56 protein-coding genes, 1 riboswitch and 1 other annotated feature (2 of these 58 running past the window's edge) are annotated in these 57,671 nt (G+C 46.9%); of the genes, 21 read left to right on the top strand and 35 right to left on the bottom strand.

Annotated elements, in window-relative coordinates; genetic code table 11:
- The 4 genes from QMA39_RS15090 to QMA39_RS15075 form a co-directional block, all read right to left on the bottom strand.
- On the bottom strand, positions 1–584 hold the 5' portion of the coding sequence (locus QMA39_RS15090) for a response regulator transcription factor (RefSeq protein ID WP_281659220.1). The gene continues 76 nt to the left of window position 1, outside the view; the window shows 584 of its 660 coding nt (coding positions 1–584); the start codon lies at positions 582–584; its stop codon lies off the left edge, out of view.
- Positions 585–625: 41 nt separating this feature from the next.
- The gene (locus tag QMA39_RS15085) at positions 626–2,932 is read right to left on the bottom strand and encodes an ATP-binding protein (RefSeq protein WP_281659219.1); all 2,307 of its coding nucleotides are present in this window, start codon (positions 2,930–2,932) and stop codon (positions 626–628) included.
- A gap of 72 nt (positions 2,933–3,004) precedes the next feature.
- Complete coding sequence (gene comX / locus QMA39_RS15080; RefSeq protein WP_206934108.1) at positions 3,005–3,178, bottom strand: competence pheromone ComX; 174 nt, start codon at positions 3,176–3,178, stop codon at positions 3,005–3,007.
- A 31-nt stretch (positions 3,179–3,209) separates the two neighbouring features.
- The gene (locus QMA39_RS15075; protein WP_206934105.1) at positions 3,210–4,148 is read right to left on the bottom strand and encodes a polyprenyl synthetase family protein; all 939 of its coding nucleotides are present in this window, start codon (positions 4,146–4,148) and stop codon (positions 3,210–3,212) included.
- A gap of 698 nt (positions 4,149–4,846) precedes the next feature.
- Positions 4,847–5,061: a binding site (T-box leader), on the top strand.
- A 42-nt stretch (positions 5,062–5,103) separates the two neighbouring features.
- Here QMA39_RS15075 and argS point away from each other — a divergent pair.
- The 4 genes from argS to QMA39_RS15055 all read left to right on the top strand — a co-directional run bounded on the left by argS (position 5,104) and on the right by QMA39_RS15055 (position 8,269).
- Positions 5,104–6,783 (top strand): arginine--tRNA ligase, encoded by a 1,680-nt coding sequence (gene argS / locus QMA39_RS15070; RefSeq protein ID WP_281659218.1) that lies wholly within the window; start codon positions 5,104–5,106, stop codon positions 6,781–6,783.
- A gap of 75 nt (positions 6,784–6,858) precedes the next feature.
- Positions 6,859–7,089 (top strand): hypothetical protein, encoded by a 231-nt coding sequence (locus QMA39_RS15065; RefSeq protein ID WP_206934101.1) that lies wholly within the window; start codon positions 6,859–6,861, stop codon positions 7,087–7,089.
- Between the two features lie 356 nt (positions 7,090–7,445).
- On the top strand, positions 7,446–7,979 hold the full coding sequence (locus QMA39_RS15060; protein ID WP_281659217.1) for a ribonuclease H-like YkuK family protein: 534 nt from the start codon (positions 7,446–7,448) through the stop codon (positions 7,977–7,979).
- A gap of 35 nt (positions 7,980–8,014) precedes the next feature.
- Positions 8,015–8,269 (top strand): DUF4190 domain-containing protein, encoded by a 255-nt coding sequence (locus QMA39_RS15055; RefSeq protein WP_035532536.1) that lies wholly within the window; start codon positions 8,015–8,017, stop codon positions 8,267–8,269.
- Positions 8,270–8,308: 39 nt separating this feature from the next.
- On the opposite strand, the gene QMA39_RS15050 is transcribed toward QMA39_RS15055, so the two are convergent.
- From QMA39_RS15050 to QMA39_RS15035, 4 genes are all read right to left on the bottom strand, one after another.
- Positions 8,309–8,962 carry a peroxiredoxin-like family protein gene (locus QMA39_RS15050; protein WP_027956222.1) on the bottom strand — a complete coding sequence of 218 codons (654 nt, stop codon included), beginning with the start codon at positions 8,960–8,962 and terminating at the stop codon, positions 8,309–8,311.
- Positions 8,963–8,987: 25 nt separating this feature from the next.
- Entirely contained in the window at positions 8,988–10,103 is a 1,116-nt protein-coding gene (eutH, locus tag QMA39_RS15045) for an ethanolamine utilization protein EutH (RefSeq protein ID WP_280513313.1), read from the bottom strand.
- 493 nt (positions 10,104–10,596) lie between these two features.
- Positions 10,597–11,070: a peptide-methionine (S)-S-oxide reductase MsrA gene (gene msrA / locus QMA39_RS15040; RefSeq protein ID WP_281659216.1), complete on the bottom strand. Its 474-nt coding sequence runs from the start codon at positions 11,068–11,070 to the stop codon at positions 10,597–10,599.
- Positions 11,071–11,192: 122 nt separating this feature from the next.
- A riboswitch (SAM riboswitch) is annotated at positions 11,193–11,313 on the bottom strand.
- Positions 11,314–11,452: 139 nt separating this feature from the next.
- Positions 11,453–12,145 (bottom strand): AIM24 family protein, encoded by a 693-nt coding sequence (locus QMA39_RS15035; RefSeq protein ID WP_281659215.1) that lies wholly within the window; start codon positions 12,143–12,145, stop codon positions 11,453–11,455.
- A gap of 186 nt (positions 12,146–12,331) precedes the next feature.
- Here QMA39_RS15035 and QMA39_RS15030 point away from each other — a divergent pair, with 186 nt between their 5' ends.
- Entirely contained in the window at positions 12,332–12,814 is a 483-nt protein-coding gene (locus tag QMA39_RS15030) for a DinB family protein (RefSeq protein ID WP_027956226.1), read from the top strand.
- A gap of 218 nt (positions 12,815–13,032) precedes the next feature.
- Here QMA39_RS15030 and QMA39_RS15025 read toward each other — a convergent pair whose 3' ends face one another.
- On the bottom strand, positions 13,033–14,514 hold the full coding sequence (locus QMA39_RS15025; RefSeq protein WP_281659214.1) for a Na+/H+ antiporter NhaC family protein: 1,482 nt from the start codon (positions 14,512–14,514) through the stop codon (positions 13,033–13,035).
- 176 nt (positions 14,515–14,690) lie between these two features.
- On the opposite strand from QMA39_RS15025, the gene QMA39_RS15020 reads away from it, so the two are divergent.
- The 3 genes from QMA39_RS15020 to QMA39_RS15010 all read left to right on the top strand — a co-directional run bounded on the left by QMA39_RS15020 (position 14,691) and on the right by QMA39_RS15010 (position 19,599).
- Complete coding sequence (locus QMA39_RS15020; RefSeq protein WP_027956228.1) at positions 14,691–15,185, top strand: GNAT family protein; 495 nt, start codon at positions 14,691–14,693, stop codon at positions 15,183–15,185.
- 257 nt (positions 15,186–15,442) lie between these two features.
- Positions 15,443–18,202: a phosphoenolpyruvate carboxylase gene (gene ppc / locus QMA39_RS15015; RefSeq protein ID WP_281659213.1), complete on the top strand. Its 2,760-nt coding sequence runs from the start codon at positions 15,443–15,445 to the stop codon at positions 18,200–18,202.
- Positions 18,203–18,312: 110 nt separating this feature from the next.
- Positions 18,313–19,599, top strand: a complete 1,287-nt coding sequence (locus QMA39_RS15010; RefSeq protein WP_027956230.1) for a GntP family permease — start codon at positions 18,313–18,315, stop codon at positions 19,597–19,599.
- Between the two features lie 134 nt (positions 19,600–19,733).
- Here QMA39_RS15010 and QMA39_RS15005 read toward each other — a convergent pair whose 3' ends face one another.
- The 5 genes from QMA39_RS15005 to QMA39_RS14985 all read right to left on the bottom strand — a co-directional run bounded on the left by QMA39_RS15005 (position 19,734) and on the right by QMA39_RS14985 (position 25,201).
- Positions 19,734–20,510 carry a 3-hydroxybutyrate dehydrogenase gene (locus QMA39_RS15005; RefSeq protein ID WP_281659212.1) on the bottom strand — a complete coding sequence of 259 codons (777 nt, stop codon included), beginning with the start codon at positions 20,508–20,510 and terminating at the stop codon, positions 19,734–19,736.
- A 96-nt stretch (positions 20,511–20,606) separates the two neighbouring features.
- Positions 20,607–21,983 carry a Glu/Leu/Phe/Val dehydrogenase gene (locus tag QMA39_RS15000; RefSeq protein ID WP_206934090.1) on the bottom strand — a complete coding sequence of 459 codons (1,377 nt, stop codon included), beginning with the start codon at positions 21,981–21,983 and terminating at the stop codon, positions 20,607–20,609.
- A gap of 631 nt (positions 21,984–22,614) precedes the next feature.
- Positions 22,615–23,394: an enoyl-ACP reductase FabI gene (gene fabI, locus QMA39_RS14995; RefSeq protein WP_242520369.1), complete on the bottom strand. Its 780-nt coding sequence runs from the start codon at positions 23,392–23,394 to the stop codon at positions 22,615–22,617.
- A gap of 45 nt (positions 23,395–23,439) precedes the next feature.
- A complete protein-coding gene (locus tag QMA39_RS14990) occupies positions 23,440–24,117 on the bottom strand; it encodes a hypothetical protein (protein ID WP_206934086.1) in 678 nt (225 codons plus the stop codon).
- Between the two features lie 10 nt (positions 24,118–24,127).
- Positions 24,128–25,201, bottom strand: coding sequence for a C45 family peptidase (locus tag QMA39_RS14985; protein WP_206934349.1), 1,074 nt, complete (start codon positions 25,199–25,201; stop codon positions 24,128–24,130).
- A gap of 215 nt (positions 25,202–25,416) precedes the next feature.
- On the opposite strand from QMA39_RS14985, the gene QMA39_RS14980 reads away from it, so the two are divergent.
- Entirely contained in the window at positions 25,417–26,475 is a 1,059-nt protein-coding gene (locus tag QMA39_RS14980; protein ID WP_027956237.1) for an NAD(P)/FAD-dependent oxidoreductase, read from the top strand.
- Between the two features lie 37 nt (positions 26,476–26,512).
- On the opposite strand, the gene QMA39_RS14975 is transcribed toward QMA39_RS14980, so the two are convergent.
- The 3 genes from QMA39_RS14975 to QMA39_RS14965 form a co-directional block, all read right to left on the bottom strand.
- Positions 26,513–27,457 (bottom strand): alpha-L-glutamate ligase, encoded by a 945-nt coding sequence (locus QMA39_RS14975; protein WP_281659211.1) that lies wholly within the window; start codon positions 27,455–27,457, stop codon positions 26,513–26,515.
- A 156-nt stretch (positions 27,458–27,613) separates the two neighbouring features.
- Positions 27,614–29,059, bottom strand: coding sequence for a carbon starvation CstA family protein (locus QMA39_RS14970; RefSeq protein ID WP_281659210.1), 1,446 nt, complete (start codon positions 29,057–29,059; stop codon positions 27,614–27,616).
- A 307-nt stretch (positions 29,060–29,366) separates the two neighbouring features.
- The gene (locus QMA39_RS14965; RefSeq protein WP_084163195.1) at positions 29,367–29,537 is read right to left on the bottom strand and encodes an aspartyl-phosphate phosphatase Spo0E family protein; all 171 of its coding nucleotides are present in this window, start codon (positions 29,535–29,537) and stop codon (positions 29,367–29,369) included.
- 174 nt (positions 29,538–29,711) lie between these two features.
- On the opposite strand from QMA39_RS14965, the gene QMA39_RS14960 reads away from it, so the two are divergent.
- On the top strand, positions 29,712–30,092 hold the full coding sequence (locus QMA39_RS14960) for a RidA family protein (protein WP_206934081.1): 381 nt from the start codon (positions 29,712–29,714) through the stop codon (positions 30,090–30,092).
- A 34-nt stretch (positions 30,093–30,126) separates the two neighbouring features.
- On the opposite strand, the gene QMA39_RS14955 is transcribed toward QMA39_RS14960, so the two are convergent.
- The gene (locus QMA39_RS14955) at positions 30,127–30,357 is read right to left on the bottom strand and encodes an excisionase family DNA-binding protein (RefSeq protein WP_027956241.1); all 231 of its coding nucleotides are present in this window, start codon (positions 30,355–30,357) and stop codon (positions 30,127–30,129) included.
- Positions 30,358–30,481: 124 nt separating this feature from the next.
- Between QMA39_RS14955 and QMA39_RS14950 the strand changes: the two genes are divergently transcribed.
- The 4 genes from QMA39_RS14950 to QMA39_RS14935 all read left to right on the top strand — a co-directional run bounded on the left by QMA39_RS14950 (position 30,482) and on the right by QMA39_RS14935 (position 33,594).
- On the top strand, positions 30,482–31,336 hold the full coding sequence (locus tag QMA39_RS14950) for a DUF1206 domain-containing protein (protein ID WP_281659209.1): 855 nt from the start codon (positions 30,482–30,484) through the stop codon (positions 31,334–31,336).
- 72 nt (positions 31,337–31,408) lie between these two features.
- A complete protein-coding gene (locus tag QMA39_RS14945) occupies positions 31,409–31,864 on the top strand; it encodes a hypothetical protein (RefSeq protein ID WP_206934077.1) in 456 nt (151 codons plus the stop codon).
- Between the two features lie 77 nt (positions 31,865–31,941).
- A complete protein-coding gene (locus QMA39_RS14940) occupies positions 31,942–32,673 on the top strand; it encodes a VCBS repeat-containing protein (protein WP_206934074.1) in 732 nt (243 codons plus the stop codon).
- A 99-nt stretch (positions 32,674–32,772) separates the two neighbouring features.
- On the top strand, positions 32,773–33,594 hold the full coding sequence (locus tag QMA39_RS14935) for an STAS domain-containing protein (RefSeq protein WP_281659208.1): 822 nt from the start codon (positions 32,773–32,775) through the stop codon (positions 33,592–33,594).
- 111 nt (positions 33,595–33,705) lie between these two features.
- Here the strand turns inward: QMA39_RS14935 and QMA39_RS14930 are convergent, their stop codons facing one another.
- The 3 genes from QMA39_RS14930 to QMA39_RS14920 all read right to left on the bottom strand — a co-directional run bounded on the left by QMA39_RS14930 (position 33,706) and on the right by QMA39_RS14920 (position 37,886).
- Positions 33,706–35,010 (bottom strand): Na+/H+ antiporter NhaC family protein, encoded by a 1,305-nt coding sequence (locus QMA39_RS14930; protein WP_027956246.1) that lies wholly within the window; start codon positions 35,008–35,010, stop codon positions 33,706–33,708.
- A gap of 248 nt (positions 35,011–35,258) precedes the next feature.
- Positions 35,259–36,644, bottom strand: a complete 1,386-nt coding sequence (locus tag QMA39_RS14925; protein WP_281659207.1) for a YjiH family protein — start codon at positions 36,642–36,644, stop codon at positions 35,259–35,261.
- Positions 36,645–36,821: 177 nt separating this feature from the next.
- Positions 36,822–37,886, bottom strand: a complete 1,065-nt coding sequence (locus tag QMA39_RS14920) for an AI-2E family transporter (protein WP_281659206.1) — start codon at positions 37,884–37,886, stop codon at positions 36,822–36,824.
- Between the two features lie 334 nt (positions 37,887–38,220).
- Between QMA39_RS14920 and fbpA the strand changes: the two genes are divergently transcribed.
- Together fbpA and QMA39_RS14910 are read left to right on the top strand one after the other, a co-directional pair.
- On the top strand, positions 38,221–38,376 hold the full coding sequence (fbpA, locus tag QMA39_RS14915; RefSeq protein ID WP_084163197.1) for a Fur-regulated basic protein FbpA: 156 nt from the start codon (positions 38,221–38,223) through the stop codon (positions 38,374–38,376).
- 19 nt (positions 38,377–38,395) lie between these two features.
- Positions 38,396–38,695, top strand: a complete 300-nt coding sequence (locus QMA39_RS14910; protein WP_027956249.1) for a MerR family transcriptional regulator — start codon at positions 38,396–38,398, stop codon at positions 38,693–38,695.
- 70 nt (positions 38,696–38,765) lie between these two features.
- Here QMA39_RS14910 and QMA39_RS14905 read toward each other — a convergent pair whose 3' ends face one another.
- The 8 genes from QMA39_RS14905 to QMA39_RS14870 all read right to left on the bottom strand — a co-directional run bounded on the left by QMA39_RS14905 (position 38,766) and on the right by QMA39_RS14870 (position 48,529).
- Positions 38,766–39,092 carry a CHY zinc finger protein gene (locus QMA39_RS14905; protein WP_027956250.1) on the bottom strand — a complete coding sequence of 109 codons (327 nt, stop codon included), beginning with the start codon at positions 39,090–39,092 and terminating at the stop codon, positions 38,766–38,768.
- A 44-nt stretch (positions 39,093–39,136) separates the two neighbouring features.
- Positions 39,137–40,330, bottom strand: coding sequence for an MFS transporter (locus QMA39_RS14900; RefSeq protein ID WP_027956251.1), 1,194 nt, complete (start codon positions 40,328–40,330; stop codon positions 39,137–39,139).
- Positions 40,331–40,345: 15 nt separating this feature from the next.
- Positions 40,346–41,986 carry a DASS family sodium-coupled anion symporter gene (locus QMA39_RS14895; protein WP_281659205.1) on the bottom strand — a complete coding sequence of 547 codons (1,641 nt, stop codon included), beginning with the start codon at positions 41,984–41,986 and terminating at the stop codon, positions 40,346–40,348.
- Between the two features lie 147 nt (positions 41,987–42,133).
- On the bottom strand, positions 42,134–43,411 hold the full coding sequence (locus tag QMA39_RS14890; RefSeq protein ID WP_281659204.1) for a DUF1343 domain-containing protein: 1,278 nt from the start codon (positions 43,409–43,411) through the stop codon (positions 42,134–42,136).
- A gap of 26 nt (positions 43,412–43,437) precedes the next feature.
- A complete protein-coding gene (locus QMA39_RS14885; protein WP_281659203.1) occupies positions 43,438–45,516 on the bottom strand; it encodes a glycoside hydrolase family 3 protein in 2,079 nt (692 codons plus the stop codon).
- Positions 45,517–45,833: 317 nt separating this feature from the next.
- Positions 45,834–46,907 (bottom strand): ABC transporter substrate-binding protein, encoded by a 1,074-nt coding sequence (locus QMA39_RS14880; RefSeq protein ID WP_206934345.1) that lies wholly within the window; start codon positions 46,905–46,907, stop codon positions 45,834–45,836.
- Positions 46,908–46,923: 16 nt separating this feature from the next.
- Complete coding sequence (locus QMA39_RS14875) at positions 46,924–47,703, bottom strand: ABC transporter ATP-binding protein (RefSeq protein ID WP_027956256.1); 780 nt, start codon at positions 47,701–47,703, stop codon at positions 46,924–46,926.
- A 4-nt stretch (positions 47,704–47,707) separates the two neighbouring features.
- The gene (locus QMA39_RS14870; RefSeq protein ID WP_281659202.1) at positions 47,708–48,529 is read right to left on the bottom strand and encodes an ABC transporter permease; all 822 of its coding nucleotides are present in this window, start codon (positions 48,527–48,529) and stop codon (positions 47,708–47,710) included.
- A 128-nt stretch (positions 48,530–48,657) separates the two neighbouring features.
- Here QMA39_RS14870 and QMA39_RS14865 point away from each other — a divergent pair, with 128 nt between their 5' ends.
- From QMA39_RS14865 to QMA39_RS14850, 4 genes are read left to right on the top strand one after another with little or no spacing between them, the layout of a single operon-like run.
- Positions 48,658–48,981 carry a helix-turn-helix transcriptional regulator gene (locus QMA39_RS14865; RefSeq protein ID WP_206934058.1) on the top strand — a complete coding sequence of 108 codons (324 nt, stop codon included), beginning with the start codon at positions 48,658–48,660 and terminating at the stop codon, positions 48,979–48,981.
- The gene (locus tag QMA39_RS14860; RefSeq protein WP_206934055.1) at positions 48,978–49,841 is read left to right on the top strand and encodes a permease prefix domain 1-containing protein; all 864 of its coding nucleotides are present in this window, start codon (positions 48,978–48,980) and stop codon (positions 49,839–49,841) included. Before QMA39_RS14865 ends, QMA39_RS14860 begins: the two co-directional genes overlap by 4 nt.
- Before the next feature lie 15 nt (positions 49,842–49,856).
- Entirely contained in the window at positions 49,857–50,102 is a 246-nt protein-coding gene (locus QMA39_RS14855) for a hypothetical protein (protein ID WP_206934053.1), read from the top strand.
- Positions 50,103–50,107: 5 nt separating this feature from the next.
- Positions 50,108–51,121, top strand: a complete 1,014-nt coding sequence (locus tag QMA39_RS14850; protein WP_281659201.1) for a hypothetical protein — start codon at positions 50,108–50,110, stop codon at positions 51,119–51,121.
- 265 nt (positions 51,122–51,386) lie between these two features.
- Here the strand turns inward: QMA39_RS14850 and QMA39_RS14845 are convergent, their stop codons facing one another.
- From QMA39_RS14845 to QMA39_RS14820, 6 genes are all read right to left on the bottom strand, one after another.
- Positions 51,387–52,310 (bottom strand): hypothetical protein, encoded by a 924-nt coding sequence (locus QMA39_RS14845; RefSeq protein ID WP_281659200.1) that lies wholly within the window; start codon positions 52,308–52,310, stop codon positions 51,387–51,389.
- Positions 52,311–52,648: 338 nt separating this feature from the next.
- A complete protein-coding gene (locus tag QMA39_RS14840) occupies positions 52,649–53,353 on the bottom strand; it encodes a hypothetical protein (RefSeq protein WP_281659199.1) in 705 nt (234 codons plus the stop codon).
- Positions 53,350–54,096 (bottom strand): hypothetical protein, encoded by a 747-nt coding sequence (locus tag QMA39_RS14835; RefSeq protein ID WP_206934045.1) that lies wholly within the window; start codon positions 54,094–54,096, stop codon positions 53,350–53,352. Before QMA39_RS14835 ends, QMA39_RS14840 begins: the two co-directional genes overlap by 4 nt.
- Positions 54,038–54,982, bottom strand: coding sequence for an ABC transporter ATP-binding protein (locus tag QMA39_RS14830; RefSeq protein ID WP_281659198.1), 945 nt, complete (start codon positions 54,980–54,982; stop codon positions 54,038–54,040). Before QMA39_RS14830 ends, QMA39_RS14835 begins: the two co-directional genes overlap by 59 nt.
- On the bottom strand, positions 54,979–55,365 hold the full coding sequence (locus QMA39_RS14825) for a GntR family transcriptional regulator (protein ID WP_348646624.1): 387 nt from the start codon (positions 55,363–55,365) through the stop codon (positions 54,979–54,981). The genes QMA39_RS14830 and QMA39_RS14825 overlap by 4 nt, the downstream gene beginning before the upstream one ends.
- Positions 55,366–55,495: 130 nt before the next feature.
- A complete protein-coding gene (locus QMA39_RS14820; protein WP_281659197.1) occupies positions 55,496–56,845 on the bottom strand; it encodes a hypothetical protein in 1,350 nt (449 codons plus the stop codon).
- 437 nt (positions 56,846–57,282) lie between these two features.
- Between QMA39_RS14820 and QMA39_RS14815 the strand changes: the two genes are divergently transcribed.
- Positions 57,283–57,671 carry the 5' end (the start) of a CAP domain-containing protein gene (locus QMA39_RS14815; protein WP_281659196.1) on the top strand. 394 nt of this gene lie beyond the right edge of the window, so only the first 389 of its 783 coding nucleotides appear in the window; its start codon is at positions 57,283–57,285; the stop codon falls past the right edge of the window.

Below are 57,671 nucleotides of genomic sequence, written 5' to 3'. Positions count from 1 at the left end.
TTTTTGAAGATTTCCGTTAAGTTGTACTCAATCGTCCGTGGACTCTTAAAGTAAATCTGAGCGATTTCTCTGTTGCTTTTCCCCTTGGCAACCTCTTTGAGGATTTCCTGTTCTTTCGGCGTAACCGAAACGTCACGTTCAGGCAGCTCATGTTCAGGCGTTTCTTCAACACGGACCTCATTTTTTCTTAGTTGTTCGAGGAGGGAGACGGGAACAATCGCTTTTCCCTTCACCCCGTAACGGATCGCTTCAATCAATTCTTCCCGCGGAGCCGTCTTGCTGATAAACCCCGACGCTCCAGACTCCACTAATGTATTGAAATAAGGACCCACATCATGACCTGTATAGATGAGTACCGGCGAAGTATGTCCTTCAGACCGTACATGTTTGGTCAGCTCGATGCCATTCATCCCTTTCATACGCAGATCGAACAGCAGAATCGAAAAGCTCTGCTCCCTTAAAATCTCCAAAGCCTTCCCAGGGCTGTCTGCAATGGTTACAACCATATCACTCTCTCTTTCAATGATTAATTTGGACCCTTCACCAATAGCCGGATGATCATCCACCAATAATATTGAAACCATTCAACCTCTCCTCTTCTCCAACCTTTTTCCAATCGTTTCCTTTATCCATCCGCCTGAATCAAGATGGCGGCTTCAACTCCTGAACCTTCCTGTGAAAAGAATTCCATACTCCCTCCGAGGCTGTTGACTCTCTGTCTGATTCCCGTTAAGCCCATGCTTTTTGCTGGCGACTTCTGTTGATTATTCTGAACGCCCACTCCATCATCCTTATACGATAACATCACCATATCCCCATCATTCTTCAGTTCAAATTCAATCAAACCGGCCTTCGAATGCTTGGACGCATTATTCAACAGTTCCTGAGCAATGCGATAAAGCGTAAGCGCTTGTTCATCCCCAAGGTCAGCTGTGAAATGGTTATAATGATAGTCAATACGAAAGTCCTCCCGCTGACGGTAATGCTCAATCAAATAGGATAGTGCTTCCACAAAACCTGTTTCCTTTAAAAAAGGAGGGCGCAGAAAGGTGCACGTTTCCCTGATCTGACTGACAACCCCGAGCAAACCTTCCTGTACGTCAGAGAGCTCATCTTTTACATGACGATCCAAGTGTTCCAAGGCTGCTATGTCTTCCACTTTCCGATACCACACCAGCTGTTCCTGAAGAGCAGAATCATGCAGATCGGCGGAAAGTCTTGCTCTTTCCTCTTCCGAAAGCTTAAACATGAACCGGAGCATCCACGAAGGTACACGACGTTCGTCCTGGATCGAACTTTTTAAATCTTCGGTCACCCCTTCGATCAATTGAAAATTTTCATATACGATGCTTGTATATTGAACGATGGTTTTCAGCCAACGCTGCTCATCCTGATTGAACGGCGTCCGGTTGACTTTTTGTTCAATCCATAAAATATCGACCGTATCATGCTTCTCACTAAGCACATACCCTAATCCATCTTCCAATAGAAACGGCATTCCTATGGACAACGACTTTCCTTTATAGGAGATATAAGTCTGAATCAATTGGTAGGGGATGGACTCATCTCCCGCAATCAGATTCATCTCATTTTCTATTTTGTCATAAGAGAAAAGACAGGCATGCTCTACTGGAAGCACCTCTTTGATTTCACGCAGCAGTCTGTCATCCAATTCTTCTTTTTTCAATATTTTTGCTACATCATAGGAAAATCGATCAAGACTTACCTGATAGTTAAACTTGTCTCCAAACAATTTGGAACGGAGAGAAAACTTTTCTTCAAAATAGAAAAACATTATCAATAACCCGTAGGTTAGAATCCCCAGCCTGATCCACTGCAGATCATCCAGATTCGTAAAGAAGACGAGCAGAATCATAACCACAGCCGTCAATAGGAAAGAAATAACCGCGTAGTAACGTAAACGGCTGTTAATAAAGTCGATATCAAATATCCGATCAGTCAGCACGAGGTAAAGAAAAAAGATCGGCAGAAAGATAAGAAATACCGCGGTTACAGGCGCAGGAATCAATTCAACTCCGACAACCGCATTAGGCAGCGCTGTCAGAAAGATAAAAGGAAAAAACGAGACGATGATTCCGAAAATCGCATTTTGAAAAATCGACTTATGTAAGGTTTTCCGAAAAGTCATATAGGAATACAGGAGAACACTCAAACCGAAAAGAATCTCCATGGAAAAAAGAATCAACTGTGTATTGCGGATCACTTCATAGTGCCCCAGCGACATCCAGAAAATGGATAGCGCATCCATAAGAACGACGACCAGATTAATAGAGTAGACCGCAGCCAATAGGCGCTTTTTGATCAAGTGAATCTCGTATTTCAGGAAATATTGATAATGAAAATGCAGAAACAGCACAGGAACCATCATCAAGCTAAAGCTGTTGATTATCCTCGCAATACTATCCGTTCTCGCTGAGGCGCCGGCACTCAAATACCCAATACCAACAGCCAGAAGAAAGGCGATCAGATAAAACGCAATCGGGTCCTCCCGTTTTTTTACATAAACCTGTAAAGAAAACGAAAATAAAACGAAAAATACAACCGTCGGCAGTATGGTATGATAAAGCAGCGTATTATAGTTCACCGGGTTTTGGACCTTATATTCCAACTCAGTTCCTTCTCTCATGACCTTCATCTGGTTAAGGTTACCGATCACCCCGTAGTTTTGAATGGAGTGGTACGTGTCCGCCTCCTGGTGGTTGACTTCAATAACATGATCTCCCGCTTTTATTTTCCGTTGAGCAGCCCAGCCGATCGAATCCACTTTCGTCACGATCAAGGCGCCTTCTTCATTCTTACTGACGTCAATACCTACATACGTTTTCGTCATCGTCACGAAAACTAAATAAAGAGCAACAACAAAGATAAAACTAAAATAAAAGATAAATCTCTTGCTTTTTATTCGAGCCATTCCCATTCCCTTTCTTTTATAACGTCAAAAAAAAGCCAGAGCATCTCTGGCTTTCAGGATCTCTATCATGGATTACTTCCAGTAACACATTCTCCACTCTATGCCCTGGAGATCATCTGATGCTAATACATCAATAAGGGCTTCCTTTTCCACTTCAGAAACACCTGGGAGGTCGGCTTTTCCCTCTTTTACAGCATTCATGAGCGTTGGATTTTGTACAATCTTCTGAACCAATTCAAATAGCATGATTGTTTCCTCCTTATGCAAGATCCATCTTTTATAAATCTTCAATCCTCTTCCTCATTTGTTCCTTCCATTCCTGGCCTGCCTGGAACATGTCCAGCTCCCGGGACGCCTGCCTTTGATGTTTGCGGATCAGCACCTGGATATAGGGTATGACAGCTGACCGGGATACCCACTCAAATAACGGCTGCTTCCTATCTGTGATAAACGATCGATCGACGCGGCCTTCATAGTAATCACGTATCCACCCTGCTTCCTCACTCCTTTCCTGTAAGAGCAGAAATACAGGAAGCGTCCACTTCTTGTTAATGAGATCATTCTTAGAATCAAAACGCACAATGTCCTGCAGGTCATTCACTAATTGAGCCGCAATTCCAAAACTCTCAGCATACAACCGAATTCCTGAAAGGTCTTCATTCTCGCAAAAAGCTGCTCCAGCCATACAGGCACAAGCCATCAGCGAACCGGATTTCCGCTTGATCATCCTCAGAAACTCTTCCTCCGTAGAAGCTGATTCATTCAGGTCTGCGTGCTGGCCATTCACCGCCTGCAGGACCTGCTGATGCATGGCCTGAAGAGCATCCGAAGATGTTTCTTTTTGAAAAGGGGACGCTTGCATCAGCTGCATGCTCAGCATTAAAAACCCCGTCGAAATATTCATGGACGAGGCACTAGAGACCTGACTCCAAGGTTTATCTCCAGCATCTTCATCCTGAAGATCATCCAGGATATCGAGAGCCAGAATTAAAAACTCGATAGCTGCCGATAAAACATACACACCTTCCTGCTTCTCCCTGCTATGGATGTGAAAGTGCAGCTGTGTCAACGGCGAAAAGGAAAACCCTTCTGCTTTCTTATAGGAGATAAAACGCTCGGCCAGTCGGGCAAGGCCGGCTTCGTTCATATGAGTCTTCACCGCTTGAACCATCATGCTGTATAAATGGTCAGGTGAATAACTCGGAAACATTCCCATACGTCACCTCCCTTTCCAAAAAATGTGTCGATATCTGATTGCAAAACAACACTATCACATCCAGAATAAACGTCAAAAGGTAGTAAAGTATTATGTAATTAGATAGAAAATTCTTCCCCCATCTTCCCTTGTGTACGTCCTCCACTCGTTTGTGACGGATTTACTCTCTCATAGGCTTGTGAGGAAATGTTACCTTTTTGTCATACAGATGTAATCCTTTCGTTATAATCAGAGTTTCCTATTCATGCTTGAAAGATGTTTTTCAAATACTCCTTAAACAGCACAGCAGACGTACATCAGTGCCCCACACCTTTAAGCATTCATGAGTGTTTTGTATAGACAAATGATAAGCCGCCTTTACTTATCAGGCTGTCTTTGCTTAACACCATCGAAAGGTTCATTTTCTGACCGCACAAAAGAAACCGCTCTCATTCATATGCGTCTTTTTACACACGCTATTTTCCGTGAACAGGACTATTATAAATTTATGGGAATTAAAAGGGTTTAAATACCCAGTTTGTAATGTGACAATTTATGAAATTTTTTCTAGGACCACCCGTTTTGAAGGCCTATTTACTGTATTTTTACAAAGCACGACTTCTCACATTGACGTGTATCCCGGACAGCCCTCAACATGGACCATTCATAAATGAAACATTGCATCATCGCAGGAAATCCGATATAATCTTTTCAACTATTCAAAATCAATGACAAAGAGAGTAGCCGGCAGGAAGGTCACAGCGAACCGGGGGTGGTGGAAGCCCGGATGTCCTTCTGTCGGTGAACCGGACTTTGGAGATGTTCTTCTGAAACAGAAGTAGGAAGATCCGGGGGCACCCCGTTATCAAATTCAAGCGGCTGATTTATATTCAGCTATAAGAGTGGCACCGCGAGCCCAGGCCTCGTCTCTTTTTTTAGAGACGGGGCCTTTTTATATGGAAAAGGAGGAGTATAGATGGAAAAGCAGATGACAGCACTTCAAATATCTCACATACTCGGAGAGGAATATCCACGCGAATGGGTGGAGTCATTGATAGAGGTCCCGAAAAAAGCATCCTTTGGTGATGTCTCCTTCCCCTGCTTCGCTTTAGCCAAGTCGATGCGTAAAAAACCAGCCATCATTGCCGGCGAAATCGCCACCAGACTGAAACACCCTGTCTTTGATCAGGTGGAGGTCCAGGGTGGTTATATCAACATCTTTTTTGACCGCGCGTTCATTACCGAACATACGTTGAATCAAGTCCTTGAGGACCCTGAAGCTTATGGCAGCCACACCTTTGGGGAGGGGAAAAACGTAGTCTTTGATATGTCCTCTCCGAACATTGCCAAACCCTTCTCCATGGGTCACCTCCGCTCCACCGTCATTGGAAATGCCCTGGCCAATCTTATGGAAAAGTGCGGCTATACTCCCGTAAAGGTCAACTACATCGGAGATTACGGGACACAGTTCGGAAAACTACTGGCCGCCTACACCCGCTGGGGCGATCCAGATGTCGTCGAAGCTGATCCAATCAAGGAACTGACTAAGCTATATGTGACGTTCCACGAAGCTGCCGAGAAAGAACCTTCCCTCATTGAAGAAGGCAGAGAATGGTTCAAGAAGCTGGAAACTCAGGACCCGGAGGCGCTCACCCTTTGGAACTGGTTCCGCGAAGCCTCCCTGAACGAATTCAACACGTTATATGAAATGCTTGGAGTGGATTTTGATTGGACTCGTGGAGAGGCTTATTATACAGACAAAATGGAGCCTGTCATCAAACTTTTGGATAAAAAGGGTCTGTTGGAAACATCAGAAGGAGCGGATGTGGTTCAACTGGGAGATACGATGCCACCATGTCTAATCCGTAAAAGCAACGGTACCACTACCTATGCCACCCGTGATCTCGCTGCCGCCATCGACCGCTACCAGTCTTATCCTTTTGAAAAAAGTCTATATGTTGTTGGCAGTGAACAATCGCTCCACTTTCAGCAGATGAAGCTTGTATTGAAAAAGGCGGGATTTGAGTGGGCAGACCGATTGGAGCATGTCTCGTTCGGGATGATTCTGCAGGATGGAAAAAAGATGTCTACGAGAAAAGGGAAGACGATTTTGTTGGAAGAAGCCCTGGAGGAAGCCGTAGCCCAGGCGCTCCTGAATATGAAAGAGAAAAATCCGAACCTCACGAACCCTGAAGAAACAGCGCGCCAGGTCGGAGTTGGAGCCGTGATTTTTCACGATTTAAAGCAGGATCGACGTCATGACATTGAATTTTCTCTCGAGGATATGCTTACCTTTGAAGGAAATACCGGTCCTTATCTGCAGTACACCCATGCCCGTGCATGCTCGCTTTTACGTAAAGGCAGCTTTTCGGCAGAAACTCCGCAGCCGGCTGGTGACGACCCTGAAGCCTGGCCTTTAGTGAAAGCGGTCCGTGCATTTCCGGAAATGACTCAAACGGCCTGCTCGACCAATGATCCGTCTAAAATTGCCCGTTACCTGCTGGACCTTGCCCGAACGTTCAATCACTATTATGCCAAATCAAAAATTCTCGGCTCCCCTTCCCAACAGGAACGCCTGACGCTCGTTTATGCATTTACCGTCGTGCTGAAGGAAGGGCTGCGTCTGCTTGGAATGGCTGCACCAGAACATATGTAAATCAGGAACATTTCCAACATCCGCCCGCTTTCTATTATAATGAAGGTAAGACTTTAATCAGGGGGCGGATGTTCAATGTATCCTTTGTACTATGCCATCATCATTGTTTTGTCGATTACCGCTTTGGTCGGTACGGTTGTCATTGCCAAAAACATGGACAAGTCAGAAAACCAGCTGAGCCCGGAAGAGGATCTGCAGCACTTGAAATCCGATAATAAAGACCAAGGCAGCATTCCTTTACTTTCCACGATCTACGCGATCACTTTTGTAATCACTATTATTCTTATCTGGATTTTTATTTTCTAGGGCCTGTTCCACTCACCATCAGGTCCTTTTTCCAGTGCCATGCTTTTCCTAACCCCCGTTATCCACTGCCTACGCTTTTTCCCCATAGGAAATGATATGGCCCCAAGCTTTGCAGTCCTTGTATTCCCCTTCCTCTGCGCATTGACTATTTTTTACATAATTTGCGTAGAATGCACACATACTCTATTTAAAAACATGTTATCTTTCAAGCAGGTCTATGAATATCCTAATAACAGAATGGTCACAGCTGCTTGGATGGAGAACGGTTTCACGGCAGGACAATCAGGGATTACCCAAGGAGGAAAAAGGGAATACACTTATCCCCCACACTCCACTGCCTAGAAATAAAAAAGGAGATGGCAAATGTGCACCAGCCCGATTTGTTTCAAAACCTCACGCATAAAAAAATGGGATTTCCAGAAGTGTTCTCACATATTTTAACATTTATGAAACGGGAGCCTGTCGGGAATTACCGTTTGATGGTAGGAACAGATTCACAAGTTCACCCATCCCGCACGCTGTTTATTACCGGAGTTGTCATTCAACGGGTAGGAAAAGGAGCCTGGGCCTGTTATCGCAAAGAAGTCATCCCCAGGGAAATGACTACCCTGCATGAGCGGATTTCCTATGAAACGTCTTTAACAGAGCGGGTCGCCTTCCTTTTTACAGAAGAACGAAAAAATGAGTTGATTGATATCGTCCTTCCTCACATCTACAAAGGTGCGACATTTACAATGGAAGGACACATTGATATAGGTTCCGGTGATCGGAACCGGACAAGAGTCTATGTAAATGAAATGGTGGCGAGGATTGAATCCCTTGGTATGGAACCAAAAATCAAGCCGGACTCGATTGCCGCCAGCAGCTATGCGAACCGATATACCAAATAACCTCCCTAAGGTTGTTTGAAGGAGAGGAGCATTTTATGTATCAAAAGGCTGTGACATCCCTCGTTCTGGGCATCATGTCCATCTTCCTTCCTCTAGCCGGATTAATTACAGGCATCATCGGCATCGTGATGGCCAATGCCTTCTTACGCAGCGAAGAGGAGGAAAAAGAAAGCGGCCGTCACTTTGCGACAGCAGGAAAAATCTGTTCCATCATTGGCATCTGCATCCAGGTCAGTGTCCTGCTGATGCTGGCAGCCGGCTTCTACCTTTTCGGATTTTTCCACTCATAAAAAACGCCCTCCACATACATGGAGGACGTCTTTTTGGACTTATGCGTTTACTTTTTTCAGCTCTTGGAGAACTTCAGAAGGTTCCGCACGGTCTTTATAGTCAGATTTTGTATATTCGTATACAACCGTACCATCTGTATCAATGATGTAGGTAGCGGATACTGGAAGCGTCCAGGAATCGTCTCCATTATGCTTGTCTACATTCAATCCTTTATCCTTATACACATCTACAAGATAATCCGGAAGCTCATAAACAAGGTTGAACTGCTGAGCAACTTTGTTTCCAACATCACTCAATACGTGATAATCCAGGTCGTTTTTCTCCTGAGTAGTCATGGATTGATCCGGCGTCTGCGGGCTGATGGCAATCAGCTGAGCTCCTTCATTGTGGATATCATCCATGATTTCCTGATACGCACGCAGCTCCATGTTGCAGTAAGGGCACCAGCCGCCGCGGTAGAAAGTTACGATAGCAGGACCCTGCTTCAGCTGTTCGGACAGCTGAACCTGACCGCCTTTGGCATCTGGAAGGATGAAGTCCGGGGCTTTTTCTCCTTTGGAAAGACCGTTCCCCTCTTCAGAGGCTTCCAATTCATTAATGGCGTCGCTCATTTTGTCCTGAACTTCCTGGGAAGCATTCTGTTTGAATTTCTCGATGTATTGGTCAAATTGTCTGCGCATATCTGTCGTCATTTGAAAAACTCCTTTATGATCAATTTCACTCTTCATTATACGAAGAATCCTCTTCTTCATAAAATGAAACGTCTTGTCTCGTTAGAATTAGGGCTAAACTCACAGCAAGAATACCTGCACTTAATTTGCCCACGATCACCGGAAGTATCATATCCGGCTGGACGCCGGCCACAAACGCGAAGTGGCTTCCGAATACAAATGCCCCGCTGACTGCAAAGGCCGCATTGACCGTCTTCCCTCTATCGTCCATGTCCTTCATGACGGCAAGCATCGGCAAATGATGGGCAAGCGATGCGATGAACCCTGTCATCGATACTGCATTCATCCCGAGACGTCTTCCCGCACGGGTGAGCACTTTTTCGCCGTGCCTGCTGATAAACGCCACCAGCGGATAAGCCCCTGCAAGTGTGACAGTAATTTTACCGACGATGAGGATCCCTTCCGATAAGGGAGCCATGCCGGGGAGAACTGTTATGCCTGTTAACGTTTCAATAATGATAAGAGCAAGCCCTGAAATAATAATGATTTCGACCGCTTTGCCGAAGTAGGAAAACAGACGTATGGTCAAGGCTGTGAAGAGCCAGAGACCGGCGGCGATAAAAAGGGATAGAACCATGGCCGGAAGCAGATTTCTAAGCATCCACCCCGTTTCATAGCCGGCTGTCCACCCGCCGATGAAACAGCCGATCGGAATCGTCACCATTCCTGCGAGAATTCCCTTCGCGAAAAAAGGATGATCCTTTTTCGCTACAACGGTCAAGGCAACTGGAATGGTAAACACAAGCGTAGGGCCCATCATCGTCCCAAGCAGAGCCCACGAAAAAACAGCCGCTTCTTTGTCTGCCGCGAGCGATTCCGCCAAAGGATAAGCCCCCATGTCAATGGCAAGCAGCATAGAAGCAAACATAGAAGGATCCGCTCCAACAGCCTGGAACAAGGGAGTGACGACCGGCGCGAGCCATCTGGACAGCACCGGGGCGAGAGAGATGATCCCCACCATAGACAAGGCCAGTGGACCCATCATCATAAAGGCTTCATAAAACCGCCATCCTAAGGCAAGGCGGTGATTCAATATGTAGTAATCAAGAGCTCCAAGAACCATAAAGGCGCACATAACTATAAGAATGATGTCATTCAACACAGGCTCCCCTCCTCTCTCCATCTCCTTCATTCTAGTGAACTTTCTCCCATAAAAAAAGCCTGTGTTAACCAGTTAGAGTTGTCCATTTGTCGTGTAAAGGGTCACATTCCGCTTATCTGTGGATGAATGCCGCGGGCATCACCACCGAACGCTTCTCGTGTACGCAGGTTCGCAGATTCAAAAGAACGGCATGGGCTGCGCTATGGCCGCTTGCGTGGAAAAAAAGGGGAAGGAACAGTCGCTGATGACGGCTGGCTGCAGGAATATGAAAAAGACTCTCCTCCATCCAGCAAGGATGATCTGGGTGAAGGAGAGTCTTTTTCGATGTTAAAGAACGCCCAAGGAGCGGGGCCCCTTCCACTCCTGCGGAAAGCACGGGCGCTCGTCCGCGGAAAGGGAAGGGGCTTTCGCTCCTGGCGGTAAAAAAGAAAAAAAGCTTGTAAAGAAACAGAGGTTTCTCTACAAGCTGATCCCCTCAGTGAGGGACTTTTCATCAGCCGATGGAGCAGGCCGCAGAGCCATGTTTTTGAATGTATTTCTGGTGATGCTCTTCCGCTTCAAAGAAGGAAGAAGCCTCTTCCACTTGTGTAGCGATCGGACGCTTAAAGACGCCCTTGGCACTCCATTCACTGATTTTCTCTTCTGCAATGTACTTCTGGCTTGCATCTGTATAGAAGATCACTGAACGGTATTGATGTCCTACATCAATACCCTGACGGTTTACCTGTGTCGGGTCATGGGCTTCAAAAAAGATATTGACCAGTTTTGCATACGTAATCACAGCAGGGTTGTATTCGATGCGGACGGCTTCCGCATGACCGGTATCCCCCTGCTTCACTTCTTCATAGGAAGGATTTTCGAGATGTCCTCCGATATAACCAACGATTGTGCCCGTTACCCCTTCGAATTTCTCAAAAAATGCTTCTACTCCCCAAAAACACCCTGCGCCGAAAATTGCTGTTGCCATATCTACATCTTCCCTTTCCTTTAACGCAACTTCTATCGAGAGCCATGACGGGCATGCTGATATGCAAAAAACCCCTTTTCTTATCCACATAAGAAAAGGGGTTCGTATCAATCCGTACGATCCTCTCATCTCTTAGGATGGTATTCATCCTACAGGAATTGGCACCGTTCTCGTCAATCCGTGGATTGATTCGATGGTTGCCGGGCATCAAAGGGCCAGTCCCTCCGCCTCTCTGGATAAGAAGTTTCCGTTATTTATTTAATGTTGATTATCATCATACTACGTTTCAGTAACGAAGTAAAGGATGAATGATGATTCTTTTTGTATCATCATTGTATTCACACTTTAGCATGACTATGCCAGTCCACGCAAAAGAAAAGACTTACTGGCTGCCTGTTGTATCTATTTCTTCATACGGCTGGACGATGACAAAACCTTCTCCTTCGAACTGCATTTGGATAGATTCCCCGCTCCCCCGTCCAATAAACGTTTTGAAGCTCACATCCGTCTTGAAATTCGGCTCCAAATGTCCGGACCAGGCCACGGTTGCATGCGGGTCTGTAATGACCGGCTCTCCGGGGCGTACGAGCAGTGTCAGTGGTTCGTAATGGGAGGTGATAGCCACACGCCCGCTGCCATTCAAGGTCACGTTAAACAGACCGCCGGAAACCATCCCGGCCACTTTTTTCATCAGCTTGATATCCCAGTCGATGCTCGGCTCAAAGGCGAGAAGATCGTTACCGTTGACTGTGATGGTTTCATTATCCAAGTCAAAAATCGTAATCTTTTTCCCCTGATCAGCGAGGTACAAACGCCCGCGCCCTGTCGCTTTCATCAGTGAACTGCCCTCTCCCGTCAACGCTTTCTTGAACATTTTTCCTACGCCGTGCTCCAGAATCCCTTCCCTCTCAAACTTGATATCCCCATTATAGGAAATCATGGCCCCGGATTTCGCCCAGACCTGATCCAACAGGTTCACCTCGAGAATACGCGGGGTTTCCAGCTCGAAATAATCATTTTCTGAATCATCCTGTTTCGTGGCCCTGATAAACTCTTCAATCGAATAATCTGACATGACAGATTCCTCCTTATATGTAGGTTATAGTTCTATACCACACCAAGGGGTGGGTTAGACCATTCATGAAACCTTTGTCTATGGTTTTACGTTTACGAAAGAGGAAAGGTTTCATCACCACCTGCCAGGGGAATGGTCATTTTATTTGATCTATGCAAACAACCTAAGGACGAGGAGGACCTGTTTATGTATGGTCTTGATGAGAAAAGAAAACAGCTGCTGGAGTATGCTCATTCCATCTCTGACGAAAAGGCAGCACGAAAGCCCGGGGAAGGAAAATGGTCGGTCCTGGAAATTCTGGAGCACCTGTACCTGATGGAACAACTTGTCGTCTACCAGATCAAGCAGGCAATAAAGCAGGGAGATATCCAGCAGACTTCCGAAAAACCGATCCACCGGACGACGGAAAGGCATTACAAGGTGGAAGCCCCTGAGTCCGTCCGGCCTGAAGGTACGTTCCAAACGATTGCAGAAGCCGAGGATGGATTGAAAAAAACAAGGGAAGCCACGTTATTCCTCATCCATAACAAAGATGAAGAAACATTGAAGAACCGCGTGTTTCCACACCCCGCTTTCGGAGACATGGACTTGACCCAGTGGATTGAATTCATTGGCTGGCACGAACTCCGCCACCTTGATCAAATGAAAGAAACAGTGGAAGCTTTATAAACCTGAAAAAAAAGACAGAGAAGTAAATCTCTGAGCTTTCAGTTGCAAGAAATCCTGTTTTTTATCGTGCGTCCAGGAACGCAGACCACTCCCTTTCGGCGGATAAGTGGAACGTGACCAAGCAAACAACGTACAGGTCTACTGGATGACAAGTCCTTGTCTACAGTTAAAAAGCGCAGAGACGAATCTCTGCGCTTTTTCTATCTTTGGTTTTCCTATTATTTTTCAGGTTTCATTTCTTCGCCGTTTTTTCCGGTGTAACGGAGACCCCATCCCGTCCATGCTGCAATCAGCATAACAATCAGCAGGAGCCATCCTTGGAAGACATAAGGGAATACTTCACCAGGGGAAACGACTGGTAGGAAGTCATACTTGTCTGCCGCTCCCTGAACCGTGGCCCAGGCAAGCAGGACACCACCACTCCAAGGGAAAATATAACCTAAGGAAGAGGTCACTGTATCTAGGAAGTTGGCCCGCCGGTATGGATGGATATTCAATTCCTTCCCGATTTTCCTCACAAACGGAGCCGCTGCAATTTCAGCTGCTGTGTTGATTGTGATGAAGACATTCAAGAAAGCCACGATACCAAAAATGGCCAGTTCAGCTCTGCGGACTACACCATTGATGATGCGGAGGAAGAAGTTCTTAATCACTTCCATCGTCCCCCCTACTTCAAGCATGTAAGCCGCCGCAAGAATGAACAAGATTAAAATAGCCATATTGAAATATCCGCTGATTCCATCAATAAGGGCCCCTTCAATAACAGGGTCCCCCGCTTCATTAAAATGAATATACAGCACTTCCTTTAAGGATAGGCCACTCAAATATATGAAAACAACAGATGCAAGGATCCCCCATGATAAGGAGGTCAGAAGATGCTGGCCTCTCAGCGCCAGTACAAGAACGAGTACAAATGGCACCAGCATCAACAGACCGTTGGGAGACACCTGGCTCTGCAGGTCATTGACTACCTGCTGGCTCCCTTGTTCCCCACCGCCGCCGAAAACAGTGAAAAGAATCATTGCCGGAATAGCAGCCGCCATGGAGTATTTAAAACGGGAACGGACCACTCCAGGTACATCCGCTTCCTGTGTCGTTGCAGAAACGATCGTTGTGTCAGAAACAGGCGCCAGGTTATCACCGAACACGGCTCCACTTAAAATTGCTGCAACAAGCAGCACAGGATCCGCTCCTAAAATGACACCAGCTGGATACATAAGCACACCGAACGTGGCTACCGTACCGTACCCGGTTCCTACAGCTGTGGAAAATAAGCCGGCAAGCAGGAACGTAATACCGACAAAAGCTCCGCCTTCCAGCCCGGTTTGGAAGCCGAACCATATCAGACCATCCACCAGTCCTCCGGCGGACAGCATATTTGCAAACATGCCGGCCCAGAACCAGGCAATGATCGAAACGATCCCCACTGGCTGAGCCATCCCTGTAATCAGACTCTGCGCATAATCTGACCACTTCGATTTAGTAAAGAACAGCCCGAGGCCGATTCCAATCACAATGCCTAAAACAAGTCCCTGCTCTGTAACAAGACCAGCCACACTTAAGACAATCGCCCATATGATAAAGAAGACCAAAGGAATCGTTGCAGCAAATACCCCGCCATGGAATTCCAGGCGTTTGATTTCTTTTTCCCCTAAGGCTTCATCGATGACTTCTTCATTTCTTCCCTCTTGATCTGCCATCTGATTCCCTCCTCAAAAATTACTTAACCTTGTATAGTTTACCACCTGATATGATGGAATATAAACAGCTGAATTGTTACCACTTTAAAGCAGGGCAGGGAATGTACTGGAAAGCACAGAAACCTCTTTTCCCTAATAAAATTTAAACGGACCATTGTTTATAAAGGAGTTTATTTATGAAATTAAGGCATGCAAGGTTGGAAGATTTTGAAACGATCAGTCAATGGATTGGAACAAAGGACGAGCTCAAACAATGGAGCGGCTCTGGTTTTGAGCACCCTCTCTCCTTGAAGCAGTGGGAGAAATACTTGAATGAGGAGGACCGTCAATCGTTCACAGCCTTGTTGGAGGACAGCCCGGCCGGACACATTTCCATCGGCCGCATCGAACGTCTTAAAACAGGAAGAATCGGTCGTGTGATTACAAATCCCGATCACCGCGGAAAAAAGGTTGCCACCCAGATGCTGCGTGAAGTCACAACCTACGCCTTCGACCGACTTCATCTAAAGACCGTCACCTTAGGCGTTTTCGCCTTCAACACCCCGGCTATCCGCGTATATGAAAAAGCGGGATTCTCATTCAAAGAACAAGATAAAAATAAGGAAATGGAGGACACCCATCCCTGGCACACACTGGAAATGGTCCTCTCCAAAAATGAATGGAAAAATTAGCGGATGTTTCCATATCATTTATATCTTTGTTTTCTGCTGTAAAAAAAATTAAAATAGAAAAGAGGGTTCTTTACTCAGAGCATAAGGCAGCGCTTACATGTCTATAACCAGCACACTTTACGAAAGCATGCCTTCCACCTCGCTGCTTCCATATAAAAGCACAGGCTCCTGCTGAACATTTGACTATACAAATAATTCTGATAATATTATGAAGCACAATACTATCCATTTTACAGATCTGACAGGAAGGTGAAATTGTGACAACGCTTAACAGTACGAACGACCACACGACTCCCCTGAGGAGAGATATCCGATCCCTTGGACAAATGCTTGGAAACATCCTTGTCCATCACGGCGGTGAAGAATTATTAAATAAAGTAGAAACCATCCGCCAGCTGACCAAAGACTTACGACAAAACCCTGAACAGCATACTTATAAACAGCTGAAACAAGAAATCCAGAGCCTCGAGCCGCCTATGCGCTCGCAGGTCACCCGCGCATTCTCCATCTATTTCCATCTTGTGAATATCGCTGAGCAGAACCACAGAATCCGCAGAAGAAGAGAATATCAACTCCGTGAAGATCATGGGGCGCAGCCTTTTTCATTGGAAAGTGCCGTGATTAACTTGAAAAACAACAACTTTTCGAAAGAGTTGATTCAGGATGTGCTCCACGATCTTTCCCTTGAATTGATCATTACCGCACACCCGACGGAAGCAACCAAGAGAACCGTGCTTGAAATCCAGAAACGGATTGCTGCAATCCTTCAAAAGCTTGATCACCCGCAGCTCACAAAAGGAGAACGCGAAAGTCTTCAGGACAGCCTCCAGAACGAGGTGACGGTTCTATGGCAGACGGATGAACTCCGTGAACGCAAGCCGACCGTCATGGATGAAGTACGGAATGGATTGTACTACTTCGATCAGACCTTGTTTGATGTTCTTCCTGATATTCATCAGGAGCTTGAAAATCGACTGGAAGATCATTTCCCTGGAGAAGACTGGGACGTACCGAATTTCCTCAAATTCGGATCCTGGATTGGTGGAGACCGTGACGGAAACCCTAACGTGACTCCTGAAATCACTTGGGAAACGCTTGAGAAACAACGGCAGCTGGCTTTAAAGAAATATGACCAGGTGCTTGTGGAGCTGATGAAACGATTCAGCCACTCTTCGACACAAGTGACCGTGACCGAAGCTCTGAAACAATCGATCGAGGAGCAGGAACCTCTTCTTTCTGAAGAAAAGAGATGGCGGGATGACCGGGAAATCTATCGCCGGAAGTTTGCCATCATCCTTGAACGGCTGCGTCAGGTAGGCCGGTCTGAGATTGGTTACAAGGATGCAGATGAACTGCATGAGGACCTCCTCCTTATTCAAGAAAGCGCCCAGACCCATCAGCCGAACCGCGGCGAACTGAAGAAATTGAGAAAGTTGATCCGTCAGGTGGAAATGTTCGGCTTCCATCTCGCTACCCTGGACATCCGTAATCACAGCGGAGAGCATGAAGCTGCGGTTACCGAGCTGCTCCGTAAGGTTGGAATTGAAGAGGACTATTCAGCTCTCTCTGAAGAGCGGAAGCTGGCCGTTCTTCAGGATGTATTGAAGGACCCACGTCCGATTTCCCTGCTGAACGAGGATTATTCAGAGTCCACCCAGCAGATGCTGACCGTTTTCCAAATGATCCGTAAAGCTCACCTGGAGTTCGGTAAACGCTCCATTGAAGTTTACTTGATCAGTCATACAGAAGCCGCAAGTGATCTTCTGGAAGTTCTTGTCCTTGCTAAAGAGGCAGGTATTTACAGACTTCACGCCGACGGCACTGTGGAAAGCAACATCAATGTTGCCCCGCTGCTGGAAACCGTGGACGATCTCGTTGCCGGACCTGAGATTCTTAAAACTGTATTTGATATGGACATATACAGCCGTCACTTGAAAAAGCGCGGCAGCTCACAGGAAATTATGCTCGGATATTCCGACGGCAGTAAAGATGGTGGAACACTCACGGCCAACTGGCGTCTGTACAAGGCTCAGCAGGAAATCCGTGAAATGGCCGAGGATTATGGTATCGGTCTCAAGTTCTTCCATGGCCGAGGCGGCTCATTAGGCCGCGGAGGCGGACCATTGAACCGCAGCCTGCTGTCACAGCCTGCTGAAACCCTTGGTGAAGGAGTGAAAATCACCGAACAAGGAGAAGTGCTTTCTTCCCGTTATCTGCTTCGTGACATTGCTTACCGAAGTCTGGAACAGGCAGCCTCCACTCTTGTGGAAGGAGCGGCCAATGTCTCGAAGGAATCAGAGCAGGGCCACCATCGTGAAGACACATGGGAACAGGCCATCGAAGAAATTTCCGAAGTATCTCTTAAAAAATACCAGGACCTTGTCTTCGGCGACCCTGAATTTCTTACGTACTTCAATGAAGCCACACCGCTTCAAGAAATCAGCGGCCTGAATATAGGTTCACGCCCAATGAAGCGTAAGGACAGCTCCAAGTTTGAAAATCTGCGCGCCATTCCTTGGGTCTTTGCCTGGACACAGAACCGTCAGCTTCTCCCTGCCTGGTACGCCTCAGGATCTGGTCTCGCTTATTATGCCGATCAGGGCAGCGAACAACTTGAACAACTGCAGCAGATGTATGAAAACTGGCCGTTCTTCCGTTCAACCATCAATAACTTACAGATGGCCTTGACGAAAGCCGACATTCAAACGGCTCGTGAGTATACCCAGCTTGTCCAGGATGAAAAGATCGGAAAACGCATCTTCAATGAAGTCGTTGAAGAATATGAGCGTACGAAAGAAATCCTCCTCCGGATTACAGGGGATGATGAACTGTTGAATCACCAGCCGACGATCAAGGAATCCGTCCGTCTGAGAAATCCTTACGTCGATCCATTGAACTTCCTGCAGGTGGAGTTGATTAAAGAGCTCCGCAAGGAAGAAGATCCAAACGATGAAATTCTAACAGAAGTACTGTTGACGATCAGTGGAATCGCTGCAGGACTTCGTAATACAGGTTGATCAACAAAACTGCCGGCCAAGCGCCGGCAGTTTTTTTTGTGTGGTTCATCAAATCCGCTGAATTGGACATAGTAAAACAGACATCAACCACATAAAGTGAGGGAATCATCATGATTAGTATCCTATTAGGACTTGTTTTACTCATGCTTCTCGCCTACCTGGGCTGGTCCATCATCTGGATTGCCCCGCTCGTATCAGGATTTGTCGCTATTCTAAGCGGAATGGACATCCTCCCTGCCTATACCGACACGTACATGCAGGGATTCGTCGACTTTGCGAAAGACTACTTCCCCATCTTCCTATTCGGTGCGATTTTCGGAAAGCTGATGGAGGATACAGGGGCTGCCCAGTCAGTCGCTCATAAAATATCCAGTGTCATTGGGAAAAAACGTGCCATACTGGGGATGCTGCTGTCGGCTGCTATCTTAACCTACGGCGGTGTCAGTCTGTTCGTCGTCGTTTTCGCTGTTTATCCTCTCGCTGTAGCGATGTTCAGAGAAGCGAATGTTTCAAGAAAGCTGATCCCGTCCACCTTCGTTCTCGGCGCTTTCACATTTACGATGACCGCTGTTCCGGGTACACCACAGATTCAGAACATCATCCCGATCAATACATTCGAAACCAATACGATGGCAGCACCGATCCTGGGCATCGTCGCCGCCTTAATCATGGCTGTCGGCGGATACTTTTATTTAAAATTCCGCGAAGGCCGGCTGACTAAAAATGATGAGACCTTTACAGAGCCTGAAGGGGATAACCAGGTGAAAAGTGTCAACGAGGAAGAACTTCCAAACTGGATTCTATCCACCATCCCCCTCATTGCAGTCGTAGCAACGTTGAATATATTTGATTTGAATATCCTGACCGCCCTGCTCATCGGGATCCTGCTGATTATGGCGTTTAACTGGAAAGATTATAAGGACTTTATCAAAGCTATTAACGGTGGTGCCTCCGGCTCGGTTATGGCGACCATCAATACGAGTGCGGCTGTTGGTTTCGGGACAGTCGTTACCGCTTCCCCCGGATTTGATACAGTGAAAGACCTTATTTTCAGTATTCCACTCAGCCCTTATTTTTCAGAAGCTTTCGCTGTCCAGCTGTTAGCGATGATCACCGGCTCTGCTTCCGGTGGTATGGGAATCGCTTTGGAAGCGCTCGGTCAGGAGTATTATGATATAGCTGTGAATCAGGGACTCAGCCTGGAAGCCTTCCACAGAATTACCTCTGTAGCTTCAGGCGCTTCCATCCTTCCTCACAACGGGGCACTGCTGACTTTATTCACAGTTACCGGCCTGACCCATAAGGATTCCTACAAAGACGTATTTGTAGTGGGCTTGGTCATTCCAATGATTGCAACCATAGCCATCATCCTGCTGGCAATGATGGGAATCAATTAACCCGGCTGCCGCAGACGTCTCCAAATGATCATATAGAAAAAAGGGAGGAACTTCTCATATTTAGAAGTTCCTCCCTTTTTTCATCTAAGTCATTTAAAAACCCTGCACAAGGGACAAGGTTTTCCTTTATGGATTTATTGAACGGTATACCCACCGTCAATGACTGCAGCCTGACCAGTAATGCTTTTCGCTTTGTCACTGACAAGGAAAATGGCGTAGTCAGCAACCTCCTGTACCTGGAGGAGACGTTTCTGCGGGACCAGTGGATAGATGACTTCTTCCAAGGCTTTTTCTTTCTTAATGTTCCGTGTGTTCGCCAGGTCCTCCAACTGATTCTGAACAAGCGGCGTATCCACATAGCCCGGGCAGATGGCATTGACGGTAATGCCGTCATCAGCTCCCTCCAGAGCCGTCACTTTCGTCAGTCCGATGACCCCGTGCTTGGCACTGTTGTACCCCGCTTTACCGGCAAACCCAATTAAACCGTTGATGGAGGCCATATTCAAGACACGTCCGTACCCTTGCTTTTTCATATGAGGGAAGGCGTGCTTGATTCCGAAAAATGGGCCTTTGAGCATAATATCAAGAATCAATGCAAACTTCTCAGATGGAAAATCCTCCACTGGAGCCACGTGCTGAATCCCGGCATTATTGACAAGAATGTCGATACTGCCGAATTTACTGACCGTCTCTTCAATCGCATTTTTCACATCTTCTTCTTTCGCCACGTTGGCGACAACACCTTCGACAGTAAAGCCTTGAGAACGAAGTTCCTCGACCGATTTGTCCAATGTCTCCTGATTAATGTCATTTAACATAACTTTGGCACCAGCTTTTGCAAATTCCGTAGCAATTTCCAAACCGATGCCTTGTCCTGATCCTGTAATTAAGGCAGATTTTCCTTCTAACACGATAATTCCTCCTTCTAGGTTCATCACTCCTTACCTTTCCCACTTTTCCGGAAAAATGCACAAAAAACTCAGCCTTTGAAAGGCTGAGTTTTTTCTTCAGTATAGTTTTCCCTGGCGGTACATAATGTTGGACAATTTCATAACGGAGTGGATATAGCAGTTTTGACGAAGCGGGAACGGGTCTCCGAAGAACTGCGGAAGAATCGTATCCATCGTATGTTTCATTTTATCGAAAAGCCGTTCAAATACTTCGTCTTCGTTCATGAAACGCGCCTCTCTTCCCTGTACCCATTCATAGAAGGAAACGATCACACCACCGGCATTGGCAAGGATATCCGGAATAATTAAGACACCATTGTCCGCCAAGTGCTTATCTGCTTCCTCTGTTATAGGTCCGTTGGCTCCTTCAACAATAATTTCCGCCTGGATATCCTTCATATTGCCTTCGTGAATCTGATCTTCCAGCGCAGCAAGGAACAGGACGTCGACATCCATGGTAAGCAGTTCATCCCGATCTCTGATTTCCGCTTGAATTTCGTGCTCCTCCAGCTGCTGATCTTCGGTTGGAAGGTCTCCATCGTTTTGATTCGTGAATTCCACAAGTGCTTCAATATCCAACCCTTCACGGTTGTAAAGCATGACGTTTGCATCGCTTACAGCGACCACTTTGTTGTTTAAGTAATCACATTTCCTTGATTCAAGCGCGGCGACAGATCCCAGATTTCCGAAGCCCTGGACAGCCATTTTCAATTCTTTATCGGCATGATCCAGAGCCGTTTTGGCAAATATATTATCCGTTCCTTCCAGCCAGTCCTTATTATTCTTCAAGAAGTCATGCAGCATATAGCGGAACGTAAAGTAGACACCTTTTCCTGTTGATTCCCGGCGTCCCAGCGATCCACCATTCACAATGCTTTTTCCTGTAAAACTGTTGCGGTAAGGTTCTCCCGGATGAAGCGCCTTGAACTCCCCCATCATCCAGTCCATTTCCCGTTCTCCCGTTCCTACGTCAGGAGCTGGAATATCCTTATCAGGCCCCAGGATATCGTTAAAATACTGGACATATTTTTTACAGATCAGGTTCAGTTCCTTCACGCTGTAATCTTTCGGATTGATTCCGACGCCGCCTTTTCCTCCGCCGAACGGCAGCTCATGGAGGGCATTTTTCAACGTCATCAGCTTAGCGAGATTGGCCACTTCGTCTTCATGGACCGATTCATGGAAGCGGATCCCGCCTTTATATGGGCCTACCGTATCGCTGTGCTGAATACGAAATGCTGGAATACGAACGATCTGACCGTCCTCCATGGGTACTCTTAAGTATGATTTATGCACGTGATTCGGCGTGGACAGAAGGGCCACCAGCGATTTATACGCCTGCTCCCTTGACTGGTACTTCAGGTCCGGTAGAAAATCTTCATCTTCCATAACTGCTTTCAGTGACTCTTCGATGATTGATTGTTGTCTCTGCATACGTAAAGCCTCCGATCTAATGATAAGGTCCTGTGCTGATTTTCACTCACTAAATTACCCATACCCTAATTTTTCCACGTGAAACGTTTCCTAACCATTAAAAAAGCTCCCTAAATAAGGGAGCTTTTGGCTGTAGAAAAAGCCTGTGTGAACCAATTAGAGTTGTCCATTTGTCGTGTGAAGGGTCACAATCCGCTTTTTGGTAGATGAATGCCGAGGGCATGCCCTCAGCTGACATGGTCAGGAAGATCGCCTGCCCAAGTGGATCTTCGGCCCGTGCTGTTCCCGCAGGCACCACCACCGAACGCTCCTCGTGCCGACGTTAGAATATAGAGGAGAGAGAGACTGCCCACTAAGCAGGTGCGCAGATTCAAAAGAACGGCATGGACTGCGCTGGGTGAAGGAGAGTCTTTTTCGATGTTAAAGAACTCCCAAGGAGCGGCGCCCCTTCCACTCCTGCGGAAGAACGAGTGGTCCGAGATCGCCGAGCGTGGGTTTTGCGAGGAAGCTCGGGCGCTCGTCCGCGGAAAGGGAAGGGGGGTTCGCTCCTGGCGGCAAGAAAGAAAAAAGCTTGTAAAGAAACAGAAGTTTCTCTACAAGCTGAAGCTCCCTGAATAAGGGAGCTTTTTGTTCAACCTAAAATATTATATCCAGAATCTACATAAACGATTTCGCCGGTTACTCCACGGGAGAGATGACTCATCATGGCCAGCGTCATATCGCCGACCTCTTCCTGTGTCACATTTTTTCTAAGCGGAGACGTTGCTTCAATCTTGCTGAGAATTTCATTGAAACTTGGTACACCTTTCGCCGCGAGCGTACGGACAGCTCCCGCAGAAATCGCATTTACACGGACCTGCTGCTGTCCCATATCTTCAGCAAGGTATCGTACAGCCGCTTCAAGGGAAGCTTTTGCTACACCCATCACGTTGTACCCTTTCACCAAGCGCTCCGCACCAAGATAGCTCATAGCTATCAATGAACCGCCTTCTGTCATATACGGCCGCGCCGCTTTGGCTACCGCTATGAAGGAATAAGCACTCGTATCATGAGCGAAGGCAAAGCCGTCGCGGGACGTTTCGATAAAATCGCCTTTCAAGTCTTCCGCATGGGCAAAGGCAATGGAGTGACAGACACCGTGGATCACACCTGCCTGCTCCCCGATTTTCGCAAAGGCCTCCTGAATGCTCTCATCATTGTTTACATCACACTGAACAACAGCTTTCGCCTCGACGCCTTCTTCTTCAAGAAGCTTCTGCAGTTTTGTATAGCTGCGGTCTTTTCTATATGTAAAAATGACATTCGCTCCTGCCTTGTAGAGGGACCTCGCTACGCCCCAGGCAAGGCTACGCTTATTGGCTACACCCATCACGACGATGTTCTTATCTTTCAACTGTAAAATGTCTTCCATAATTACCTCCAGTGAATCTTTTCTCGACTACTTATCTTACCATATTTATTCGCCGGGCTCCTCTAATTCTACATGAGCAAATCTTCCACCTAAAGAGGTAAAACGAAGGCCCGGGGTGACGGCCAGCGGTTGGATGAAACAGGGACCATCATAGACAAAGCTATGGAATTCCCCATGTTCCCCGCATAGATCCACCTCTTCAGGAAGAGCATCCAGAAAATCCATGTCGAACGTCCTTCCAGCATATTCTGCAGGCAGAACGTCGGTATCCACGGTCGTCACGATGCTTTTAAAGCCAAGCTGGATCAAAGTCTCTACTGTTTGTTTTGCCGGCTGTTTCCACAAAGGAAATATTCCTTCCATCCCTATTTTATCCATGAGCTGCAGGCGGTAATCTCTGATATCCTCAAGAAAAAGATCGGCGTAGACGATAGCAGAGACACCTTCTTTCCTCAGCTGCTCCGCTTGTCGTCCTAACGCCTGCTCGTACTGCTCATTGGAGGCCTCTTCCGGAAGTTCCACCTCGTATAAGGGCAGCTGCAGTGCCTTACCCTGGCTCCTCATCCATTCCGTTTTCACTTCATGGACCGGAAGCCTCTTCCTTTCCGCAGAAATGGTTGAGATCAGCCCTTTTACAGTATAGGCAGGGTCATTCAACATCAGATATAAGGCAAGAGCAGAATCCTTCCCGCCGCTCCATGATACAACCACACGTTCCGTCATTGTGCTCCCCCTATCTCCGTTTTCTTCCATTCCAGTAAGCCCCGTCTTCCATGTGGACAAAAGGCAGTTCTGTATCCACTTCTCCATAAATCATCGTCCGTGCTTCATCTTTACCTGCAAGCCAATGATGAAAGTCCAATTCCACCGGCTCCTGATCCCCCCCTAAGGCAAACCATGCCTTTCCTTCCTTTGGGAGGTAGCCGGCTGTATGAATCGTGCCAGCCCATTGGTCATAGAGATCAGAAAATACACCGCCGGCTGTATCATTCATCAGACGGAAAGCATCGTAAGCCTGGGAAAGCTGTTCACGTCCGGTCTGGATAGCCTCCATCCGCCGTTTAGAATCCACCAAATGGTTCCGGTTTTCCTCTACCATGATTTCAAAATGGTTGGTACACACATCCGCTTCCCTGACAGCCGTTCCACGCGGAGAAGCTTCCACAACATACGTACGTCCGCTCGGATCAAAGACCGTGTAGCTGAACGAATGACGATGGGGGATTTCTTTCAGCATCGCCACGGCTTCCTCTACATCCGCACAGGTTTCAAGGATGATTCTTCCAATCATACAGCAGATAAACCCATCTCCCGGCCGCTTCCGATGCATAAAGTTATAGCCGAGAACGAGTCCCTTTTCATTCATTCCATCCATACGGCCGGTAATTCTCTGCGTCGGGCCGATCGTGCTGTATCCCTGGTCTTCCGGTTGAAACAAGGCGTAACGCCCCTCATACGTTTTCGGCATATAATCATAATTACGGATAAAATACCCATCCCCTGTCATGATGGAACAGCCGCTTCGTTTATAGTCGACCCGGTAGCCGCCGAATTCCATCATCACTCGTTCCATCGGCCACTCCAGGGCATCCCTGAGCCCCAGAAGTTCATCCCAAATGCCCGGAGCAAAGCGGGTAATCGCCTCCTTCACTTCTGATTCTTCTACTGTAAAACGCGGGATACGTACCTTCCACTGTTTTTCCCGGTTTTTTATCGTCATCGAATTTTTCAGCTGCTTCCCCTGAAAATATCCATAATCATAATGGGAGCCTCGAAATTGTATCACCCTGCTGTATACCTGCTTCATCATCTGACCCTCTCTTTTTCTGAATTAGCTTCATTCTACTATGTCTTCCTGCATCAGAAAAGACATCCATATTCTGCCACAACCAGGAATAAATGCGCCATTCATATAGTTTTTCGACGATTTTTTTGATACGCTAATGATTGTAACAAATGATAGAAAACGTTTACGAAAAGGGAACGCAGGGGATTTGAATTTGTGAAGGTGGTGGAACAAAAGTGAAAAAAGTTGTCATTTTAGGTGGGGGATACGGCGGCATGAATGCTCTTCACGGGCTGCTTGACGGCGTAAGGGATGATGTACACATCACCGTTATCGACCGAAACCCATACCACTCATTGAAAACAGAGTTTTATACCATTGCTGCAGGCACGGAATCCGACCGACATGCCCGTGTAGACTTTCCAGAGCATGAGCAGGTGGATTACGTTTTTGATGAAATCGAAAACATTGATGTCGAAGCCGAGCACGTCCGCGTGAAAGGCGGCCTTGAGCCTGTTCCCTATGATTATCTTCTCATTGGACTCGGGTGTGAGGATAACTACCACGGCATCGAAGGGGCGCAGCAATTTACAGAAAGTGTCCAGACGTTCTCCAAAGCCCGCAGTGCCGGCTATTCCATTAATAACCTCGGAGCATACGGCAAGATTACCGTTGTAGGTGCCGGGCTGAGTGGCATTGAGGTCGCTTCTGAGGTACGTGAAAGCCGGCCGGATTTGAACATCCGCCTGCTTGACCGGGGCTCTTCTGTATTGAAAGCTTTTGATTCAAAGATTCAGGAATATGTGGAGAAATGGTTCAATGACAATGGTGTCGAGGTTATCCACCATGCCAATGTGGAGTACGTCGAACAAGACGGGGTCTGCAACAACGGTCTTTGCTATATCAATGATGTCACAGTATGGACCGCTGGTGTACGTCCGAATTTCCTCGTACGAGAGCTTCCTTTTGAAAAAGATGATCAGGAAAAAGTCATCATTAACGATTTCTACCAGGTACCCTCTCATCAAAATGTCTATGTCGTAGGAGACTGTGCGTCCTCCGAGTACTCTCCAAGTGCACAGCTGGCCGGCCAGCAAGGCGAAAAAGTCGCAGATGTCCTTCGTGCCGTTCTCCAGGACCGCGTACCGGAACGTCCCGGCGACGTCAAACTGAAGGGGTCCCTCGGGTCGCTTGGAAAAAACGACGGATTCGGCAATATGCTCCAAAAGCCGATGACCGGTGTCCTTCCCCGTCTTGCCAAGTCAGGAGTCTTGTGGCTGAGCAAACGCCATTAAAAAGAGATCGATCACAAGGTGTGATCGATCTCTTTTTTTATACATAAGATTTCTCAAGCAGGCCGCCAAAATAACGGGCAAGCTCCAGCATGCCGTAAGTACCGGCCGCAGCCTCGGCATCAGAATTGTAATTCGTGTTTGTATTAACGTCGTAGGTGTAAAGGTTTCCTTCAGCATCCTGAATCGCTTCGATTCCTGCAACCTGAACGTTGTTCTCTTTTAAAAATGCCTCATAATGATCGACAATGTCCGGACGATAATTTTTCAGAATCTCAAACTTTGCTTTTGGTGCTTCCGCTTGTTGATCTGTCGGGCAGTAAAGGTCTTCGATGGTGCAGGCATCAGCCGGGCATAACTCGAAGCCTTCTGATGTATCCACTTTCACCCCGTAGACAAACTTCCCACCGACAAATTCATGGCGGACGATGTAAGGTTCGGGAGCTTCGATATACTGTTGAATCAGCGTTATTCCATCGACCGGTTCCTCAAAGGACGGGCCGTCGATATATTCTCTCAAAGCTTCAGTCGAATGAAACAATTGGACCCCCTGACCTTTTCCAGCACGGTTATGCTTTGTGATGAAAGAGGACTGATCAAGCTTGCGGGCCGCTTCAAGGATGTTGTATCTGCCCACGGCTGTGATGGTTTTCGGTGTTTGAATACCTGCCTGATTCAAAGCCATGTACTGATTGACTTTACTTACCTCAAGACGCAGCGCACGGCTGCCGTTGATCACCGTCCGGCCGTGGCGCTCCAGCCATGCAAGGACAGCCTCAGTATATTCCGGTGCAAAACGGTGGTTTCTCGTATGAGACGATGCACTGATCCTGTTATAAAAAATGCCTTCCGGAGGCTCGCTTGTCAGATCAAGCGTCCCTTGATCCAGATGCCATAGTTCGTAGGGAAGATTCAATTCTTCCAGCCGTTCCGTCAAGTGGCCGGTCCATTCGTCGTTTTCATGAAGTACATATATTTTACTCATGCCAGGACTCCTTTCATTTCGATACTTTCTTTATTTTATCATAAAATCCCGATAAAGTTACTAGGATATGATCCATCCAACGCCCTTTTTATCGGCCCTCCAAAAAACAGGATATCCATAGACAAAAAACACCCTCCACGATGGAGGGTGTTGAGGTCAACTTGCTTTCGTTGTAAGGACACGCTGCTGTTTCTGCATTTTGTTTTTGATCACCTGCCACACGAACCATGTGAAGACGGCTGTCCAGATGACGGCGCCTAATATCATGGATGTGGAGTAAGCAAGGCCGAATCCTTCCGGCGCATAAAAGATGTAGGTACTGACCACCGCAGTCATAAACAGCGCCGGCACACTGCAGATCCAATGGAATTTCGCCTGCTTCATCAAATACATGGCTCCCGTCCAAAGCATGACGGTGGCCACCACTTGGTTCGACCAGCCGACATAACGCCAAAGAAAGCTGTAATCCATCTGTGTAAGCATGAAGGTTGGAATAGCGACAGGTACAGCAAGGAGAATCGACGCCCATTTTCCATTCCATTCTTTATTCGTAAACCCTTTGAGAAGATCCACCAACATCATTCGGGACGACCGAAGCGCTGTATCCCCTGTCGTAATCGGAAGGATGATAACACCGAGAACGGCAAGAATACCACCGAGAGTTCCGAGCGTAGATGTACTGATTTCGTTGACCACGCCGGCTGGTCCACCTGCGTCAAGGGCCGTTTGAAGCTCACCTGTGCCCCCAAAGAAAGCCATTCCAGCTGCAGCCCAGATCAAGGCAATGATGCCTTCGGCAATCATTGCGCCATAAAACACTTTTCTTCCTTCGCTTTCTTTTTTCAACGTCCGGGCAAGAATCGGGCTCTGAGTACTATGAAACCCTGAAATGGCACCACAGGAAACGGTAACCATCAGCAGCGGCCAGATTGGAAGCTCCTGAGGATGAAGGTTCTCTACGGTCAGGTTTGGAACCGGGTTATCAAAGAAGAACAATCCAATCCCGATACTGACTGCCATAAAGATAAGAATCGCCCCGAAAATCGGGTACACTTTTCCGATAATTTTATTGATTGGAAGAACAGTTGCTACCAGAAAATAAGCAAAAATAAGCAGGATACATGTAAAGAAACCAAGCGGTGTAACCTCTGCCATCAGCTGAGCCGGTCCTGCAGTAAATGCCGCGGCAACCAGCACCATCAAACCAATCGATAGAATATTAATGACGACACGCGCAGGGCTTCCAAGATATTTCCCTACAAGGCCGGGGAACTGCTCACCTTTATGGCGAAGAGACATCATTCCAGAGAAGTAATCATGGACTGCTCCTCCGAAAATTGATCCAATAACAATCCATATAAATGCAACGGGCCCGTAAAGAGCACCCATAACAGCACCAAAAATCGGTCCAAGCCCAGCGATATTGAGGAGCTGGATCAAACTCGCTTTCCACCAGCTCATAGGCATGTAGTCAAATCCGTCATTCTGTTCATAGGCCGGTGTCGTCTTTTTGTCATTGATGACAAAAATGCGTTCGACCACCTTTCCATAAACCAAATAACCGAGAATAAGTAAAGCAACAGATGCGATAAATGTGACCATCGCTGAGCCTCCTTCCAAATGAGAATATAAAAAGTATTCTAGCCGCTTCTTTGTCGAATAACAACCCATTTTCTGAATATTTATTTTTTTATTCTTTTTTTTCTTGAAGTAAAGCGTTTGCACCTTGAAACCATACAAAAAGAGCCTTCTGCTCGATGCAGAAGGCTCTTTTTATGTATGAAACCTGCCACCCTGTAGGAATGGTTAAGTTTCCCGCAGTCGTAATGATCGCAGGGCGGCATTACTGATAATTTAACACAACACGTCGAAAGCATCAAACCATGCAGCTCTTCGTATGTAAAAAGGCTCACTGGTTTGAGCAGTGAAAGCTGTCCTCATTTCCAAAACGATTCAGAAGGTCGTCCAGATCCTGGGAAATGCGCAGCAGTTCCGGATCCTCCGGATTTTTATTATATATGTCATACATGTGTTTTCTTAATTCTTCAATCTGCTTTTCAAGTCTTTCTTTATACGACATGCCCTCAACTCCTTCCTCAATCATTTTCCCCGTTTCCAAAAGCCTAAACCGCAAAAAGGGGGATCCGTTCCTTTTAAAGAACGAAGGACCCATGTTAACTGCCGGCTGATAACGCTATGTCCAAAGAAAGAAACGTGGTAAACTTTAGCCACATACATAAAAGGAGGCAGAACCATGTTCCAAACGATTTCCACTACCCAGGCACCCGGTGCCATCGGACCCTACTCCCAGGCGGTTGACCTTGGCAGCCTTGTTTTTCTTTCCGGCCAGATCCCTCTGGACCCAGACACGATGGAATTTGTATCCGATGACGTCACCGAACAGACCCATCAGGTTATGAAAAACTTGAAGGCCGTTCTGAAGGAAGCCGGTCTCGATTTTTCCCATGTAGCTAAAATGAATATCTACCTTGCTTCCATGGATGACTTTGCTGCTGTGAATGACGTATATGCAGGCTATTTGAAAGAACCTTATCCTGCACGCGCCGCCGTTGAAGTCAGCAGGCTGCCTAAAGGAGCCAGGGTAGAAATTGAAGCCGTAGCTGTTCGAAAATAGCCAAAAACAGAGCCTGTATTCCGGCTCTGTTTTTTTAGTCTTCATCTTTAACATCAGGATCTTCCGGAATAGGGCTGTTCAAATACTCCTGAATCAATTCCCTGTAGTGTTCCATCTGCTCCAAATGCTTGGAGAATTGATGTTTATTGATCAGCCACTGCTCTCCATCATGGACCGTTTTAATTTTATTATGATGAATCAGATACTCGATATAGTCATCAGGAAGCTCCAGGTATGCAGCAGTTTCCTTTACAGTCATATACATAGGACGCCCCCTTTCTCTCCCCTATTTTAACATGATTTCCACCACGAGCCGGTTTCTTTTTTTCCCACATCGGGAAATACTTTTCTAAGCAATCATAAGTTAAAGAAGGAGTGAACAAAAAAAGATGGCTTCTACATTTACATCCTCAAGCAATACAGATGCTCAACAAACCAAGGAGGATATAAAACCATGGATCCGCCGGCTGGCCCGATTCGGTTTTATGGCCAAGGGAACGGTATACATGCTGATCGGCCTCCTGACTTTCATGGCGGTCATCGGTGTCGGGGGCGGAAAGACGACCGGAACATCAGGGATGTTCCGTACCGTGGCTCAAGTAGCTTTTGGTGAAATCCTGTTATGGGGTGTGGCCATCGGTCTTCTCGGCTACATTATCTGGCGTTTGATCGAAGCCGTTCTTGATCCGGCCAATAAAGGCAGTGACGCAAAAGGGATCATCACCCGGATTGGGTATGTCGTAGCTGCTGTCATTTATGGTGGTATTGCCTACAATGCAGTGAAAATCGCTATGAATGCAGGCTCAAGCGGGGGAAGCACGGAGAAAACCATGTCCGCGCAATTATTATCCCAGCCCTTTGGTCAATGGCTCGTCGGAACTATCGGTATCATTACGATCGGGTATGCCGTCTACGAATTTTACCAAGGATCCACAGGACGTTTTATGAAATCTTTCAACCATGGTGATATGGACAAGCATCGACGGAAAGTAGCTGAAACGAGTGGACGCTTCGGTTTATCTGCCCGGGGAGTCGTCCTTGGCTTGATTGGGTTTTTCTTCATCAGGACCGCTGTGACGTCCAACCCTGATCAGGCTAAAGGCATGGACGGTGCTCTTTCTGAAATATCCCAGCAGCCCTTTGGACAGGTCCTTCTCGGTATTGCTGGATTGGGACTGATGCTGTACGGCATCTATCAAATCGTCCGTGGGCGTTACACACGCATGAACTTCGGCGCAAAATGATTGCTTCAGACTTGATGTATGACGTTCGCGGTTGTGCTATACTAAGCCTACGAATGACATCAGGAGGACGTTATGCTTACATTTGAAGAAAAAGTTGCAATCATTGAAGAGTTTTCAGAATTAGACCGGAAAGATGTCTCGCTTGGACGAGTGAATTTCCACTATGAGGACAGCCTTTATGATAAGAAAATCATTGTATACCGCCTTCATCCAAATGGTAACGGCTTTGTCTATGCCGGTGAAATCGAAGGCGCAGACACGGATGAGCGCGGCATGATCAATATTAAAGACTACAGCGCCGATGCTTTGAAAGATTTAATCAAAGAGGCGATTGACTCCCTTTCCTTATCCCCGGCTGAAAAAAATCCGGTTATGGAAGAATGGCTGAACGATCGCGATCAGGCATTAATTTTATTAAGAGAAGAAGACGGCTACAACGTCTATGCTGATGAAACATTGGAAGGGGCATTCAACTCCTACCAGGAAGCAGCGTCTTTCCTTGAACAGGAAGGATTCAGCCGTCTTTAAAAAAGAGCCCTCCCAGGCTCTTTTTTTTGGTTCTGCTGATCCAGTCTGCATAAGCTGTAACAAAGGAGGTCTGCGTCATGCAGCATTACTTCAGGCGGCAGGCAGAAACGGCAGTTGTTACAGCTTTTGCTCACGGAGACGTCAACGGAGACTCCATCACCGACTATGTGTACTTGACCGGGTATCAGTCTACGGACAGTCCGTACGTAACCGGCATTACGCTCATTATCCAGGACGGGCGCACCCAGCAGTTTTACAGTATTCCCCTCATTACAAACACTGGATATCAACCGCGGCTGTTTTTAGGTGATTTCACGGGTAATGGCATCGATAATATTTTAATCAGCATGGACTCAGGCGGAAGCGGCGGATTTGGTTATTACTATGTCTATGCATTCTTAAACAATCAGCCTTCTCTTCTATTTAATTATGAGACCTTCGATTCTTTATTTACGTATACCGTCACTTACCAAAATGATTATAAAGTGAACGTGACGAATGAGACACTCGCCCTGTCTTTTATCATTGACCTGAGTAACCGCAGTGAGGACTATCTTTCCGAAATCTATGCCGATGACGGGACACTGCTGACCCCGATCCAAGGATCAGTATCCGGACTCAATCAGTTATATCCCGTCGACTTCAACGGTGATGGTGTATATGAATTATTCGCATTCCAACGAGTCATCGGACGGTATAATGCCGATGGTCTCGGTCTCATCCAAACGCCCCTTTCCTGGAATGGGCAGCAGTTCACCCCTTTTTCCAATCAACAGTACCTCGCCGTTTCCGGACAGTCATCCGAGTAAAATAAGTGTAGAATCAAATGCTCAGACTGGGAAATTTTAAGTTATAGAACGATGAAAAAGGGTATAGGTACAATAATGCTTATCGGAAGGAGACCAAAAATGGACAGTTTAAACCAAAGACTCGCGCAATACTTTGAAGATAACCAGACAAAACTTGTCAGTGAACTGCTTCCCGCAACATTGGACCAATTAGAAATCGACTATACCGATCAGGAATTGACTTATCACTTCGATATGCTGTCCCTGCTTCTTGATCGTGTGGCGAGAAGTCTTCTGCAGCATCCAGAGGAAACCAACGCCGCCGAAATCGGTTATGATACGAATAATTACCTCTATTCCCAGGGGGTGCTTCTCAAACAGACCGTAGATGTCCTTTGCGTTTTCCGCCTCTCCTTGATGAAGCACATGAGGAAGTCAGACATGATCAAGGAAGCGAAGGTGGAAGAAGGCTTTCTCGTCACCGAAGAAGTCGTGACTGCCTTTGATGCAGCGATTCGTGCCACCACAGATAACTATAATAAATTGAAAGAACAAGAACATGAGAAAATCGAGAAGGATTTAAATGAAGTATCGACTCCCGTGGTGCTTATTGATGAATTTCAGGCTGTGCTGCCCCTGGTGGGAGAATTCTCACCGGACCGTTTTGAAGTCGTTAAAGATCATACCCTTCATAAAGTGAAAGAATACAACCTGAGGCTATTGTTCATTGATTTCTCAGGAATCGCCACGTTTGATGATGTATTCATTCATGACTTATTCAATCTAACGAAAACCATCAAACTGCTCGGTACGAGGACCGTTCTGACCGGCATCCGGACAGAAATGGCTATGGCTGCCATCGATTCAGAAATCAGCTTCAAAGAGCTGGAAACCTACAATGATTTGAAACAGGCACTGCTGACCGTCAATCAAAACGGATAACAAGCTTCATTTGAATATGCCCATTGACCTATTCCCACTTTCCTACATAACCAATGGTCAATTTCAATTAAGAAAAGCATCAAGCCAGGGCTTGATGCTTTTTCAAATGCTTTACTTCTGATTTGCGTGAGAACGTGGAAACCTGAACAGAATAGCAAGGATTCCAGATAACGCCAGTAGAATGGGATAAAAGGCGAACGGTACAATACTGACGGGCGATATACTCGCTACACTGGCAGCAGATAAAATCTGCGCCCCATACGGAATCAATCCCTGCACAGAGCTTGAGAAGATATCAAGCACACTCGCCGATCTTTTAGGGTCAATCCCGAACCGTGATGAAATTTGTTTAGCAAGCGGACCCGCCGTAATAATAGAGATCGTATTGTTCGCTGTCGACACGTTCACAGCGGCAACAAGACCGGCGATGCTGAATTCACCGCCACGGCTGGAGCGGGCACGACTGCTGATTTTTTCTAATAGGAAATCGATTCCACCATTTCTGCGGATCAGCTCAACCAGACCTCCGAGAAGGATAACGAGCAGAGAAAGCTCCTGCATTCCGGCAAAGCCATCCCCAATGAGAGTGATGAGTTCCATTCCTGAGAAATCCCCCATCAGAAGGCCGATCAGCCCGGCTGAGATCACTCCTCCCATTAAGACGAAGATGACATTAATCCCCATCACCGCAAATACGAGTACTCCAAGATAAGGAAGAACTTTGATGATTTCAAAGCTTTGATCTCCTTGGGTACTCCCGGATGCACCAGCGGTCAGCACACCATATATAACAGCTGTGACAATGGCTGCTGGAAGGACGATGAGGAAGTTGGCACGAAATTTGTCCTTCATCTTCGTTCCCTGGGTACGGACAGCCGCGATTGTCGTATCAGAGATAATCGATAAGTTATCCCCGAACATCGCCCCGCTGATGAGCGCTCCCAGAGTTAATGGAAGGGCCGAACCTGTCTGATCCGCAATACCGACTCCAATCGGCGCCAGCGCGACAATCGTTCCCACAGATGTCCCCATGGAAATGGAGATAAAACACGCAATAAGAAACAGGCCGACAATAAGCAGCTGACCAGGCAGCACCGCCAATCCGAGGTTAACCGTCGAATCTACGGCTCCCATCCCTTCAGCGACAGTGGAAAAGGCTCCGGCAAGCAGAAAGATAACGACCATCAAAATAATATTGGAATGCCCGCCTCCTTCTGTAAACTGCTGCAGTTTTGTCTGGAAATCCGTTTTTCTATTCATAAACAGGGCTGTTAAAATCGCTGCAAAAATAGCGACAAGCACCGGCATTTGGTAGAAATCTCCGGTCCATATCCCAGACCCGATAAAAAGGACAATAAAGACGAGAAAAGGAATTAAGGCTAAGCCATTTCCCTTGATATTATTTTCTTTTTCCATACATGCTCCTTCTTTCTTCAAGATTAGAATCCTTTCATACTCTACCCTAATTTCCGCGTGGATATCAAGCATCAGCAACATTCCAGCCGCAGAGAAGGATAACTTTTTTATAACATTGAAGGATAAAAGCTTTAAAGGCCCCCTGAAAATGAAACAAAGAGCCGAAACCTATGAATGTAATGACCTCCCCTATTGAAATAAAAGGCGCCGCTGATATTCAGCGGCGCCTCTTTTTATGAACAGCGTATTTAGAAGAAGAAGAGATGAGCCATCAATGCGGCCACAGGCAGCGTGATGACGGTCCGCTGCAGGAAAATGATGAACAGTTCAAAGAAGTTGATCGGAATTTTAGATTTGATTAACAGAATGCCAATTTCCGACATGTAGATCAACTGCGTAAGAGACATGACTCCGATTATGAAACGGGTCAGCTCTGATTCAATCCCGCTCCCTACAACAGCCGGAAGGAACATGTCGGCAAACCCGACGATCATCGCAGGAGCTGCGGCTGATGCTTCCGGAATCTGGAGCAGCTGCAGCAGAGGAAGAAATGGATAGGATAAATACGTGAAGACAGGTGTGAATTCCGCAGCTACCAGCGCAACCGTTCCAAGAGCCATAACCAATGGAATCAATCCAAGCCAGATATCCAGTACATTATAAACCCCTTTTTTCACAACCGTTCCAGCACTTTTCACTTGATTGGCTTTTTCCACCGCTTTTTCCAATCCCCATCTGAATGAAGAAACTCCCTCCGGAACGACTTCATCAATCTGTTTGCCGACCGGCCCGTAGTACGTTTCTTCTTTTCTCGACAGGGGAGGAATACGCGGGCAAATGACCGCGGCTACTATACCACAGACGACGACTGTAAAGTAAAAGGCAACAAATCTGTGATCGATATTCAGGAATTTGGCGATCACTAAACTGAAGGCAATGGAAGCAATGGAAAAGTTCGTGGCCACCACAGAAGCTTCACGTTTAGAATAATATCCTCCCTCATACTGCTGGGTCGTCAATAGAACCCCGACAGTCCCGCTTCCCATCCAGGAAGCCATCGCATCGACCGAAGACCGGCCCGGAAGCTTAAACAAGGGATGCATGACTTTCCGCACCACAGTACCGATAAAGTCCATCAGTCCAAATTCCAAGAGCAGCGGCATAAACAGGCTGGCGAACAAAAACCAGACCATCAATACAGGGATCAGATCGTTCAATACGACACCGCCGGTCAAATCCGACTGAATCACCGCCGGCCCCGTCTGTGTGAGAGTCAAAACGGCAAAAACGGCCCCAAGGAAACGGAAGGCCATCCAAAGCGGTCCTACATCAAATAATTGAAACAAGAAGGCCTCCGGTTTTCTCTTTTCCACGGGAACGAATTTCACGAAGAACGTTCCGAGTGTCGATAAGGCGATGACCCCTGTCATAAAAGCTGGAATATAAGCAGCAATGGCCCCTTGAAGTCCGTCCGCGAGAATTCCGAGCCCGATCGTTACTTTACCATTAATAGAAATAGGTACGAGAAATAATAGAATCCCGATGATAGAAGGAAGGATGAATTTCATCCACTGCTTCGTTGTATAAGCAGATGCTCCTGCTGTCTCTTTCGTTTTTGCCTGTTGTAGTTCCATTCTTCTTCCTCCTCCGACATTTTTATAAGTATAAGTGCATAAATAAACATTTCTGATATTAAGTAACTATACAATCTATCGAATAAAAATTCAATAGGTGTTTGATATCTCTGAAACTCTCGACCTGTTTAGAGGACAGCATAAAGAAAAGCCTGGAAACGGGTTCCAGGCTTTTCTTTATTTAGAATAATATAATTGATAGGTTTGATAACTGTGCTTCAAAATGACTTTGATAACTGTATACGTTGGTACCGCTATAATCATTCCTACCACTCCGTATAAAGGAGCAGCGACAACAAGGAGCAGAATGACGGTGAGCGGATGAATATTCAGCTTCTCTCCAAAAACATACGGGGCTACAAGATTTCCTTCGAGCTGCTGCACAACAACGAATATGATGACAACGTAAAACGCCATGGATGGCTCCTGCATCAGGGCCACTCCGATAGCAGGTACTGCCCCGATGACAGGACCTACAAAAGGAACGATGCAGGCGAACGCTGTAAAGAGTCCGAGAATAAGAGCAAAATCAAGACCGATGATGACATATCCGATATAGGTGAGCACTCCGTCAATCGCCGCCACCGTTACCTGTCCGACGATATAGGAAGAAACGGTTTTATCTATATCTTTCAGCAGCTTTTCTCCCCGGGGCTTCAGTTTCTCAGAGAGCCCTTTCTTTAAGAAAGGCAGAAGCCGGTCCCCATCCTTCAGTAGAAAGAATAAGACGAACGGCACGATAACAAGCACGGAGGCTGCCCCGGCAATGGTTGAGAAAATGTCTGACATATGACTACCGATCTGCTGGGTCAGTCCGCCGAAGTATTCCGTCACCCTTTGCTGGATATTCGCTCCGGATACCATCCCCATGTCATTCTTCTCTAAAGTGTCCGAGGCTTCTTCCGCGGTCTTTTTCACCTTGTCAGGGAGATGGGATATATTGTTGATTTGTTTTTGAATCGTTTCATACAGGGCCCGGCCGGCCGCATATAACACCCCGCCAATTGCAGCAAACACCAGCAGGATCGCTGCCGGTTTAGGAAGATAACGCGTCCGGCTTAAAACGTTGACTACAGGCCGGAGTATGTAAAAGAGAAAACCGGCGATCAGCAGTGGATAAAACAGCGTACTGAAAATAGTCTTTACCGGATCTAGAAAATCCAGCTTTTCAAGAAAGTAAACGAGAATTAAAAATAATACGGCCCCTGTCACATATTTAAAATATGGATGCTTGATCCACATAGATATCACTGTCCTTTTTTCTTGTCCTATTCACCTTTTCCCCCTCTGATAAACAGAGATGATTATAATCTTATAGAAAAAAGCAGGAACAACCGGTGCCTGCAGCATTTCATGAATCCAGCAGCCACAAAAGCCATCTTCCCCACCGACTTTCTTCATTTTAATGGAATAAGATAAAAGATTCGGGAAGGTGACACGTATAATGGAACATCTTCTCACACTCTGAAAAAAATTATGTTAGATTTTCTAACATAAAGAGTGACAATTATGACAATTCCTATTAGACTGATTATAACTTAAACAAAAAATGGAATCCGAACGGGAGTGATGTATAATGTCCCACCACTTGCGAGCGGCCGTTGACCAAATGAAAGAATACTATATTCAAAAGTTGATTGAAGCCGGCATCTATCAGGCTGCTGATGAAATACTCTACACCCTCACCTTGACTGAACTGGAAACGCTTGTAGAACGATTGAACCGTCCTTAGCCGCCAAGGAGGAGAATGTATGTCGTATAAGCATAAAAAGGTTATTTCTATCGGGACGGTCAATGAACTGACCGGGCTTTCCCTGAGACAGATCCGTTATTATGAAGAACGCGGACTCATTTACCCGGAGCGTACCAAACGCGGAACGCGCAAATACTCTTTTTCCGATGTAGAAATTCTTCTACAGATTGCCGATAAACGCGAGGAAGGTGTGCAGACTTATGAAATCAGGAAGGATCTGCAGAAAACGAAAAAAGGCAAAGTGATGGAACGAATGCTGCGCGGACAATTGAATGCGCACTTCAAGATGAACAAATAACACTGCAGGCAGTCCCGGACACCCCTAGGTCCCGGGGCTTTTTTTCTGCACAAAAAAAACCGCCCTCCTTTTATGGGCGGCTTTCCATGTCAAAATATAATGGATAATGAAGGCTGCAGCGTTCATTGAACCTGTGGCTGCAGGAAGAACAGCTCGATGTATTCATATATTCTTGAATCGTCATCTCATATCCGCAGTTTCCGCAGAGAACCGCCCGCTGGTTCCATTGTTCCCGGGGCCACCGGGACGGCTTGTGACCGGCATGTTCTTCGTGGCAGGACCAGCAGGCATAGTACGTTCCACAGCAGTGGAATTTCAAAGCGATGATATCGATATCGCTGTGGTAATGGACGCATCGTGTCTGAGCGTCCACTTGAGTTCCTTTAACATCATGCATCGTATCCTCTCCTTCCCTTTATCTTATCACGTGAAGAAATCAGATCAGGCATCTTTATAAAAAGGATAAAGTATGAACAGAACAATGAGAAGAAAGCCTACACTCAACACCCCATACCATTGAAATTTCTCCCACAAGGTGCCCACGGCTGTACTTCCGATGGCCACTCCGAGATAGTAGCTGATCAAATAAAACCCTGACGCTCCGCTCCGGTGATGGGTGGCTGTTTTGCTGACAAGCGCGGAAGCCATCGAGTGAGCCACAAAAAATCCCATGCACAAAAGCGACAGTCCAACCATGATGCTCCAACCTTCTCTTACAGCAGTAAGAGCTGTCCCTATCAGGAAAATCACTACACCGGAGAACATAACCTTCTTCAACCCGGCCTGATCCGAGATCCTGCCCGCAGCTGGAGGAGCGAGCACACCGAAAAGGTAGGCAAAGTACGTGAAGGCAATCCATTTCAACGGCCAGTCGAACGGGTCTCCCTCAAGATAAAAAGGCAGATACGTCCAAACCGCCGTAAAAACAATCTGCATCAAAATGCCAAGGAGAAACAGCACAAGCAGCGGCCCACTTTTTAAATGGATCAGCATGCCCTTTAAATCCACTACAAGATTTTGTTCGGCTTTTTCAAAGAAACGCTCCTTAGGAAAAAGCCAGAGAAACAGGACGGCAGCCAGTACTCCAAAAGCCGAAAACGACCAAAGGGTCATCTGCCAGTTAAATAAGTCAGTCAAGTAACCGCCGATGACACGTCCTCCCATGCCTCCCAGGGCATTACTGGAAATATACAAGGTCATCGCAAGACCGATATGCCTGTATGACACTTCCTCTCCCAGATACCCCATGGCAGCCGCTGGGATACCAGCCAGGAAGAACCCTTGTATAAAACGGAGCGTCACCATCCATTCAAATTCCGGCATGATCGGGATGAGGACCAAACTGAGAGCTGTGAAAAGGAGAGACCCCCGCATCACAAGCGCCCGTCCGTATCGATCCGCAGCAAAACCAAGAATGAACAGACCGAAAACCATAGCCGTAACACAGACCGACATCAACAAACTGGATTGTGTAGCTGTAATATCCAGTTCCGATGTAAAAACCGGAAGCAGCGGCTGAAAGACATAAAGGGTTGAAAATATAGACAAGGAAGCGAGCATCAGCGCGATGGTCACACGCCAGAAACCCGCTTCTGATGGTGTATAAGGTTGATGCTGTGCAGCAGTCGCTTCCATGACATCCACTTCTTTCTATGAGTTAAAACGTTCCGGAAAAGAGGCCAGGTCCAGATCCCATACCATTGGGAGATAGAAATAGATAGCCAGAGTGATCAGAACAACAGCAACGATATTCAAAAGAAACCCAGCCTTCGCCATATCAGGAATGCGCAGATACCCCGACCCAAAAACAACGGCGTTGGGAGGTGTAGCGACAGGCAGCATGAACGCACAGCTGGCCGCCATGCCTGCAGCAATCATTAAACTGTACGGATGGACAGAAATCGCACTGGCCAGAGAAGCCATAATCGGAAACATCATCGTGGCCGTCGCTGTATTGGACGTAATCTCTGTCAGGAAAATCACCATAGCTGTGACAATGACGATAATCACCAGCAGATTGACACCGTCCAGCACGGTCAGCTGGGTCCCGATCCACTCCGCCAGACCGGTTTCCTGAAATCCTGAGGCAATGGCAAGGCCCGCCCCGAACAAAAGGAGTATCCCCCATGGCAGCCCTTTTGCTGTATCCCAGTCAAGCAGATAATCCCCTTTTCTGTTCGACGAAGGAATGAGGAACAACAGCACAGCAGCTGTCATGGCAATCATCGTATCGTTGATATTTTCGTTGATTTGAGCGAGAAAAAAGGAACGGGAAATCCAGGCGGCCGCTGTAAGCGTAAAAACAGTCATGACGATTTTTTCCTCGGATGACATCGCCCCCAGCTCTTTCCTTTCCTTGTTGATCACCTTGCGTCCGCCCGGCAGTTCCTTAATTTTCATCGGGTAGGCGATCTTTACTAAGTAAAACCACGTTAAAGCGATGAAAATAACCGAAACAGGGGCACCAAAAGCCATCCAGCCGGCAAAGCTGATCTCAATATTGTACGTCTGCTCCACGATTCCTTTGAAAATCGTATTCGGGGGTGTCCCGATCAGAGTTGCCAGTCCACCGATGGAAGCACTATAAGCGACACCAAGCATGACGGCTTTCCCGAAGTTAAAATTACTGTGATCCACGGTTTCTCCCTGTTTTTTCAGTTGTTCAGAAGCCTGATAGATGACAGCCATACCGATCGGCACCATCATCATCGCTGTGGCTGTGTTGGATATCCAGGCGGACAACAGCCCGGTCGCAACCATAAACCCGAGAACAATCTGTTCTGTACTGGTCCCGACCGCATTAATAATGAACAGGGCAATTCGTTTATGAAGGTTCCATTTCTGCATGGATAATGCAATAAGGAAGCCGCCCATAAAAAGAAAAATCGTATTGTCACCATAAGAGGAAGCTGTCGTTCCCCCATCAAGCCCTCCCGTAATCGGAAAAAGGACAAGGGGAAGCAGGGATGTCGCCGGAATGGGTACAGCCTCGGTAATCCACCATGTTGCAATCCAAAGGGTGCTGGCAAGAACCGCCACCGCGCTGGAGGACAATCCATCCGCCTCCAGAAATAACAGCGTGATCACAAACAAAAGCGGCCCAAGTACCAGTCCGATTTTCTGTCTCCTATCAAAAGCTGGTCCAGGGTCTTCCTCGCTGGAGGCCGACGGTGCATCTGCACTTCCTGTGGAACCTGCCCCCCCTGAGGCGAATGTCAGCAGCTCCTTCGCTTCCCGATGAAGCACCCACATCCGATTCCATACGTTTTTAAGTAAAGCTGTTTGACTCATGACCTTCCCCTCTTTCCCGCACATTTTTTGTCAAATATGTATGAATATTTACAAATTTTATCACAAGGTACCCTTGAATGTAAAAATAACGCTTACAAAGAAAAGAACTCCTGCCCCAATCATCTACTTCTGAGGCAGGAGATTCCATTATTTATATAGGAGGTAATCTTCTCTTAAATCATTGAAGTCTTCCAGGTCTTCTTCCCACTCTTCCTGGATATCTTCCACCGATCTGCCGTTTTCGACGGCGTCACGCACCCAGCCATTCCCAATCAAATAATCAAAAAAGGAAATACCCGAGCTGTTCTCTGCTCGGAAAGCAAAATCATCCGGATACAGATCATGAATGGTCTTTACGAGTGTCAGACCTGTTTCCACTGCTTTGTATTCATCCCGGTCGGTCACATGAATCTGCACGCCATGAGATAATTCTCCAGCATGCTTGGAAAAGGATGGGGTAAAGGAAGCGGCACGGAACATTACACCAGGCAGATGATTGGCGTTCATGGCCGCAGCCAGTTCCGTACTGTTTATGAATGGCGCTCCGATCAGCTCGAACGGCCGGGTCGTGCCCCGCCCTTCCGATACGTTCGTCCCTTCGATCAATGCCGCTCCCGGATACACGTAGGCAGTGTCCACCGTCGGCATATTCGGTGATGGAGCAACAAAGGAAAGACCTGTATCGTCATAGTCCATCTTGCGCTTCCACCCTTTCATTTGCACTACTTCCAAGTCAGCACCGATGTCATATTCCTCGTTGAAAAGCAACGCCAGCTCCCCGACTGTCATGCCGTGACGAAGCGGGACAGGGTAATTCCCTACAAACGATTGATAATTCATATCCAGCACCGGCCCCTCCACCGTGTCACCGCTGATCGGGTTGGGACGATCCAGGACAATGAAAGGAATGTCATTTTCCTGTGCCGCTTCCATTGCATAGGCCATCGTATAAATGTACGTATAGAAGCGTGTGCCTACATCCTGGATATCAAACATCAGCACATCAATATCTTCCAGCATCTCAGGAGTCGGCTTCCGGGTCTCCCCATATAAGCTGTAGACAGGAAGACCGGTCTGTTCGTCTGTGTAAAACTTAACATATTCCCCGGCCTGAGCACTCCCTCTTACTCCATGCTCCGGGCCATAGAGAGCCGTCAAATCGACATCCTCATCCTTATGGAGCAGGTCGACAATGCTGTTCAATTCCTTATCCACACCTGTCGGATTCGTAATCAGGCCGACTTTTTTCCCTTCAATCAGGTCTTTTTTATCATCAAGCAGGACTTCCACACCAAGCTTAAGGGCTTTTCCATTTTTATAATGTCCTTTATGCTTCCCATTGCTTCCATTGTGATCCGCCATCACAACAGAAAATGTCGTCCAAGTCATGATCAACACAAGTGCTGCAGCCAGCCATTTTTTCAAATGAACCTCTCCCCTTTGTTAAGAATTCAGTCATTCATTCCTGTTCCATATTCATACAGCACACCATTTTCCCCTGGAATGGTCACCGGAAGTTTTCCTGAAGGATGGTTAGCCCCGAAAATAGTCGACGCAGTGGCTGTGAAACTCGCATCCCTGAACCCGTATTGAGCGATATAAGCGTCCACTTCTGGATAAGCCATCACATCATAAGGATTTCTGATCCCGACGCCGATGACCGGTCCTTCGGCGATCTCCAGAATTTCCTGCATCCGCTGCATCTGCGGGTGATTCTGTGATCTCGTCCAGACATTATACGTATAGGTGCCCGCAATGACATAATCCGCTTCTTGAAGAGCCGTCCGCTCTTCGGACGTAAAGGCCTCAGAATTGTGATCGATCAACGTTGTCCGGTCATGGATCTTCTTCACAGCCTCTGCTAAGGAGGAGCTGAATGAATCACCGACAACGACAATATGATCGTCTGTCTCTGCCTGCAGCGGCAGGACTTCCTCGTTCTTCACAAGAGTGATGGATTTCTCTGCTGCTTCCTTTTCCACCTGTCTATGTTCCTCTGAACCGACGACTTCTTCTGCATGCGCCACTTGATCCTCAAGCGCAGGCGGCTGTTCAGACTTGATGATTCCCCGTTTGATTTTCAGAGTGAGAATCCTCTCTACAGAATCCTCAATGGTTTGCATATCTATATCTCCTGTGTCAACAGCCTCATAAATTCCACCCGCCACTTCTTCGAGTCCTACCGGCATAAGGACGATATCAGTTCCGGCATTAATGGCGCGGATCACTGCATCCACAGGCCCGAAATGTTCCTGAATCGCATTCATATTCAACGCATCTGTAATGACAAGACCTTCGTATCCCATCTCTTCACGTATCAGACCCGTCAGCACTTTTTTAGACAAAGTGGCCGGCAGAGCGATTTCTTCGCCGTCCTTTTTGGAAACGACTTTCGTATCATCGATTTCCGGGAATGTGACATGAGCCGTCATGACAGCATCAACCCCGGCATCCATCACCTGTTGGAAGGGATACAATTCCACTTCTCTTAATCGTTCCTTGTCATACGGTACTTCCGGAAGGCCGATATGGGAATCGACAGCCGTGTCCCCGTGCCCCGGAAAGTGCTTCGCTGTGGCGGCTACACCTGTTTCCTGAAGTCCTGACATATAAGCCTGTCCCATATCTGCTACAAGCTCAGGGTTTCCGCCGAAGGACCTTACCCCTATCACCGGATTATCCGGGTTGTTATTGACATCCATATCAGGAGCCAGGTTCATATTTATACCAAGAGCAGACAGCTCTTCCCCGATCGCCCGGCCCACATCCTGACTGATGTTTTCCGAACGTGTGGCTCCTAAAGCCATATTCCCCGGGAAATCCGTCCCGGACTGCAGACGAGTCACAATTCCGCCTTCCTGGTCAATCGTGACAAGCAGTCCATGTTTCTCAGCCGCCGCTTGATAGTCCGCCACAAGCTCTGTCGTCTGAGCGGTTGTTACGACGTTCTCCCTGAATAAGATGACTCCGCCAAGATGATACTCTTTTACGAGATCCTCAATTTCAGGAAGCATTTTCGTAACATTCTTACCGTTCCAATTCCGGAAGTCCGGCATCAGCATCTGACCGACTTTTTCTTTCATCGACATGTTCTCCATCGCATGCTGAACCAGGTCGTATTTCTCTCCTTTATTTTTTTTAATTTGGATTTCCGACTGTTTTTTACCACCTTTAACGTAGACGAAAATCCAATCTTTATCCCGTCCATTCGATACAGCAACCCAGGACCTTCCAGGCTTCCCTGTGAAGGTCAACTGACCCTTGTCATCCACCTGGACCACTTTTTTATTCGAAGCTGTCCATGACAGCCCCTCTTCGACCTTTTTAAACGACCCATCACCGTACACATGTAAGGCCGTTAAGTCGAACTGTCCACCCTTCACAGTCACATCCGCCTGCGGGACATTTTCGAGGAGCATAAGTTCCGGTCTCTCCAATACCTCTTCTGCCTTTACAGACCCTTGTCCGGGGGGAAGTACAAGACCGAGCACCAGCACAAACAAGGCACTCCACTTTCCGATTGTCTTCATCTGCCATTCCTCCTTATCCTTATTTATTTGTAAAAGGGCCACGGGTATCCGGAGCCGCTTCTCCAAAACGATGAGATCGGAAAAAGCCGGTTTATGTATCGATTTTTTGAAAGCGTTTGCAAATTGTAATAAAAGCGTAACGAATTATGATATAGTCGTCTATACCACTTTAGGCCCTGATCAATCGCAAACTCCTATTTTTCCCATCCCTTCCTAATGCGTCCATTGAATCATTTTGAAATTTCATGTCAAAAATGACGAAATTCATTGTAAATAAAGTACAAAAGGCATCCCCGTTGTCAGGAGTGCCTTTTTCTTTACCGGCTGTACGTACCGATTTCCTCCAATGCGCGATCCGTCAGTGAGGTATCTACGGCTTTATCAAAATCAACGTCCCCACTTATGGCACCGTTCTCTTTGTACATCGTAAACTGCTTTTGAATATCTTCAACAAACATCCGCCCATTGGGATCAAGACCCGTGACACCGACCTTCTTCCATATGGCCGGGTCTTTCAGAGCTGTATGTTTCGTCATCATCCCAATCACTTCATCCAATCCTTCCCCGTATAGGAAGGCGTCGTTATAATCACGGATTCCTTTTAAATACGCCGCCATGAACCGGACAGAAACTTCTTCTTCTGTTTCAACGAAGCCTGGTGATCCGAGAACCATGGCAATTTGAGCATCGGGAGCATAATCGGTCGCATCTTTAAAGCGGACGTGAAGACCCTGTGCCTCTCCCTGGGTAATTAAAGGTTCGATCTGCAAGGCTGCATCGATTGACTTGCTGCCCATTGCTGCCAGCATATTCCCGAAATCGGACATCAGGACGAGTTCGACATCATCTTCTGTCAGACCGGCATGCTCAAGCATTCGTTGAAAAATGTAATCATCGACAGCATTTCTTGAAGAGACCGCAATCCGCTTCCCTTTCAAATCGGCATACTCCTGAATCTCCTCCTGCAGATCTTCGCGGATAACGAAGCTGAAATAAGAATTCCCTTCAAAGTAATGCCCTTTGTCGGCAATGATCTTTACATCAATGCCCTGAGCGATCGCGTTAAAGAAGGACGCTGTCGATACACCACCGGCAATATCCACTTCTCCAGCAGCAAGAGCCGGAAGCATATCATCACTATTGGCAAAACTCGTAAACCGGATATCGATATTGTAATCTTCAAAATACCCTTTTTCCTTCGCAATGTAAAAGCCGGCCCCGGAAGCCGCACCATCCTCTGCAATGACAACCGTCGTTTTCTTTTCAAGCGGCTCCATATCTCCCGACGGAGGGCTGCCATCTGTCTGTTTCTCCTCCTCTACGGCCCCACAGCCGAACAGAAGAAAAAGGAATAATAAAAACGAAAGCAGATAACAGACTTTTTTCACCATCATATCCCGACTCCTTTCAAATAGGGGAACGCGACTGCTGCACTTCGTTCTGCAGATGATTCCAGACGCTTACAAAATGAGCGGCCATTTCCGGGTCAGAGCGGATCTGCTCCATCGTCCGCGGTCTTGGTGACTGGATGTGGATTTCCTTAACGATCCTTCCCGGCTGCGCACTCATTAGAAGGATCCGGTCACTGAGAAGGAGGGCTTCATCAATGCTGTGGGTAATAAACAAGACCGTCTTTTTGGTTTCAGCCCAGATCGTCAGCAGCTCTTCCTGCAGGATGAATTTGTTCTGCTCATCCAAAGCAGCAAATGGTTCATCCATCAGAAGGATTTCCGGGTCATTGGCAAATGCTCTTGCAATGCTGACCCTCTGCTTCATCCCGCCCGACAGTTCACGGGGATATAACCCAGAAAACTTTTCCAACCCCGTCTTTTTGAGGTAATACGCTGTCCGTTCCTTTGTCACTACATCAGGCGTGCGTCTCATCTTCAGACCAAAGCTCACATTCCCTTCCACTGTCAGCCATGGAATGACACCCCGTTCTTGAAAAACCATCGACTGGAGCGGGCGCCCATCTTTCTCCCTTGTGATGGCAAACGACCCGGCACTCGGCTTTTCCAGCTCCGCCAATATTCGGAGCAGGGTCGTTTTTCCACAGCCGCTCGGGCCGAGCAGGCAGATGAATTCGCCGTCCTCGATGTTCATCGATATGTTTTCCAGCGCTGTTACCTTCGCATCTTTTTTATAAAAAACTTTCGTTAAATTGTTCATGACGATTTTTGTACTCATTGGATCACCTCCATGGAAGAAGCTTCACCTGCAGGCCGCGCAGCAGAACAGAGAATAGGTAGCCGAAGAACGAAATTACGATCAGCCCGACATACATCTCCTTCAACAGAAAGGCTTTATAGGACGTCCAAATAAGATAACCGATCCCTGAATTTGCTCCCATCATTTCAGCAGCCACAATCGTCAACAGGGCAATCGCCTGCCCCATCTGGATACCTTCGAGCATGACAGGCAGAGACCCCGGGAGGGCGATTTTGAAGAAAAACTGCCTTGATCCCGCCCCGTAATTTTTTGCTACATCCAGATAAATCCGGTCTATGTTCGTCACCCCGGCCACGGTGTTGATGACAACTGGAAAAAAGACACTGCCGGCAATTGTTACTATCTTCGAAACTTCGCCGACCCCAAACATAATAATGATGATCGGCAGCAGCGCAAGCGTAGGGATGGGCATAACAGCCATAATCAACGGAGAAAGAAAATGACGTGCCGGTGAATACAATCCCATAAATAGACCGATCGCCACCGCCGGGATAACCCCGAGTAAAAATCCTGCTGCAATCCGAAACAACGAAATCCCAATATGATGAAACAGCTCACCGCTCTGTCCCAGCTCCCAAAAAGTGAAGAGAATCGCACTCGGGGGTGGAAAGAAACGAGCATCAATCCATCCCATCCGCGAAAAACATTCCCAGAGCAGGAGCAGGAAAATCGGTGATGACACCGTCAGAGCCTGCTTCAAGCGGTGCTGACGCTGTCTCTGCTTCCATTCCTGCCGTTCCATTTGAACCGGATCATCGCGGATCTCCTTAGCGCGATGTATCATCTTTCACCACCTCAATGGATACTGTATGTGCGAAGGCCCAGATGTGTGAGTTTTCCATTTGTACCCTTGTTAAACGAGGTGCCTCGTTATACAATGGTTTTAGAATAATTTGGAAAAGGTGTGAATCTATGGACCGGGAAATCATGAAAGGCAGCATCGATATTCTCATGTTGAACTTAGTCAACCGCAGAGACATGTATGGTTATGAGATTGTCAAACACCTGAAAGAGCAGAGTGACCAGCTTTACAATATGAGCGAAGGCACCCTCTATCCCGCTTTGAAACGCCTGGAGCGCAAAGATTGGCTGACATCTTATTGGTCCGAAACTACCGGAGGACGCAGAAAATACTACCGCATCACCGATGAAGGCCGCACCATCCTGCAGCAGAAGCTTCAGGAATGGAAAAGTGTCAGCGACCTCATTTCTAAGACGTCGGAGGATATGGCATGAAAAATATTGAAAAGCATGTCAATCACATATTGAAGGAAATGCAGAGCACAAAAGAAGAACGGGAGGAAATCAGGGAAGAGTTGACCACTCACCTTACGAGCGCCAAACAAAAGTATATCAAAGAGGGGGAAAGTGAAAAAAGAGCGGAGAAACTGGCCATCAAGGATTTCGGGGATGCCGGCATGATCGGCGGCGGTATCCAGGAAAGTCTGTATCCTTTCCAACGGGGGCTCCTTTACATGATCGGGGCCGGTACCATCCTGCTTGGTATCTTCATCCACCTCACTGCGACGTTCTCGTTCGGGGACCCTTGGCCGGGATGGCTTGCCATCCAGATGTCGCTCGGAATGCTCGTCGTTTTGACTGCCATCAACATATCCTGGACCGGCCGGCATTATTGGTCCGTCAATGTGATTGTGTTCCTGACGATATTGTGGAATGCGTTCAACTATATGGTCGTACCCCAGTTTTATCAGCTGCAGGTCATCATCATAAGTCTTTTTATAGGCATTCTTATCCTCCTATGCCTGATCTTCATCGTACGGAATTCATATTACGCCACCACGAGTCCCTCTGCTGATAAAAACATACGGACGATGACGACAATCAGCCACATCATAAATATAATCTATGGCTTGATGATTTCAGGTGCCGGTTTGTTCATCACTTGGGGTGCACTCGTTTTCGGGGGCATGAATGCCATGGTATTTATGCCTCTGACAGCAGTGGCCGCCTGGCTGGCTTTTTACAAATATCAAATGAACATGATTGGAAGAAAGCCTGTCACAGCCATTTTTACCGGTCTATTGTTCTGCGCTCTGATTGTAGGCCTGCCACTTACACTATTAAGTTGGATATAAAGGAGGGTCTTTATAATGGATCTGCTTATTACGCTGGCCTGGTCGGTCTTTTTCATATTCCTTATCATTGCAGGATCGCTGGTGTGGATGAAAAAAAGAAAGGCCCTGCTTCTAACCACGCAAGCCTTGACCGGGTACGGAGCTTTCATCCTTATGGTTGGTTTACTGTTTCATTTAATCATAGGCATTTACGGAGTGATCTTCCTTCTTTCCGGAGCCGTTTCGCACGTTTTATCGAAAGACTATGCTAAAGGAAGGTGAACCTATTGTCGCTGATAAAGAAAAACATCCTGTTCATCAGCAGTATGGCCGTGCTGTTCGGCTTGTTGTACTGGACCGGTACATTCGCTGATTCTCCCGGCGGTCCGACCGGCCTCGGGGAAGCCCCTGATCTTTCCCATGATGATGAAACCATCGTCTTCACCTACCATCAGGACGGACACGGAAGTCTGTACACCGTTTCTTCCAGCGGTGGTGAAGCCGAGCGGTTGACGGAACCGGAGGAGGAAAAAGACGATACGCGTCCCGTTTTCGCTTCAGACGGTAAAATCGCCTTTCTCCGTCAATGGGAAGGCGATGTCCACCACCATCAACAGTTGATGCTGTGGGAGGAAGGGAAAACCACTCCTCTGCTTGATGAGGAAACGTACGTATCAGATATGAGTTTCTCTCCGGACGGCACCCAGTTATACCTTTTGAAAAATGAAGAATATAAGGACGTCTATGATGATGGCCGCACCCAGCCGACGGAATTCGATGTCTATAAACTGGCCATCGAATCCGGAGATATGGAAGAGGTCACCGACTTGAATTCGGTCTCCATCAATTCTCTGCAGGTCATCAGAGAAGAGGAGCTGCTTTACAAACTGGATTATGAAAAGCATGCCATCGAGCGCCTTCAATTACCATCCGGAGAAACGACGACGATGTGGCCGAAATCCCTGTCCTATTCGAAAGCCCAGGAGCCGGTCGTCAGCGGCCCGCGCTTATCCCCTGATGGAAACACGGTCGCCTTTTCCGATGTGGCCTCCACAAATGAAAAAGGCACCTTCGAATATGAAATCTTCACGATGACTCCCAATGGGGAAAACATCAAGCAGATTACAAAAAGCTCCGTTCAGGCAGGGCATCCCCTGTTTTTCCGTTCGTCTGAGCAGATTCTCTACACGATCGACCGGAACTTCGCAGGACGCGAACCCCAACGGGAATACTGGACTGTCGACACAGATGGAACAGACCGGAGACAGCTGAACATCACCATTCCATCTTCCGAGCAATAAAAAAAGCCCCGGAACCGGGGATCAGGAATGCCGATTACCAGGTGAAACCAACTCTATTCCAAATAGATGTACATGAAGCAGCCTACTAATGTCACGAGGAGCGTTCGGTGGTGACGCCTGCGGGAACAGCGCGAGCCGAAGATCCACTTGGGCAGGTGGTTTTCCTGTCCAAGTCAGCTGAGGCCGTGCCCGCGGCAGGCATCCACCGATAAGCGGAACGTGACCCTCCCCATGATAATAAGTGTTTATTCTACAATGCAGAACTTTATTTATCTTTATGCTGCTCGCTGGCCTCGATTTCTGAAGTAAGCTCTTCAATTTTCGTTTCCAACACTTTCATAAAAGTACTCTTATTGCCGGCCATATGTTTAGGGCGGATGGCTTCACCAAAAAAGGAAGCCATCTGATCCTCCATTTGGTGAAGGAGCTTTTCCTCTTCCTTCTTCCTTTTATCGGCAGCCGTCTGCCATTTTTGGAGTTCTCCTTTTAACTGACGAACCTGCTCCTGCTCGACTTTGTACTGCTTTTTCATCTCTTCCAGTTCCTTTTTCCGCAGAGAGGCATCTTTTTGGAGAGAAGCTTTCTCCTGCTTTTCTTTTTGAAGCAGGCGCTGACTTTCCAAGTAATTGTTCATTAAGAAGGCTTGGTCCTGCAGAATCCGGCGTGTCCGTCTTCCCTCTTCCACGAACAACTTTTCCAATTCTGCGGCCTTCTTATGCCATTCCTTTTGTTTCTCCTGCTCCCTTTGGATCTCCACTTTCAGTTCGGCATAACTTTTCTGCAGCATGGACGTATCCCGCTGAGACTGAAAAAAGCGCTGCTGATATTCCCCAAGCTCGGCCTCGACCTGTTTCCTTCTAGCTTCTTCCTGTTTTTCAGATTCTTTCAGATCAACGACATGGGCCTGCCACTTCTTGATTTCTGCTTTATAATGCTCTTCCTCCGTCCGGGCTTTTTCCAGCTGAAGTTCGTACGTCTGGTTTCTTTTAGCCAGTTCACCTTTCAGCACCGCTTCTTCTTCCGACCAGCGACCGCTTTCCTGCTTCAATTGTTCATTTTCATTTTTCAAACTCTCCAGCATGGAGTAGTGATAGTTTTCCTGATAATCTTGTACCTTTTTCTTATATTTATCCAACTCTGAGCGGTAATAAATCACTTTCTGCTGCAGTTGTACAGCGTCTTTATTCATCACTTCCGCCTCCTCCATCCATACATTTCATCCATAGGCAAACGTTGTCCATCTATCCTTCTTTTCTATCCTATGAACCTTCACGTATAAATATCACCACCCTCACAAGCATCATCTTCCCTGTTTGGGTCAAAGCGCCGTTTCGCTTTCATCACATGTGCTTATGATAGTAAAGAAGGGAGGGGAAAGGATGAGTCACAACGATCAACCTAAGAAAACGGATGCTGCGCCTTTACAGAGACCTCCACGCCGAAAGCCGCGTAAAGGTGGCTGCTGTGGTAAACGCCGATAAATAAAAAACGTCTAGGAGCTTGACACCTAGACGTTTTGCATGTTCTTTATGCGGCTGGATCAATAAGGGTGTAATTCCGATTTTCTCCGATGATTTCTGTTTCTTCAGGAACACGGATATAGACGGCCTCCTCGCCCCACTCGATACGGCTTCCCCACTCCCGGCCCCCGGGATTTTGGGAAAACTGAGTAAAAGGAAATTCAGAGGTGAACATTTGGTAATGGACATCAACCGGATTTTCCACGCTCACCGTCAAAGTTTGCTGATTCATGACCAAAGTCGGTTTGAATTCTTCCTGGACTTTTAAACCATCCACGTAGATCGGCGAGCGGTAATAAGAGGCTTGAATCTTCCCGGTTAGATCAGAAGTTTTTTCTATGAAAATACCCGGCCCACCTTCGTTTTCCACATAGGCTTCAAGTGTCAATGAGTGATCCTGAAGCTCAAAAGACCACTCTTTGACAAGGGTATCCTTGTTTACCTCATCCACTTTTCCCTCGGCAATCAACATAGGGATGGATATTTCTGATCGGTTTTTTGAATGTGTGCTTTCCTCATTCATTGAAGCTGTTGTTTCAGAAGGAAGGAAAGTAGAGACAATCATCGATACCAGCAGAAGGACGAAATACCCTCCAAGCATCCATAACCCCGTTTTCCCCTGCCCCAGGCGCATTTTCATTGTTCCTATAGAAGAAAACGCAGTGACGGCGACGACCAGTGCAAGAATAAGTATAGGCAGCAGAACCATCATCTTTTCACTTCCAATCGGTTTGAGATGAGAAAGGCGGTAACATAAGCAGCTGTACTGACAGCCAGACTCTTCATGATAAACAGCCAGAAATTCTGTTCAGAAAAAAGGAATTGGAAAAAGAAGCGATCCATGGAGTACCCTGCGCTTTCCAAAGAAATCAAGAGGCCGATAAATAAGACGGGAAGCAGGATAACGAACATTTTGTTCCACTGGACTATCATCCCCGCAGCATAACCGAAGCCTGCAAACATAAAGATGGTCAGGATGAGCGATACAAGGCCCATGACATAGATTCCTGCTCCTTCTGCCCCGTTATTGCTCAAAAGCTCCTGTGAGGTAAAAAGAAAGACAACCACTTTTAAGAGATATCCAGAGAGCGAAGCTGCGAACCCTGCAATCGAGCAGATGATCCACAAATAGATAATTGTAGACAACGTACCGCTCGTGCGGTTCGTAACAAACGCAAAATCATCTTCTCTGTAGGCTTTGGTTGTCAGAAGCAACGCGGTTATAAATCCCCAGAAAATCGTGAAAATCATAATCATATCTGCATTGTAATACTCAACCCGAATATTGTAGTTCATTCCGCCAGAACTGCTCATTCCTGTACCATTCAACGAGAAAAGAACGGCCAGAAGCTGAATGACCACTAACGACGTAAACACGCTGATATAGGCACGCCATTTATAGCTGACTTGTTTTTTGACCACTTCCGCTGTTGATATGTCCGCTGAATACATCATCCAAGCCCCCTTTCCCATTTGCTTCTTCTGTCATATAAACGAAGGCATCGCTCGCTGAAACGGCTGAAAGCTGGACACCATTCCGCTTCAACTCTTCTTTTTCCACCGTTGTTAAATCATTCTCAAGGATGATGGTCTTTTCGTAAGGACCCTGCTTCTCTTCATATAAGAAAACCTTATGCTTCATCCACTCCGGCATGGATTCGTTCCGTCCGGATACCGCAACCGCATAGGATTTCATGTCTTCCATAGAGGTATGCAGGAGAAGATTTCCTTTTTGCAGGACGATGATCTCTTCCAAAAGATCCTCCACCTCCTCAAGATGATGAGTGGATAGTAAGATCGTCCGCGGGTATGCCAGATAGTCTTTTAATAAGGCTCTGTAAAAATCCTTCCGAACCGCGGCATCCATCCCTGTAGTGGGTTCGTCAAAAATCGTAAGAGCCGAACAGGAGGCCAGGCCGATAATCATATTAAATGTGCTCTCTTTTCCTTTGGACAGCTCGTTGTGATGACCTTTTGGGTGAAAACCGAAATAGTCAAACAAGTTCATCGCAAGTGTATGATCCCAATTATGATAAAAGCGGCGTCCCTCCTCTAAAATTTCCTTTAGCGTTAAGGACGTTGGAAAATTCATCTGATTATCAATGTAGATACTGTTGGCCGATACCAATAGATTGTTGAACGGGCGGTTCCCATAGACCTCAGCTTCTCCATCACTTTCTTTCAAAAGACCTGCGAGAATCTTTAACAAGGTCGTTTTCCCTGCTCCGTTCCGACCGGCAAGACCTATGATTTTATTCTCCTCCATGGAGAAGGATACCCCATGGAGTGCTGTTCTTCTGCCGTACTTTTTCGTGACTTCTTTGCATTGAACGGCTTTCATTCTGATCCCCCCTTCCAGGAATTCCGGATAAGTTCAATAATCTCATTCTCTGACATTTGAAGATAACCGGCTTCTGTCACCACATCGTCAATCAACTGCTTTAATGTCTGGTTCTTCCGTTTCTCGATAATCATCTGCCTTGCCCCTTCGGCAACAAATTTACCGATTCCCCGCTTATCATAAAGAATCCCTTCCTCTGCCAATTTTGTAAGCCCTTTTGCCGCTGTTGCGGGATTGATATTGTATATGTCCGCCAGCTTATACTGCGAATAAACCTTCTCATCCACGTTCAAACCGCCATTCATGATTTCACTTTCGATCCATTTTGCGATTTGTATATAAATTGGTTTCATGCCATCTGTATCCAGGATCACTTTGATCACCTTCTCTCCGAATGGGTGCATTAGTGTTGTAATGTAGTATATTACACATTAGTTCTTTTGACAATAATATCCACACAAAAAAAGCTGATCTTATAAAAGATCAGCTTCCTGCCACCGGACAATTTGAAAATCAGCTTCGTTTTTGAAGGTCCACACAGAGTTTCTGATACGCTTTAGACTCCTCCATCATCTGTTTATCCTGATACACTTTGGCAAGCCATTGGAGAGGCTCAGGACGGTCGGGCTGAAGCTCCATCTCCATTTGGAAACATTCCAGAGCCTGATCCAGCTGGTGGAAACTATAATACCCTTCCCCAAGTTCAAGAAGGTGATCCAGATCACCCGAAATCTCTTTCATCCGCACGATTTTCTCAAACGATGGGGATTGTTCAGACAAAGGTCGTATTCTCTCGATGATTTCTTCCATCTCCATCTTTTCAAACAAGGCTTCGATATATTTCTCTACCAGGTGTCCCGTCGATTCCGGTAGAACTGGAAGGACTTTTTCCAAAAGGATATGAACCGCATCAAGGGACTGGCGCATGTCGATTTCATCAAGCATAGCCGCGGCCGATGCCATTTGATCTGAGTGCGGTTGGATGTCAAAGCGTTGAACAATGCCGGCCGATGGTTCTACTAAACGTTGGTCAAGATAGCGGTCAAACAGGAAATCCGTGACTTGATCATAGGAAGGACGACTGGATATGAGTGGTTCCAGCAAGGACATTTGGTCCTCGGGCTCAAAGGTGTCCTTCACCAAATGAAGGAACGCTGCTGATTCTTCAGCAGATAAGGATGGGGGCAGGGAGTTGATCCTGTGGACAAGGTGTTCCACTTCCCTGTTTTCGTTAAGAAGGAGGCGTGACTTCTCTTCCATCGATGCATGTTCTTCGGCGTACAAGCGGTCGCGTTTGAATAAGGAAGCCTCCTGCGTTTCGTAAGCTTCTGATGCGGAAGCAAAAGCGAGGTCATGGCTGATTTCCTGTACGAACCGGCTCTCAGGCGCCAGACGCACCATTTCCCGTACAATTGTGTAGGATTCAAACATTTTCCCTTCCCGTCTACACGTATAAAAGATAGCTTTAATATCAGCAAGCAGTTGTTTTTTAGGAATAAAAGATTCAAAGAGAGTGAGGATCCGGCTTTGTTCCTGCCTTGTAAAATGCCGGGCGGCTTTCTTTTTCAACTGGGGATAGTTGATTTTCTGAAGGGGTTTTTCCGCGTCTATCAATCTGGTCAGGAGGGGATTCGGCTGGTCATAAACCAAGCCTTCTTTCCATACACGGGAAGCGTAGGAGGTCCGCTTCATCTTTTTAGTCTTAACAGCCGTCAGGAAGGTCTGCTTAAAAAAGAACAGCAGCCAGCAGTTTTCATCATCATATCCTTCTATCAGCTGTGTCTGTTCAAAAAAGGCAGCCCGCCCCGCTTTTAAACGTAAAGGCTGTTTCTGCTTCGGAATCGACAGGTGTATCATCGTCATACAATCAACCTCCTTTAATTCTACCTTCACTATACCATAACTTTTTCCAATCCCTCCAACTAAAAAATATAAGCCAACGCCGTGCGGCAGGCACATCCTCCCTCTTGCAGCACGGTTGATAGAAGGTTTACCTTGTAACACTGATGTTACATATGTAACAAATCCCCTCCCTTACAAAAGCTGTCAAGGCGCACTTTTATGAAATTTATAATCGAAATGGATAACTCTTCCTAAACTTCCTTGTGCGCTCTATTAAATTATGAGACTATTCTGTCCACGCCGCCGTTGGGTTCAGTCGTTCTTCCCCAGGGGTTCTCCCCATATGCTCTATCTCTCAGAATGGTAGTTTCCAGATTCAACCTCCTATATTACATGATCTTGATGGTACGATAGAGTTGTTCCAAACAACACAACTCATCAAGGAGGAATTTCAGATTATGAAAAAGCCACTTATTCTGACAGGCGCACTTGCGCTGTCTCTACTAGCATCACCAGCCACATCCCTTGCTTCTACAGGTGAGGTTCAGAAAGACTATCAGGTTCAAACGAAAACCATTCAAATAGATTCCAGTCAGGTGAACGACTGGGTAAAACAAAATGAAGAGGCATTGAAAAATGGTCAATATGATCAATTGGATGTACAGTCTCTGCTTAAACAATTCAATTGGAATGCCCAGCCTTCTGAGCAGGCACCCGTAGAAGAGCAGCCGGCTCAGCAACAGGAGCCTGCGCAACCGGCACCTGAAGAAGCAGCACCACAGCCGGCACCTGAAGAAACAGCAGCACCAGAGGAAGAAGCTCAAGCGCAGGACTCCGTCCAGGAAGA

Source organism: Halobacillus sp. Cin3, assembly GCF_947311855.1.
In the GTDB taxonomy this organism is placed as follows: Bacteria; Bacillota; Bacilli; order Bacillales; family Halobacillaceae; genus Halobacillus; species Halobacillus kuroshimensis.
Note: the sequence above shows the minus strand (reverse complement) of the source record. Positions and strands in the feature narration are given on the sequence as shown.

Excerpts from the sequence above, each read along its gene's own strand:
- QMA39_RS15010 (WP_027956230.1), top strand. The coding sequence starts at position 18,313 with ATGATTAGTATCCTATTAGGACTTGTTTTACTCATGCTTCTCGCCTAC.
- QMA39_RS14985 (WP_206934349.1), bottom strand. The coding sequence starts at position 25,201 with ATGAAGCAGGTATACAGCAGGGTGATACAATTTCGAGGCTCCCATTAT.
- QMA39_RS14965 (WP_084163195.1), bottom strand. The coding sequence starts at position 29,537 with ATGTCGTATAAAGAAAGACTTGAAAAGCAGATTGAAGAATTAAGAAAA.
- QMA39_RS15085 (WP_281659219.1), bottom strand. The coding sequence starts at position 2,932 with ATGGCTCGAATAAAAAGCAAGAGATTTATCTTTTATTTTAGTTTTATC.
- QMA39_RS14925 (WP_281659207.1), bottom strand. The coding sequence starts at position 36,644 with ATGGAACTACAACAGGCAAAAACGAAAGAGACAGCAGGAGCATCTGCT.
- QMA39_RS14895 (WP_281659205.1), bottom strand. The coding sequence starts at position 41,986 with ATGAGTCAAACAGCTTTACTTAAAAACGTATGGAATCGGATGTGGGTG.
- argS (WP_281659218.1), top strand. The coding sequence starts at position 5,104 with ATGGAAAAGCAGATGACAGCACTTCAAATATCTCACATACTCGGAGAG.
- QMA39_RS14870 (WP_281659202.1), bottom strand. The coding sequence starts at position 48,529 with ATGATACATCGCGCTAAGGAGATCCGCGATGATCCGGTTCAAATGGAA.
- msrA (WP_281659216.1), bottom strand. The coding sequence starts at position 11,070 with ATGGCAACAGCAATTTTCGGCGCAGGGTGTTTTTGGGGAGTAGAAGCA.
- QMA39_RS14845 (WP_281659200.1), bottom strand. The coding sequence starts at position 52,310 with ATGAATAAAGACGCTGTACAACTGCAGCAGAAAGTGATTTATTACCGC.
- comX (WP_206934108.1), bottom strand. The coding sequence starts at position 3,178 with ATGCTATTTGAATTGGTTCAGAAGATTGTACAAAATCCAACGCTCATG.
- QMA39_RS15030 (WP_027956226.1), top strand. The coding sequence starts at position 12,332 with ATGTATGGTCTTGATGAGAAAAGAAAACAGCTGCTGGAGTATGCTCAT.
- QMA39_RS14900 (WP_027956251.1), bottom strand. The coding sequence starts at position 40,330 with ATGGAAGCGACTGCTGCACAGCATCAACCTTATACACCATCAGAAGCG.
- QMA39_RS14910 (WP_027956249.1), top strand. The coding sequence starts at position 38,396 with ATGTCGTATAAGCATAAAAAGGTTATTTCTATCGGGACGGTCAATGAA.
- QMA39_RS15035 (WP_281659215.1), bottom strand. The coding sequence starts at position 12,145 with ATGTCAGATTATTCGATTGAAGAGTTTATCAGGGCCACGAAACAGGAT.
- QMA39_RS15025 (WP_281659214.1), bottom strand. The coding sequence starts at position 14,514 with ATGGCAGATCAAGAGGGAAGAAATGAAGAAGTCATCGATGAAGCCTTA.
- QMA39_RS15050 (WP_027956222.1), bottom strand. The coding sequence starts at position 8,962 with ATGACGACAGATATGCGCAGACAATTTGACCAATACATCGAGAAATTC.
- fabI (WP_242520369.1), bottom strand. The coding sequence starts at position 23,394 with ATGGAAGACATTTTACAGTTGAAAGATAAGAACATCGTCGTGATGGGT.
- QMA39_RS15060 (WP_281659217.1), top strand. The coding sequence starts at position 7,446 with ATGGCAAATGTGCACCAGCCCGATTTGTTTCAAAACCTCACGCATAAA.
- QMA39_RS14945 (WP_206934077.1), top strand. The coding sequence starts at position 31,409 with ATGCTTACATTTGAAGAAAAAGTTGCAATCATTGAAGAGTTTTCAGAA.
- QMA39_RS14905 (WP_027956250.1), bottom strand. The coding sequence starts at position 39,092 with ATGCATGATGTTAAAGGAACTCAAGTGGACGCTCAGACACGATGCGTC.
- QMA39_RS14930 (WP_027956246.1), bottom strand. The coding sequence starts at position 35,010 with ATGGAAAAAGAAAATAATATCAAGGGAAATGGCTTAGCCTTAATTCCT.
- QMA39_RS14960 (WP_206934081.1), top strand. The coding sequence starts at position 29,712 with ATGTTCCAAACGATTTCCACTACCCAGGCACCCGGTGCCATCGGACCC.
- QMA39_RS14835 (WP_206934045.1), bottom strand. The coding sequence starts at position 54,096 with ATGATGTATTCAGCGGACATATCAACAGCGGAAGTGGTCAAAAAACAA.
- QMA39_RS14875 (WP_027956256.1), bottom strand. The coding sequence starts at position 47,703 with ATGAGTACAAAAATCGTCATGAACAATTTAACGAAAGTTTTTTATAAA.
- QMA39_RS14940 (WP_206934074.1), top strand. The coding sequence starts at position 31,942 with ATGCAGCATTACTTCAGGCGGCAGGCAGAAACGGCAGTTGTTACAGCT.
- QMA39_RS14970 (WP_281659210.1), bottom strand. The coding sequence starts at position 29,059 with ATGGTCACATTTATCGCATCTGTTGCTTTACTTATTCTCGGTTATTTG.
- QMA39_RS14830 (WP_281659198.1), bottom strand. The coding sequence starts at position 54,982 with ATGAAAGCCGTTCAATGCAAAGAAGTCACGAAAAAGTACGGCAGAAGA.
- QMA39_RS14920 (WP_281659206.1), bottom strand. The coding sequence starts at position 37,886 with ATGTGGATCAAGCATCCATATTTTAAATATGTGACAGGGGCCGTATTA.
- QMA39_RS15020 (WP_027956228.1), top strand. The coding sequence starts at position 14,691 with ATGAAATTAAGGCATGCAAGGTTGGAAGATTTTGAAACGATCAGTCAA.
- QMA39_RS14950 (WP_281659209.1), top strand. The coding sequence starts at position 30,482 with ATGGCTTCTACATTTACATCCTCAAGCAATACAGATGCTCAACAAACC.
- QMA39_RS14820 (WP_281659197.1), bottom strand. The coding sequence starts at position 56,845 with ATGACGATGATACACCTGTCGATTCCGAAGCAGAAACAGCCTTTACGT.
- QMA39_RS14885 (WP_281659203.1), bottom strand. The coding sequence starts at position 45,516 with ATGAAGACAATCGGAAAGTGGAGTGCCTTGTTTGTGCTGGTGCTCGGT.
- QMA39_RS15065 (WP_206934101.1), top strand. The coding sequence starts at position 6,859 with ATGTATCCTTTGTACTATGCCATCATCATTGTTTTGTCGATTACCGCT.
- QMA39_RS15055 (WP_035532536.1), top strand. The coding sequence starts at position 8,015 with ATGTATCAAAAGGCTGTGACATCCCTCGTTCTGGGCATCATGTCCATC.
- QMA39_RS14860 (WP_206934055.1), top strand. The coding sequence starts at position 48,978 with ATGAAAAATATTGAAAAGCATGTCAATCACATATTGAAGGAAATGCAG.
- QMA39_RS14935 (WP_281659208.1), top strand. The coding sequence starts at position 32,773 with ATGGACAGTTTAAACCAAAGACTCGCGCAATACTTTGAAGATAACCAG.
- QMA39_RS14880 (WP_206934345.1), bottom strand. The coding sequence starts at position 46,907 with ATGGTGAAAAAAGTCTGTTATCTGCTTTCGTTTTTATTATTCCTTTTT.
- QMA39_RS14955 (WP_027956241.1), bottom strand. The coding sequence starts at position 30,357 with ATGTATATGACTGTAAAGGAAACTGCTGCATACCTGGAGCTTCCTGAT.
- QMA39_RS15000 (WP_206934090.1), bottom strand. The coding sequence starts at position 21,983 with ATGCAGAGACAACAATCAATCATCGAAGAGTCACTGAAAGCAGTTATG.
- QMA39_RS14840 (WP_281659199.1), bottom strand. The coding sequence starts at position 53,353 with ATGATGGTTCTGCTGCCTATACTTATTCTTGCACTGGTCGTCGCCGTC.
- QMA39_RS14865 (WP_206934058.1), top strand. The coding sequence starts at position 48,658 with ATGGACCGGGAAATCATGAAAGGCAGCATCGATATTCTCATGTTGAAC.
- QMA39_RS14975 (WP_281659211.1), bottom strand. The coding sequence starts at position 27,457 with ATGAGTAAAATATATGTACTTCATGAAAACGACGAATGGACCGGCCAC.
- QMA39_RS14855 (WP_206934053.1), top strand. The coding sequence starts at position 49,857 with ATGGATCTGCTTATTACGCTGGCCTGGTCGGTCTTTTTCATATTCCTT.
- fbpA (WP_084163197.1), top strand. The coding sequence starts at position 38,221 with ATGTCCCACCACTTGCGAGCGGCCGTTGACCAAATGAAAGAATACTAT.
- QMA39_RS15075 (WP_206934105.1), bottom strand. The coding sequence starts at position 4,148 with ATGGGAATGTTTCCGAGTTATTCACCTGACCATTTATACAGCATGATG.
- QMA39_RS14990 (WP_206934086.1), bottom strand. The coding sequence starts at position 24,117 with ATGACGGAACGTGTGGTTGTATCATGGAGCGGCGGGAAGGATTCTGCT.